The following is a 57,671-nucleotide window of genomic DNA, read 5'->3' on the forward strand; positions in this document are numbered from 1 at the left end:
TATCTGTTTATACGCACCAAACGGTAGCAAGAGAGGAACAAGACCAATATGGTACACGTCCGAATAATATTTTAATGAATAACGATTGGAATAATGTTTACTTAGGTTTAACAGACATTGAAACACTTATATCACAATCTGAAGCTGAAGGTGCTACAGTGTATTTAGGTATAGGCCAGTTAATAAAAGCTTATTTCTTGACTACAGCTGTAGATATGTGGGGTGATGTTCCTTACCTTGAAGCTACTCAGTTAAAGGAAGGTGTTGTAAGTCCTGTTTTTGATGATGGAGAATCTATATATCAAGCAGCACTAGATCTTATAGATGCTGCTAAATCTAACCTTAGTAACCCGGCAGGAACAGCACCTTCTGGTGATGATTTCTACTATGGCGGTTCGACTAGCAAATGGATTAAATTTGCGAATACGTTTAAATTAAAACTTTACAATCAAATAAGATTATCTTCTTTATTTAATCAATCTGATTTAGATGCTTTAGTTAGTGAAAATAATTTTTTCACTTCAAGTGCAGACGATTTCCAATTTACACATACGGCAACTGTATCACCTCAAGATGAGCGTAATCAGTTATTTCAAGGCGCATATGGTGGAGCTCAAGTTAGCTATTATATTAGCCCTTGGTTTTATGAAATTTTGCAAGGTATGAACCCTAATATCCATAATGGGAACCAAGATCCAAGAATACCTTATTATTGGGCTAACCAATTAATGGACAATCAATTTCCAAGAGATCAAACAGATGATGAAATAGATCCTCGTGCAGATTATTGGGATTCGTCAACAGGATTTTTTACTATTCGTTTTGGTAGTATTGGACCAGATAGAGATGGTGCAGTACAAAATGATGCTACATTCCCTGGTATATTTCCTTGTGGTGGACGTTACGATGATAATGCTGGATTTGCTAGAACAGTAGCTAGTGGAACAGGAGTAGTTCCTAGAAGGATGTTAACTTATGATGAATTCTTATACACTCAAGCCGAATTAATGAATGTTGGTTTAATTTCTGGCGATGCTGGAGCAAAATTAACGGAAGCCATGACGGCCAGTTTTGCTAAAGTAGATGAAGTTGTCGCAGGCTCTGGTACTACGCAAACAGTTCCTGTATTAGCTGGAACTACAGCAGTTACAGATTTTATATCTAATGTAGATGCAGAATTTGCAGCGGCAAGTACTGAAAAACAATTAGAAATTATTATGACTCAGAAGTGGGTTGCAACTTATGGAGATCCTATGGATCAATATAACGACTATAGAAGAACTGGATATCCAGTTTTAGCAGATCCAAATGGTTCTAACGAATATCAATTAGATAATGGTGATGACTTCCCTCTACTTGATAGTGATACGGTTTTAAATAACCCATTCCAAGTTACTTTTTTCTGGCCAGAAAATGAGCTTAACTTGAATGTAAATGCTCCTGCACAAAAAGATCCAGCGACCTTTAAAGTGTTCTGGGATAATTAAAATTTGTTTTAGAAGTATGAAATCATTAACTTTAAAAAAAAAAACATGAAAAATTTAAAATTATTATTTTTATCACTTGCCGTTGCAATATTTGCAGTGTCTTGTGAAAACGACGGTGGAGATTCCGCTCTTAATTTGGATGCGGGTATTGTTCCAGATATGGTAAAAGTTGCTACTAGTGAAGCATTTTTTGACTTAGTAAGGATAGCCAACGGGGAAAATGTATCTGTTACTTTTAGCGCAGATGTAGCACAAGGTAGTCCGGCTTCAACAGATATTATAGCTGTCTATAAAACTGCAGCTGGACCAGTTTATTTTGCTACATTATTTGCAGGGGTTTCTTTACCTCAAGAATTTACAATTGCTGCAAGTGATATTGTTGCTGCATTTCCACATCTTAATAGTCTTTCAGATATATTGTTAGCTGATGTTATTGATATATCTACAAGCTTTACAACGCAAAATGGTACTGTTTTAACTTTACTTAATGAAGATGGATCGACTAATTATGGAACGAATATTGCTAATTCTGTATTATACACTACTAAAATAAGCTATCCTATTTCTTGTCCTTCAGATATTGGAGGTGAATACGTTGCTGTTTCTAATGGAGATAATACTGACGGTCAACCACCTGCTGTAGATTTTACTCAAGACGTAACCCTTACCGATTTAGGTGGAGGTGCTTATGAAATGTCTGATTTCTCTGGTGGAGTTTATTTTTACTGGTACGGTATTTACGGGGTAGGACCTTTTAATCCAGGTACTTTTACTGATGTTTGTGGTACTATTACTGGAACTTTTTCTGATCCTTGGAGTAATCAATTAGTAATTGAAGATGGTAGTGTTAATCCTGATGGAACTATATCTGTAAGTTGGGTTAACGTTTGGGGAGACTTCCTTACAACTGTACTTACACCTAAATAATAAATTATAGATTTATTTTACGTAAATCAAAATGTTAAAAACCACCAAAGTTTACTCTTTGGTGGTTTTTTTGTTATCCATAAAAATTAACATCCATAATTAACTAAAAAGAGATTATGTATATTTACTGCCATGCAAGATCAAACACAAATATTCGGTATCCGTGCCATTATAGAAGCTATTAATGCGAAAAAAACAATAGATAAGGTTTTTTTACAAAAAGGGCTCAAAGGAGAACTATTTGGTGAATTGGAGTTAATTTTAAGAAAAAATTCTATTAACTTATCTTATGTTCCTGTAGAGAAATTAAATAGACTTACTAATAAAAACCATCAAGGTGCTGTAGCACAAATATCACCTATTGCCTTCCATAATATGGAAGAACTTGTTTTAAGTGTTATTGAATCTGGTAAAATTCCTCTTTTCCTTTTATTGGATCAATTAAGTGATGTACGTAATTTTGGTGCTATTATTAGAACAGCAGAATGTACAGGGGTTGACGCTATTATTATTCAAAAAAAAGGTGGAGCACCTGTAAATGGCGATGCTATTAAAACAAGTGCTGGGGCTGTGTTTAAAGTCCCAATTTGCAAAGTAGATCATATTAAAGATGCGGTTTTCTTTATGCAAGCTTCTGGAGTAAAAGTGATTGCAGCTACCGAAAAAACCAAGGACACTTTATACGATGTCTCTTTTACTGAGCCTTGTGCCATTATTATGGGATCCGAAGGTCGTGGAATTAATCCGTCTACGCTAAAAGTGGTTGATGCTAAAGCAAAACTCCCATTGCTAGGTGAGATAGAATCTTTAAACGTCTCTGTAGCCTGTGGCGCTTTTTTATATGAAGTAGTTAGACAAAGAAGCTAATCTTTACTTTTTTTGAAGGTGTAATTTATAATTGACGCTTCTACTTCCTCTTCTGTATTTTCAATAAAGTTACCCTCTTCATCAAAATGCTTTAGAAAAGGATCATTATCTTCATTATAATGGTCCTCTTCCCAATTATATTTTTTTGGTTTAGCAATTTCCTTTCGCATGATTAATGCAAATAACAGCCCCGTTATAAGACCTGCCAAGTGACCTTCCCATGAGATGCCTTCTTCAATAGGTAATGTATACCAAACCATACTTCCATAAAGAAAAACAACCAATAAAGACAGGGCTATTAACCTATAATGCTTCGCAAAAACACCTTTAAAAAAGGTAAAACTTACCAAAACATATATTAAACCACTAGCACCAATATGATACGATGGTCTTCCAATGCACCATGTTAAAAAACCTGATAAGAGTACTCCAAAAACAATAACTTTCCATGCAATAGGTCGGTAGAAATAAAATAACGCCATAGACAATACAAATAGCGGAATTGTATTATGATATATATGCTGAATATCGCCATGAATAAAAGGACTTAACAAAACACCTCTTAGCCCCCTGAAAGTTTGCGGATACACCCCATATTTACTAAAATTGAAACCAAAACGCACCTCAAACCAAAAAATCAACCATATGGCTAATACAAAAAATATTGGGTATGCTACAACTCCAGTTGTAAATTTAAAATGTTCCGTACTTTTCATTATTTTAAAGATAGCAAATAGTTAACCAACTTATGTATGGATGCTAAATTGTCAGTCAGCAATGAATCTTACCACTCTCAAATTCTTTTATCGAGCTATGTTAAAGCAAAAAATTAAAGTATTTTTACGTAATGAATGTCAATGAACCTTTAGCGGAGCGTTTAAGACCAAAAAGCCTTGAAGATTATGTGAGTCAGTCACATTTAGTTGGAAAAAATGGTGTTTTAACTCGACATATTGAACAAAGTTTAATTCCTTCTATGATTTTATGGGGCCCTCCAGGGACCGGAAAAACAACTCTGGCAAACATAATTGCAACAGCATCTGGTCGACCATTTTACACCTTAAGTGCTATTAATTCGGGTGTAAAAGATATCCGTGATGTTATTGAAAAAGCGAAACAAAGTGGTGGATTATTTACAACTAAAAACCCAATTTTATTTATTGACGAAATACATAGGTTTAGTAAATCGCAACAAGATTCTTTATTACAAGCAGTTGAAAAAGGCTGGATAACACTTATTGGTGCCACGACAGAAAACCCGAGTTTTGAAGTTATTTCTGCCCTTTTATCTCGCTGTCAAGTTTATATTTTAAATGCATTTGATAAGAAAGACTTAGAAACCCTTTTAGAACGAGCTATTAAAAAAGATGAATTCATCTCTAAAAAGAAAATAAAACTAAAGGAAACGAATGCTTTACTAAGGCTTTCAGGTGGTGATGCAAGAAAATTATTGAATGTTTTTGAGCTTATAATAAACTCATTCGATTCTGGTACTATCGAAATAACTGATGATACTGTTTTACAAAAAGTTCAAAATAATACGGTGCATTATGACAAAACAGGAGAACAGCACTATGATATTATTTCGGCATTTATAAAATCTATTCGAGGAAGCGACCCCAACGCAGCGGTATATTGGCTCGCTCGAATGGTTGAAGGAGGTGAAGATGTTAAATTTATAGCTAGACGACTACTAATTTTAGCTAGTGAAGATATTGGTAATGCCAATCCAACGGCTTTGGTGATTGCTAACAATACATTTCAAGCCGTTTCTGCAATTGGGCATCCCGAATCTCGAATTATTTTGAGTCAATGTGCAACATACTTGGCTTGCTCACCAAAAAGTAATGCTGCCTATAAAGCAATAGGTAATGCACAGCAATTAGTTAAGCAAACTGGGGATTTGTCTGTTCCTTTAGAAATAAGAAATGCACCAACAAAACTAATGAAAGAACTTGGTTATGGTGACAACTACAAATACGCTCATAATTATGATTTAAACTTTGCCAACCAAGAATTTATGCCAGAAGAAATAAAAAATTCAACATTATATGAACCTGGAAACAACTCTAGAGAAAATGCGCAACGAGAATTCTTAAAAAAACGCTGGAATAATAAATACGGATATTAGTTGTTATTTGAAAAAATTAAAACTTAATATTTAGCTTTTCCTTTTTTAATATATTACTCACATAATACTCTAAAACCCAAGTATCTCCTTTTTTGTATATAATAGCATTTTTACCTTCAACAAAAAAGACGTTATGTAAACTCGAACTCTTTATTTTATATACAACTTTAGGAGAACTGTCTACTAATTGAAAACCATTGTCTGTTTCTTGAGCATATAAAACATTTGATACTAATTGTTTAACTGAAGCTTCTGAAGTTTTTAATTTGGTTACTACCTCTTCAATACGCTCCTCAAAATTAGGTAGCGGTTCAGATATTTTTGGTTCTAGCTTGACAACTTTTTTAGCTTTTTCTTTTTTAAGATTTTGAATTTCTTGTTTTAATTGTTGAATTTCTTCCGCTACTTCATTTTTTGCAGATATATCTTGACTTGTTGCTAATGACGTTATACGTTCGTTTGGTTCATATTTATAATTACGTGTTTCTAAAGATTTAAAGGCACCTCTTAAAGCTAAATTATAAGCTACTTTAAATTCTTTTTCGCGGCTTTCACCAACTTTGGAAGTATAGACCACATTATCATTACAATCTGCTAATTCAACAAAAAGTTTTGTCTTAAAAACGCCTGAATCTTTAATAACGTTTGATTTCAAAGCTAAACATCTATTTCTTATTAAATCTTCAGGGTATTCTGTTCCCTCCATTACGGCTAGAAAACCATGTTTATTAAATAAAAATTTTGCTAAAGAATTTAACTGATACTGATCTTTTTCATTTAAAAAATCAAATTTATTTGGCACTATAATATATTTATAACTGTTTAAGTTTACTTGAGAAAACATTGATAATGAAATAAAACATACTATAAGGATTGAAAATATTTTAGTCTTCATTTCTATTAAATATTATTGTTACATTCTAATTGTAAAGATACTCTTTTACTATATTATTCTTAAACCATTAAGGCTATAGAAACTTTTTTAATTGAATTAAATTATCAACGCACTTTATATTTTCTTCTAACTTTACCCCATGCAAATCAAAAAAAACCACATCCATACCAATATTTTTAGCTCCAAGAATATCTGCTTCGTAGCTATCCCCAATCATAATACTTTTACTAACATGTGTATCAGCTTTATCAATAGCAAAGTTGAAAATTTTAGGGTTAGGCTTTTTTACCCCAACCATTTCTGAATTAGTTACGGTTTTAAAATAATCGTTTATTCCAGATTTTTCCATTTTTTTCTGTTGCACTTCATCAAATCCATTGGTAATAATATGTAAATCATAACTAATATTTAAATAATCTAATATCTCTAGCGTATTATCAAACAAATGATTAAATGTAGTAAGATAAGTAATATAGTCATCAGACAATTTATAAATTACTGATTCTTCAACTTTTAGTCCAACAGCCAAAAAGGCTTCATTTAATCTTACAAAGCGTAATGCTTCCTTTTCAATCTTCTCCTCACGATAAAGTTTCCAATACTTAAGATTTATAGGAACATAGTGATGTAAAAAATCAGCCGTGTTAACGCTTATGTTATTTATTTCAAAGATTTTTTTAAATGTTAATGCTGAATTTTTATCAAAATCCCATAGGGTATGATCTAAATCAAAAAAAACATCGGATATTCCATTAACTCTCATTTTGTCGAATCTAGTATAATATTAAACAAATCTTTAAACCCTTTCCAACGTAACGAATTACTGAAGGTATAATTATGGAATACCGGAACAAATTCTCCGTTAACTGCCTTTATTTCGGAAACTACTTCATTTAAAACTTTCTTCTTATCTAACAAGGATTTATTTTTTAATAATGTATAATCCATAATGTGATATGAATTTATTTTTAATGGAGTCTGTGTTTCGTAGTCTAAATCATAGAACAAAAATGGTGTGCATGATCCAGCTCTAAAACCAACATAATTAGTATAACCCATAGTATAATCTTCTTTTATCTCAAGTTCAATTAAATTTCTGTAAGACTCTGGAAAATTTAACTTAGAATAGGACTGACGAGATGCCTGTAATGATGAGTTAATAATGGACTCCATTTGTTTCTTTTCTTTTTTTAAAAGGGAGGTGTCTTCTAGTGCGAAATATGATATTTTCAATCCTACGAGGCAATAATCTCCAACGTGTTTTATTAAAGATTTAAACTTCTTTTTGTTAACATTAATACCTTTATCGTAAGTAGAAAACGCACCTATTAGAAAGAAAAATTGAAACTTGTTTTTAGCTTGTTTCTGCTTGTTAATTATATACTTGTATGTATCGTAAGGGTCATGTTTAAAAGACAATAGAACTGCATAACGATTATATAACCTTTTAAGTTTTAATTGGAAAACATCTTTCATCGTCCCCCCAAAAGTTCGCATAATTCCTTTAAGTCGAAATTTATAAGCGGAAGGCACGTCGATAACAGGTTTAATAGCATAAGACCTTTCTGGAAAAGTAAAATCTGGATATAATTTTTCAAGTATCGATTTAAATTTATAAGCCCATATATCTACCACTGGTTGATGCAAAAAATCGTATTTGTACGCAATACTTTCTGTAGCAAGAAAACGTCCATATTCATCCTTTACTTGAGGTAAATATTCTTCATACCTTGCTAACAAATAGAACGATGCTGCAAAAATATCGAAAGGCATGGTGCTCTTATCACCATTATAAAAAAAACATTTTGTGTTTTCCCAATCGTGCACATTAATTTCAATATCTGACAAGCCTTGTTCGAATAAAATATCATGACTTTTAACAAAAAATTCATTACCCAATTGTTGTCTTGTATACGACATTTTCAAACTGTCGTGTGCAATAAAATCTTCTATTTTAGTTGTGAACTCTACCTTTATTCCAAGAATTCTAGTACAGATATGCTTAAAAGCATATTTTAATCTTGGTGATATTTTATGTGTATATACTAATAACATTTAAAGCAAGGTTTCATCTGCAAAACTAAAGTATGCTTTTTCTGTTATTATTAGATGGTCTAACACTTTTATATCCAAACTTTCAGCAGCATTTTTAAGTTTGGTCGTTATCTGCTTATCAGCAACGCTAGGTTTTAAGGTTCCAGATGGATGATTATGAGCCAATATTAAACCCGTAGCTCCAACTTCAAGAGCATTTTTTAGTACCAATCGAACATCTACCAAAGTCCCAGTTATACCGCCTTTACTTAATTGATTTTTTTGAAGGACTTTATTAGAATTATTTAAATAGATAATCCAAAATTCTTCATGCTGAAGCTCACCAATTACAGGTTGCATTAATTCAAAAACCGATAGACTAGATGTTATTTTCTTTTTTTTCAATGCGGCTTCTTCCCTTCTCCTTCTACCTAATTCTAAAGCAGCAGCAATGGTAATTGCTTTAGCTTCTCCAATACCTTTAAATTCCATTAACTGTTTAAGAGAGAGCTTTCCCAATTCACTCAAGTTATTATCAACACTTGCCAAAATGCGCTTACACAAAGCAACCGCGCTCTCATCTCTACTCCCAGAACCGATTAAGATGGCTACAAGTTCTGCATCGCTTAATGCTGCTTTTCCTTTGTAAAGTAATTTTTCTCTAGGTTGGTCATCTTGAGACCAATTTTTAATTGAAAAAGAAGTTTTGTTTTCAGACATAAAATCAAATAATCTTGAAAAAGAACACAAGAAATTTGTTTAAAATTAATTTTGCTAAAGAGACAAGTTTAAAAAACTAAAATCTCACTTAGTGAGTAAAGATAAATATTGTAAATTTCCGGTGCAATTTAAAAATCGTTTTAGCAATGAAATCCTTATTTAATAACGAAGCTCATCAAGAAATTATTAATCGCTTAGACACTTTAAATGAAGAAACTAAGGCCAATTGGGGTAAAATGACTGTTGGTCAAATGCTTTGCCACTGCCAAAAACCGCTAGAGGTTGCCAACGGTAAAATAAAGTTGAATACCCAAATTGGTTTTTTTAAGAAGCTTTTGTTTAAGTTACTAAAACCTATTGTGTATAATGATAAACCTTATCAAAAAAACTTAGATTCTGTTCGAGAATTTAGAATAAAGGAACCAAAGTATTTTTCAACTGAAAGAACTAAATTAGTAGACGTAATAAATGAATTTACTAATTTAAAAGATAAAACAAACTGGCCGGCGCATCCTTTATTTGGAAACTTTAATGCTGAGCAATGGGGTCAAATGCAATACAAACACTTAGACCACCATTTAAGACAATTTGGAGTTTAATAATTCATGAAATATCCACCACCACACCATCAAGACAGTAACATCGATCACATGATTGAAGTGGTTAAAAACTATCCTTTAGCTACTGTTATCTCCATTAAAAACAACTCCCCTTATCTTACACATTTACCCCTAATTTACAATGAAGCTGGTAAACTTATTGGGCATATAGATAAATTTAATCCACATGCAGATTTATTAAGAGACAGCAACAAGGTTACAATCATTTTTTCTGGACCACAATGTTATATATCGCCAAATGTTTACAGCACCACACAACTACCAACATGGAACTATATTAAAGTACATTTAAAAGGAACCGTAAAAGCTATTGATAGTAAAGAAGCATTAAAAGAATCGTTAATTACCATGACCTCTTTCTTAGAAGCTCCAGAACATAAATATGTTTTAGATCCTGAGAATCCAAGAATGGAAGCTGCATTAAATTACATCAAAATGTTTGAAATTTCTATTGATTCATGGGAAGGGAAATTTAAACTCTCACAAGACAAAAAAACAAAAGATATTGAACTTGCTAAGGCTGAATTAATTCGGGCTAATAAGGAGAGTATTGAGATATTTTTGGGTAAAATATTTTAATTAAGGTAATATTTAATACTAATAATAACAGCATCACATCATTCTATCAACCCTCTAACCTCATCAAAATCCAAACCACCATAATTCCCAGAGCTCATTAAAAGCAATGCTTTATTATTAAAATTCTGAGAAAAAAGAAAGTCTTTAAAATCGTCTGGATTTGTGTAAATAATTAAATCGTCTCGCTGGAAAGCATTGGCTATTTGTTCGTGCGTGATTTCTTCCAGTTTTTTTATTTCAACAGCATGAGGCGAATAAAACACCACCGCAATATCGGCAGCATCTAGCGCGCCTTTATATTCTTTTAAAAATTCTGCATTCAAACTACTGTATGTGTGTAATTCTAAACAGGCTACTAAGGTTCTATCTTTATATTGTTCTTTTACGGCTAGGGTTGTAGCTTCTACTTTACTTGGCGAGTGTGCAAAATCTTTGTAGGCCACACTTGTTTTGCTTTCTGCTATTTTTTCTAAGCGTTTGCTAGCACCTTTAAAAGTGGCAATAGCTTCGTAAAAATCGTCCTCATCAATCCCCATATGCTGGCATATCCATTTTGCTCCAGCCAAATTATTGAGGTTATGCTTTCCAAATACTTCAATGGGTAAATCACCTTCGGGAGTTTCTAATAAGGTCTCACCATTTTCGACTGTGTAATTAGGGGTTCTATAAGGTAATTTACGAATCGTATTTTCACTTGCTTCTACTATGCGCTTTACTTCAGAGTCTTCTTCGTTATAATTTATACTTCCACCATTTACAATGGAATCTACAAATATGCTAAACTGTTCTAAATAATTTTCATAGGTTGGAAACACATTAATATGATCCCAAGCAATGCCACTTAGCAGCGCAATATTAGGCTTATATAAATGAAATTTAGGACGCCTATCTATTGGAGAACTTAAGTACTCATCTCCTTCTAAAACAATAAAATCGTTGTCTTCGGTTAGTTTTACCATTACGTCGAAGCCTTCTAATTGCGCCCCTACCATATAATCAACATCGCGACCATGGTAATGCATAACATGAAGTATCATAGAAGTAATGGTTGTTTTACCATGACTTCCTCCTATAACAACACGTGTTTTATATTTAGACTGCTCGTATAAAAACTCTGGATAGCTGTAAATTTTCAATCCCAATTCTTGAGCTTTCAATAATTCTGGGTTATCTTTTTTAGCATGCATCCCTAAAACAATAGCATCTAAATTTTGGGTGATTTTTTCAGGGTACCAGCCAAAAAATTCAGGCAGCAAACCTTTAACTTCTAATCTGGATTTTGAAGGCTCAAAAATAGTATCGTCACTTCCAGTTACCTTATATCCTTTATTGTGCAATGCCAAGGCTAGATTATGCATAGCAGAACCACCAATAGCTATAAAATGTACATTCATAAAACAAATATCAAGTTCCAAATATCAAATTCCAAATTATTTATCATGAAGTTTTTGCGTTAGCGATTGCAATGAAAATCCTTTTTGTGAGGCACCAACTAAAAGATTGCAATGAAAAGCTCGACCCTCGTGGTAACGCCCAAATATTAGAGATTTAAGATTCTCTCCTTTTGTTCCTTAAAAGGCTTTATTTTAGGAAGTTCAGCAATCGCCAAATCGATATACTTTAAAGCCTCTGTTTTGTTTTTCTGATGCACATGTATTTGCGCCAATCGATAATGCGCCCAGGCTTTAGGAACACCATCTTCTTCTGAATAATTATTTATGTATGTTTGAAGACATTGCTCTCCTTTTTGCAGCTCAACATTATATTCTGCGGACACCTTTCCTATTTGATAATGCAATGCATTTCGCTGATGCTTTTGTTGTGTCTTTTCAATATTCTTAATAGCTTTTTCAGGTTCGTTTTTACTCTCATAAAGATCTGTAAGCTTATTAAAGCAAGTTAAAGACCCTCCTTCTTTAATTGCCATTTTATAATATTTTTCAGCCAACTCTGACTCATTATCATACTCATAAACATAACCTTTTGCGAGATATCCATCAACGGCTGAAAGATTTTCGAGTTCTTCGGCATATTTTAGTGATTTACTTTTGCTACCACCAAAAATGCCTGGTAATTGCATATACAATTCTACTAGTGCCCATCTTGCAGGAATATGATTTAAATCTAATTCTGTCGCTTTTGTAAACGCAGACTTTATGTCTCCAATAAAGCCAATAGCTTTAAACTTGTTCTCCAAAGCTTTCATACCTAATACTCCGCCATACTTATAATGATAATTGGCATTATCATCATCTGCTTCTACCAGTTTTTCATAAACTTCAATGGCATCATTCCATTTTTTTTGATAACCGTAGGCATCTCCTAACAATTCTATGGCTACTAAATTATTTGAATTCGCTTCTAAATACGTTTCAATTATAATTTCTGCTTTTTCATACTTCTTTTGTTGAAATAAGGCCTTAATCGAATCAAGATTAGATTGACCGATAGCCATTATAGGGCATAGAAATAGAAACAGCATTTTCTTCATAGCAAATAATAAGTCGAAAAGCACAAAAATAACCTTTCGTGAGCAAATTTTAATAATAACGCTTAAAAGTTCACTTCTATTTTATAATTAAAAAACCTAACTTCACTCAACCAAATACATAATTCGCACATTAGTTGTTTTTTGGTATAGCTTTTGAAAGTAATTTGGTAATAAATTTAAAGACATGAAATATACACTGTCCCTCTTAATGATTATACTTTTTGCTTCTTTTTCTAATGCCCAATCGAAAAACTATAATGACTCATGGGTGATAGTTGAAAAGCTAGAAACTCATGGATTACCAAAGTCTGCTTTAGATATTGTTGAGCAAATTTCAGAAATGGCAAAAAAAGAAGATAATGCATCTCAGCTCATAAAAACCATGCTCTTTAAAAGCAAGTTTGCATTGGTTTTGGAGGAAGACGCACAACTAAAAATTATTAGTGATCTTAAAGTTGAAATTGATAAAAGCAAATTCCCTACAAAAAATGTTTTAGAAAGTATTCTTGCGAATTTGTATTGGCAATATTTTAATCAACACAGGTGGCAATTTTATAACCGAACCAAAACAGCTGAAAAAGTAGATACCGAAGACTTTAGAACATGGGATTTACAAACACTTTTTAACGAAATCCATAGCCATTTTCAAAACTCATTACAAAATGGTTTAATGCTACAATTAGAGCCTTTAGACGATTATAATGAAATACTTAACCTTCAAAAAGATTCCAAAATTTACAGACCAACTCTATTTGATTTTTTAAGTCATAATGCTCTAGCATTTTATAAAACAAACGAAACACATATTACGAAACCTGCTTATAAGTTTGAGATTGACAATTCCCATTTTTTAGCCAACACTGAAACGTTTTCTAAATTGACCATTAAGTCTAAAGACTCTGCATCTCTGCAGCTTAATGCCTTAAAAATTTATCAAGATTTAATTCATTTCCATTTAAAGGATGAATCACCTTTGGCTTTAGCTGAAGTAAATATTGAACGTTTAAAATTTGTAAATCGGCATGCAACATATAACGACAAAGAAACCATTCTTCTGAATGCCCTTAAAGCTGAAAAAGATAAATTGAAAAATCATGAAGTTTCGACATTATATGACTTTGAAATAGCAGCTATCTATTTTCAACAAAGTAAACAATACAATAACAATTTAGATGATAAAAACCGTTGGATAGCAAAAGATGCCATTACTATTTGTAATGCCGTTCTTAAGAATTTCTCTGAAAGCAAAGGGGCTGAAAAATGTGCTATTTTAAAGCAACAAATTGAACAACCAACACTTCAAATAACGGCAGAAGCTTATTTACCTATTCAAAAGCATTCGCGTTTATTAGTTAGTTATAAAAATTTAAATTCAATTCAATTTAATATCTATAAACTAAATAAAAATCAACTTGAAAAATTTAAAAACACTTACAGAAAAGACGAACAATTAGTCTTTATAAACAATCTGAATTCATACAAAACATGGAATAGTAGACTTCGAAACGAAAATGATTACCAAACACACACCACTGAAATACTTGTACCTAAACTCAATAATGGCTTGTATCTAATTGTTGTAAAACCATCTGATAGTTCAGAAAGTTTTGCATTTGCTAATATACAGGTTACAAATATGGCATTAGCAGAAACTGAAACATCTCAATACAAAATATTTCAAGTTATAGATAGGAATAATGGTGCTCCTATTAGTAATACCAATGCCGAATTATCTTATAAATCAAGAAATAATAGAAACTTAATTTCTAAAAATTATACTACTAATAATTTAGGGCAAATTAAAATTAAGAAAGACAATAGTTGGTTAAGAAATGTAGAAGTAAAAGTAAAAGGCAATAATGATTTAGCCTATTTTGGTGATTATTTTATAAGCCAAAACTATAAGCAACAAAAAGAAAGAGCGCATTATAAATCCTTCTTGTTTACCGATCGAAGTATTTACAGACCTAGTCAAACCGTATATTTTAAATCAATAATAGTTAAGAAGAATAATGGGAAGTCTGAACCTCTTACTAATGAAACAATTTTTGCGACTTTACATAATACTAATGGAGAGAAACTATCTGAATTAGATTTAGAGACCAATGATTTTGGCTCGATTTCTGGCGAATTTATTTTACCAAATAATGGTCTAAATGGACAATATTACATTGAAATATATTCAACGATTGGTGCCATAAGAGAAAACCATTATTTCTCTGTTGAAGAATATAAGCGACCTAAGTTTGAAACTAAATTCAAACCTGTTACAGAAACCTTTAAAATTAATGATTCTGTAAGGGTAAAAGGTAATGCTCTAGCTTATGCAGGTAGTAATATTACCGATGCGAAAGTGGTATATAGAGTGCATAGAAAAGTGGAATATCCGGGATGGTATTTCTGGTATCGTCCTTGGTTTAAAAGTGAACCACAAGAAATTGCTCATGGAGAAAGTATTACTAACGATAAAGGTGAATTTGACATTACTTTTAATGCACAGCCAGACCAAAGTGTAGATAAAAGTAGTTTACCCATTTTTAATTATGAAATCACCGCAGATGTCACCGATATAAATGGTGAAACTCGAAGTGCGACAACTATTGTAAAAGTTGGTTATCATGCATTAACTGCTAACATGATTATTCACGAAACTTTAGATAAAACTAAAAAAGATCACAAAATTTCTATTGACACCAAAAACCTAAATGGCGAATTTGTTACAGCAAAAGGAATCATTAAAATCTATAAGTTAAAAGAACCAAATAGTGTTTTAAGAAAACGGCCATGGGCAGCTCCAGATTACCAAAGTCTTTCAGAAGAAACGTTTAAAAATCACTTCCCATATGATGCGTATAAAGATGAGGACAACCCTAATAATTGGCAAAAAGGAGCTTTAGTTTTTGAAGAACCATTTAACACTAAAGATTCTAAAGAACTGAAACTTGGCAAAATAAAAAATTGGGAATCAGGACAATACATAATCACATTAAGTAGTAAAGATAAGTTTAGCCAATTAGTAAAAGACCAGACTAGAATTGACCTATTTAGTAGTCAAGATAAAACCCTATCAGACAATCAATTATTTAATATCTCAACAGACAAACTAAGTTACGAATCTGGAGATTTGGCGGAAATAACAATAGCTTCGGCTGCTCAAAATGTAGCCGTAACTGTATCAATTGAAAAAGATAAAAAAATAATTAGCACCGAAATTATACAACTGAGTAATAATAAAAAAACCATCTCCATTCCTGTGACAAAAGAAGATATAGGTGGTTTTATTGTGCATTATAGTTTTGCTGCGTTTAATGGTTTTAAATCGGGAACACAGGCTATTTCTGTGCCTTATCCAAAAACGAATTTAGAGATTGAAACCACGACATTTAGAGACAAATTACAACCAGGAACCGATGAAACATGGAGTTTTAAAATTAAAGGTCCAAAAGGAGAGCAGGTAAGCGCCGAATTATTAGCAAGTATGTACGATGCCTCTTTAGATCAATTTAAATCCCATACTTGGACATTCAACCCAATTAACAAGCCAATATATTATTCTAACAGCCGCAGTAATGCTAACCAAAGTTTTGGAACACGAAATTTTAGAGTATATCAAGATAGATTTCGGGCTAATTATTCACAACAAGCCTATGACCAATTGAATTGGTTTGGGTTTAGTTTTGGATACAACCGGTCAATAAGAATTAGAGGTAATGCGAGTGTTTCTAAGGCACTTAGTGGTCGTGTCGCAGGTGTTCAAATCGTTTCAAATGAAATGGAAGTTGAAGAATCTGTGTTAATGATGGAAAGTGATGATAACTTGGATGAAGTTGTAGTTGTTGGTTACGGTGAAAAGTCGAAAAAACATTCAGTAGAACAACTAAATGAAGGGGAAGGTTTATATGATAGTGTTTCGGAAAATGAACAAGAAAAATCAAACTTCGACAACATTAAAATTCGTAAAAATCTGCAAGAAACAGCTTTTTTCTTTCCGCAGTTAAAAACAGATGAAGCAGGAAACGTAAGTTTCAGTTTCACTACTCCTGAAGCTTTAACCCAATGGAAATTACAATTGTTAGCGCATACTAAAACTTTAGAAAGTGCAACACAATCTTTAACAGCCGTAACCCAAAAGGAGCTTATGGTAATTCCAAACACACCTCGATTTTTACGTGAAGGTGATCACATTACCATAAGTTCAAAAATTGCTAATCTTACAGAAAACCAACTTTCAGGGCAAGCTGTTTTAATTTTAACTGATGCTGTTTCTGGAAACAATATATCTCAAAAGCTTATTCTTAATTCCGATAATTCTCTCCCTTCGGGAGAGATAGCAAAGCCAGAGAGGGATTTTATTGTAGATGTTAAAGGCAACACACAAGTATCTTGGGATTTGTCAATACCAGACGACGTTCAAGCAGTTCAATATAAAGTAATTGCTAAATCGGAAGCTTTTAGCGATGGCGAACAAAATGCACTTCCTGTTTTATCTAACCGCATGTTAGTAACAGAGACACTGCCTATGTGGATTCGAAGCAATCAAACTAAAACGTTCACTTTAGATAAGTTGAAAACCAATACCTCTACAACTCTTAAAAATCATAAGCTTACCTTAGAAATGACTTCCAATCCTGCATGGTATGCAGTGCAAGCACTACCCTATTTAATGGAATATCCTTATGAATGTAACGAACAAACATTCTCAAAGTATTATGCAAATGCTCTAGCGAGTCATATTGCAAATTCAAATCCTAGAATTCAAGAGGTTTTTAATCAATGGCGAAATACTGATGCTGTACTTTCTAACTTAGAAAAAAATCAAGAACTCAAATCTATTTTAATTCAAGAAACACCTTGGTTACGTGATGCACAAAGCGAAACCGAACAGAAAAAACGAATTGCGCTTTTATTCGATTTAAATAAAATGAATAACGAATCGCAATCGGCTATTAGGAAACTAAAAAACAATCAAATGCCTACTGGTGGGTGGTCTTGGTTTAATGGCGGATATGAAAACCGATACATTACACAGCACATTATAACTGGTTTTGGACATTTGAAAAAGTTGAATGTCACCCTGAGCGCAGTCGAAGGGTCTCAGATGATTCAAAAGGCCATCAACTATTTAGATGCTCAATTTGTAAAAGAATATAAAGACATACGAAAGTATAATGCTAAAGTGGATTTGAATAAAGACCATTTAAGCTATACACAACTGCACTATTTATATATGCGAAGCTTTTATCCAGGAATTAAAAAATCAGACGAAGTTATCGAGATTAGCAAGTTTTATCAAACACAAATTCAACAATATTGGTTAAGTCGTTCATTATACTCAAAAGGATTAATGGCATTGGTTTCTCATAGAATGAACGATTCAAAAACGACAAGTAAAATTCTGAAATCATTAAAAGAAACAAGTATTACTTCGGATGAATTAGGTATGTATTGGAAATCCAACACCAATTCATGGTATTGGTATCAGGCACCAATTGAAACACAAGCTTTATTAATTGAAGTTTTTTCTGAAACTGGATCTGTCATTCAGAGCGAAGCGAAGAATCTTGAAACAATTGATAATCTAAAAATATGGTTGCTTAAAAACAAGCAAACAAACCGTTGGAAAACAACCAAAGCAACCACCGATGCTGTTTATGCTTTATTACTTCAGGGTAGTGATTGGTTATCGGTTACCGATATGGTGGAAATTATAATTGGCGGACAACAAATTAACCCTTCTAAATTAGAAGATGTAAATGTTGAAGCAGGAACAGGTTATTACAAAACGGCTTGGAGTACTTCTGAAATTAAACCAGAAATGGGGGAAGTGAAAATCACCAAAAAAGGCAAAGGCATTGCTTGGGGAAGTTTATACTGGCAATATTTTGAGGATTTAGATAAAATAACTTCAGCAGAAACACCGCTTAAACTAGAGAAAAAGCTATTCCTTAAAACCAATACAGATACTGGTGAAGAAATTTCAGAAATCAATACTGAAACGAATTTAAAGGTTGGTGATTTAGTTAGAGTTCGCATAGAATTAAGAAGTGACCGAAACATGGAATTTATACATATGAAAGATTTGCGTGCTTCTGGTTTAGAACCTATAAATGTTCTAAGCCAATATAAGTGGCAAGATGGTTTAGGCTATTATGAGAGTATAAAAGATGCTTCAACAAATTTCTTTTTTGACTATTTACCAAAAGGCATTTATGTTTTTGAATACGATTTAAGAGTGAATAATGCTGGTAATATGAGTAATGGTATTACTACTATACAAAGTATGTATGCTCCAGAATTCAGCAGCAACAGTGAAGGGCTTAGGATTACTATAAAATAATTGATCTTTCATTGAAAACCTAAAAGACAACTACTAATTCTTTCTTTGAATTTAAAGGTATTTGTTATCTCGTCGAATTTATTACGACTAAACTCCGAGGTGAGATATGTTTTTAATTTACTATCTTTCAATTCACTAACTAATAAACACATTATTATGAATTCAAAAGTTTTTATGGTCATAAGAATACTTCTTGGACTTTTTGTTTTATTTTTTGGACTTAATAAGTTCTTTCATTTTATGGATATGGGAGAAATGCCTGAAGCTGCAGGTGCTTATTTCGGAGCCTTATCTTCAGCAAAAGTAATAACCCTAGTTGCCATTGTTGAAATTGTCGCAGGATTAGCATTAATTTTTAACAAATACGGTGCTTTATTAACATTAATATTAATGAGTGTTTCTTTAAATGCGGTGTTATTTCATGCAACATTAGCTCCTGAAGGTATCGCAGGTGCTTTAGCTCTAATTGTTCTAAACGTATTAACTCTTTATGGCTATAAAGACAAGTATAAAGATTTACTAGCTGGGTAAAATAAAAAAAGAGGCTTTTATAAAAGCCTCTTTTTTTTGTCATATTATTTTGGTGGATATTTTGCCAAAACTTTTTCTACAATTGCAGATAATCTTGCTTCTCTTTTTTCGGGTAAAGCATTAGGATTAAAGCTTGATTCGCTCACTGCTTGCCAAAATAAACCTATACCGCCTTCATCAACAAAATCGAATATAATCTGTCGATTAACATTTGCTTGTCCTATAGGTAAACCAATTGAAATTCCACCACCAACATTTCTTCCGCCTCCACCGACTCCTACTCCAACAGTATTTCTTTGCGCTGCTTGAAACTCGCTACTTTTTATATCTATATAAAAATCAGGTTTATCCGAGAGTGCAAATCCTTTTACTTGCATCTTTAAATCTAGCGCATCAAATAAACGTTTTGTATCAAAATCACTTAACCCTGTTTGTGTGTCGCCAAAATAGTTGTAGGTTGTATATTTTGAAAAGTCTGTGTTTTTTTCAAAATCATAATTCACATAAATGGGTGCACAGGAAACAAAAGGTAGGGATAGAATAAATATTCTGTAAAACTTCATAACTTTATTTTTAAGATAAAGTTACACAAAAATTATTCCGCGATTTATTCTATTTTAATCAGTCTCTTTTAGTTCTCTTCTAATTAAAGTATTTTTACCAGGTAAAATTAAACCAATGCCTTTTTTTTCAGTAGTTATTCCGTTATACAATAAAGAAGATTACATAGAAGACACATTAAAAAGTGTTTTTAATCAATCTTTTACAGACTATGAAGTTATTTTAGTTGATGATGGAAGTACTGACAGCAGCTTAAAAGTAGTTGAGCTTTTCGATGATGGAAGATTGAAAGTTTACAAACAAAAAAATCAAGGTGCTTCAGTAGCAAGAAACTTTGGAATTGAAAAAGCACACTCTAATTACATCGCCCTTCTTGACGCAGATGATTTATGGTATGAAAATCATCTCCAGGAGTTAAAAAAACTTATTGAAGCTTTTCCAGAAGCCGGGTTATATTGCAATAATTATGAGATTAATTATAATGGGAGCTTTGTGAAGCCGGCTACTTTTAATTTTAATTACAATAATGAATGTTTGATTGTCAAAGACTTTTTTAAAGCCAATATTATTAACTTTATTCCTTCGTCTTCTTCAGTTACTTTTTTAAAAAAATCTTTTAAAGATATCGGAGGTTATAACTCGAATTTTGAAATAGCTGAGGACATTGACTTATGGATTCGCTTTGCATTGAAATACAAAGTGTGCTTCAACCCAAAAACCACTATGACATATCAAGTATTTATAGACAATAGTCTTTCAAAACAGGAAACGAATGAGGTTAGATATAAATTTATTAATAGTTACGGTGCAGAAGAAAAATCAAATCAACAATTAAAATTGTATTTAGATATTAATAGATATGCACTTGCAATAAGGTGTAAAATCCATAGTCAATTTAACTTATACCATAAATTGAAAAAGGAAATTGATTTAAAGAATTTGAACCTAAAGCAAAAATTGCTTTTAAATTCTCCTGCGAGTATGTTACAAATTGCCAAAACAGTTCAGCGCTGGTTATTAATGACCAATTTATATTTGACGGCTTACAAATAGCTGTTAATTAGTTAGTTTCTAATTTTAAATATTTATTTCTGGCCTTTAAACACATTGAGAATATAAGATGAATTTCAGAAATGCGTATCTCTCTCTTAAGTAATAAATGAAATATCAATTTCATAACTTTAAAATAAAACATATTTGGGTATACCAAATGATACTGAATTGCATAATTTGGAATAATCTGCATCGGGTTAATTTTTGTTCCCGTACTTATGGCGCTATGGCGCAAAATTAATTTATCCTCATAATATATTTTAGTTTGTTTTAGGATATCATTCAAAAACACATACTCTTCTCCCGACAGAAAAGGACTGTTCAAGCCCATTAATACATTAAATTTGATATTAGAATTCTGAATAGATTTTCTACGAAAAGAAATATCCACAGAAGTCACACTAAAACATTCCTTAATTCTCGTTATTCTTTTCGATTGCAAAAGATATTTAGGATTTCTTGAATGCCCATTTATTTCAGAATTAAATATTATAGCACCTGCATCATTATGAAGCACATATGCATTAGCAATTATTTTTTCAAAACCTTTAAAGTATTCTACATCGTCATCTGCGATTAAACAAATATCCCCTGTGGCATTTTTAATCGCCAAATTTCTACTTTTTGAAAGGCCATATTCAAAACTATTAATAATGCGAATATTATTTAAATCAGAATTAAGAATACTATCAGGAGTGGTTTGATTTATAATTAGAATTTGAAAATCATCCATATTATTATTTACAAACATCTTATCAAGAAAAGAAAGATCTTTTCTATTCATAGTACTGATAAGAATCTCTAAAATCATAATATTGAATTATATTTGTTTTACTAAAATAACATTTTAAATGGCCAAGTAATCTAGCTGATTTATTTTAACTAACAAAGTTTTAATATCTAGTTTTTGTCTTAGCTTAAAACCTTATTAACATGGTTATATTGTCAATAGCACTGATAACTTATAATAGTGAAGATTATATTGAAGATACTTTACTTTCCATAATAAAACAAAAATGCTCTTTTAATTTTGAAATAGTTGTTGGTGATGATTGCTCAACTGATAAAACATTTCAAATAGTAAAATCATTCAAAAAAAAACATCCTAAACTTTTTAATATAAGTACAAATGCCAATCAATTAGGAATTCTAAAAAACTTTAAAAGCACATTAGACAGGTGCACAGGTAAATACGTGTTTAATTTTGATGGTGACGATATAATAAAAAGTGAATTAGCATTTGAAAAGTTAGTCAATACTTTTAAAAAGAAACCTAATTTAGGTTTTGTCGACTCCGGTTATGACAAGTATTTTGAGACTAAAAAGACTACAAACCATTATGTAAATAAGCATACTATTAGAGCCTCAAAGAATCAATATAAAGATTCAATTTTCCTAGGTAGAATAATCCCCATTGGGACATGTTTCAATAGAGAATTTATAATAAAGTATGTGGATTTCGCTACTTATATTGATAAAAATATTACAATAGAAGATTACCCTATTCTAGTTGATATGGCCGCTAATTGTGACTTTGATAGGATTGATGAATCCTTATTTATTTATAGAATACATGATAGATCTTATTCGTATAATAATGGTTTTGATAGGTATATTTTTCAAAGGGAGCAAATGCTAAATTTATTTAATCATTTTAAATCCAAATATCATTTTAGTAAATCTCTTAGTAATGATTACGAGCAAAAACATTATAAAACCATCCTTCATTTGGCTGGGTCTTTTCATAAAAAAGAATTAGGAAAAGAATTGTTTCCGAAAATAAAATCGAAAAATATTTACGATTATATTCATTACTTTGCAAGTCAATATAAATTTGTTAGGAATATTGCTCGAATACGAAAAGCGAAGAACTTAATAATTCAAAAAACGCGATTAAGCTTGAAAGATTCTTGAAATTAATTGCCTAAAAAAGTTTCGAAATCTCTTATATAATCTTCTTCATTATGAACGTCGGAGGCTAAAACTAAACATACCGACCCGTTTGAAAATTTATTAAGCTCATGCCAAACCATATTTGGTATTAAAAGCCCTTTATTTGGACTATCCAGTTTAATAACTTCTTGGTTTTTATTAACGTCAATTAAAGTAACATTAAAGCTACCATTAAGAGCAACCAAAAATGTATAATGCTCAATGTGAGCATGCCTCCCTCTAAATTCATCTGCGGGCACATCATAGAGAAAAAATACTCTTTTTATATCAAAAGGTAGAACGCCCTTTTCAATAAATGACAACCCCCCTCTAAAATCCCTGAATTCTGGAATGCTAATTATTTCAACTTCCTTTATACTCAAACTGAAAAGATTTTAAATCACTATTTTTTTAACTTTCTAATTAATAAATTTATTAAACTAAAATGGTTGTTCAACCTGTAAATTGCAAAAGACAAAGAAAACAAAATAAGTAACACCAGTGAAGTATTCTTAATAATTTCATCTTCTATATAAAACAGACCAGTTATAATTATAAATTGCAAAGTACAGATATAAAAAAGTTTATTGAAGTTTGAATTAAAATGAAAATTATATTTCTTAGAAACAATAATCTTAATAAATAAAAAATCAATTATATGATAAACTAAGTATCCCACACCAAGACCTGTTAATCCATAAATATTATATCCAATAATTATTGAAATGAGTAACAAAAAATTAGAAATCACTTCTGTAATTAAATATAATCTTGAATCACCTTTCGCAATTAAAATAAAACCCATTGACCACGAAATAGATTTAAATGCTGTGGCTAAAATCCCATAGGTAATCATTCCTAGAATAGGTAAAAAATCTTTAGAATAGAGTAGTGTTACTATGAATGGTTTTATAACTAAAAATATAATCACAATTGGTGTCATTAATAACAGTAACATATAGGCCTGTTCGTTCACGATTTTATTAACCATTGTACGATTCTTAGACACTTCTGAAAGCCTTGGAAAAAAATCTTTACTTAAAGCACTAAAAAATACCGCTACATAAGAATGTATTATGGCAAATCCAGCATTATATAATCCTACTTCTTCAATACTTCCATAATTAGTAATAAATATCTGAACAATATAGGCAATTGCCAATGCTATTATACTCGCCAAACTTAGATGTATTCCTGGTTTTAAAACATCTGCACTACTCTCGACAAATTGTTTAAAGGGAATTCTAGTAGTCTTTAAATTTAATTTATTCACAAAAAATTTAGCAGTTATAAAACTTATTACAGCTGTAGAAACAATAACCCATGGAATGCCATTTTCTCCAAAAAAATAATAAATACTTATGGTTGGCAACAAACTAATTAAGCTTGAAAAAGCAATAACTTTTGCTAGTTTTTTTATAGACTTCAAACCTTGTAATATTGCCATATCACATATCGCCAATTGATTAAATAACACTGCAATAGAAATGGTAATAAAAAATAGAGTATACGTTTTGTTACTAAAAGCTAATTGACTCAACCAAGAAGATGACATCAAAATAACTATGGCTCCAGCAACTCCTGTAATTAGAGCTAATTGTTTTATAACACTAATTAATTTCGGTTTTTCATCTTTACTTGAAGAAGCAATTTCCTTAACTGCTGTTAAATCCAAACCGCATCTAGTTAACGCTTGGACAAAATTTAATGTTGACATGAGAATGCCAAATATTCCAACTCCTGAAACCCCAATAAGTAAGGCCGCTACTTTCGTTTTTATAATAGAGACTAGTATGCTAACAACCTGCACCCCTCCAAATAAAGAAGTAGCTTTTAAGATTTGTTTATATGAGTTGTTTTCAGCCTGCAAAAACTATTTATGTCGTGGAGATTGGTTAAAATTTGATAATAGATATATAATTCTTTCAATTTCAATTTCTTCTAAATTTTGGTGCATTGGTATGCTTAATATTTCACCGTGTAGCTTGCTTGTTATTGGCAAATTTAATTCGCCAAATTCCTTATACGCATTTTGTTTGTGAATCGCTTTTGGATAATGAATCATTGTTTCTACCTCATTCTCAAAAAGATATTTTCTAAGTCCATCTCTATAGGCACTTTTTATAACAAACAAATGAAAGACATGTTCATCTATAACATCATATTTAGGCACGGTAATAAACTCACTATCAATTTTATTTATATATTTTTGCGCTATTAACCTTCGTTTATTATTATCCGCATCTAAATACTTTAATTTTACTCTTAAAAAAGCAGCTTGTAATTCATCTAATCTGCAATTAAATCCTTTTATTGCATTTAACGAAGATGAAACTCTTCCGTAATTTCTAAGTTTCAATATAACTTCTGCTAATTTAGAGTTATTTGTTGTAATAGCACCAGCATCTCCCAAGGCCCCCAAATTTTTTGTTGGATAAAAGCTAAAAGCAGCAACATCTGAAACATTTCCAGCTTTTCTCCCATCATTTGAGATAGCACCATGAGCCTGAGCAGCATCTTCAATCAAAATTAAATCATAAGTCTTACATAATCTTTCTAAAGCATTAACATTGTATAATTGTCCATATAGATGAACTCCTAATATAGCCTTAGTTCTAGTGGTAATTTTGGCTTCAATTTTGGCAGGATCAATATTAAAACTATGGATATCGGGTTCAACTAAAACAGGTTTCAACTTTGCATTGCTAATAGCCAAAACTGTTGCTATATATGTATTTGCTGGCGCAATAACCTCATCCCCATCCTCTAACACACTTAATGCTTTAAAACCCTCAAAAATTAAACGTAGTGAATCTAGACCATTACTGGTGCCTATACAAAACTTTGCTCCGCAGTAAGTTTTAAATTCTGATTCAAACTTTAAAACTTCCTCACCCAAAATATAGCTTCCTGAATTTAAAAAATTCTTAAATACTCCTTCAAATTCATTTTGGAACCGAGCATTACTGTTTTTTAAGTCTAAGAATTTAATCATGTTTAAATTGAAAAAATAAATTAATTTAAATAATTATCACCTTCAACACCAAAAAGAGAACTTTCGAATATAAGCAATAAATTCACTAAAAAGACTAATTTTATGCTCATCACCTAGTTATCAAATGTCATGTTTTTATTCTAAAACCTTATTAAAAACAATCTTTCCTTCTTCATTTATATATTCATAAACGCCAGCCGGAGCACCCTTATTTATTTGAATAAAACTTTTGTTTTCCTGCATATATTTCAAATAACTTTCATCTTCACTCAAATATGAATATAATATCCGAAATAAATTTACAGGCGTTTTTAAATCATTATCAAAATCCGGCGCCTCCTCTGGCCATTTAATTGCTAGCATCGAGCTAAAAATAGACTTAATTAGATTCTCATCTGAAGCTTTTTCAAAACTATCAAGTGTAGTATCGAATCCTACAAAACCACCATGATCAGCTGCTATAATGATTATAGGGTTTTTATCTTTGCTCAAAATAAGATTCACTACCTCTTTTAGCCAAATGTTAGCTTCTTTAATACCTTTTATATACACTTCTCTGTTATCACCTTCTTCAACAAAACCTGGATTATTTATGTGACCTGGTGTTAGTTTTTCAATAAAATAAAAATTATTAGTATGTGAGTTTATATCAATCAATTTATTTAAATCTTCTTTAATATCTCTTTTAATTTTAAATCCATCTCCGAAAAACGAAACTTCATTAAAATCAATATTGCAATAATCATAAAATAGTTTAGGTCTATTTAATAACAAATAAGAGTATTCTAATAACAAAATAGTTTTGTATTGGTTATTTTTTAAAATCTTAATTGCTGGATTATCACCTACTATTGCTTCTCTTGCAGCATATAGCTCTCTATTTGAAAACTGAGTGTTATTATAATAATGATGGCTCATAGCAAACATAGAGCTATTGGAACTTAGCGTAGAGTAATAATTGCTACGAAAATCATCATAAGATTTAAAACCATTATCAGCTAAGAAATTTTGAAACTCACTATTATTAAAACTATAATATCCTTTACTCGATTCAGAAAAATTGACATAACCGTCAGGTTGAATTAAGTAAATATTATGATGTTTCTTAAATTTAACAGACTCAATATTATCTAAAGGTTTCATCCATTCTTTAGAATAAGAAAAATATTTATAAAAGTCTGGTATTAATCTGGTAAAGCCAATCAATGATAATAGAATTTGAAATACAATAATTTTTCGAACATGCTTATACATGAATTTGGTAAAAATCAATGCTAATAATAAAGATAAAAGCAAAAAAGCTTTATGAAAACCATAAGTTATTATAACCAAATAAGCAGCGAAACTGCTATAATTTAAAAGTGGGATTATATATTTTGCATATCTTTTAAAAAATATGATTTTATCAAACATAAAAAATAATAGTTTGAATGAGATTATTGGTATAAGAAGAAAGAACAATAAGAAACCCAGGAATTGACTCCAAGAATTCATTAATGTAAAATTGTAATTGTATAAATGGCATAAAGGGTATAAACCAGCCCCCAATGCAGCTAGATATTGAAATGATTTATCGGAGTTATTGTTACTTGATAAAAATTTTAAAATGGATTTTCTAAAACGATTAAACATTCCTGAGCTTTAGTAAATACATCATTCTTTCAGAACCTTTAATAGGTTCTTTCTCAATTACATCAAAATAGTTACTATAACATTTTTCAAAATTTTCAATATTATAAAAATTAAAATGCTCTTTGAATTCACCTTTTGTATTCAACAACCTTACCACCCATGAATCACCTCTTTTGGGGAATTCTATTATTAAATACTTGGAAAAAGAAGCAAAAAACTTTGCCGACATTTGAAATGGAATATTCCCAGAGAGTGACATATGATGTATAACGGCTAAAACCATGGTGATATCGGGTTTGAATTCTTGAATACGTTGTATAAAAGATTGTCGCTCCTTATTATTAAAACCTATCGCTGGAGTAGGGTTAAAAATATCCAATACAAACGGAGTAATAAAAGAAGAATTTTCTTTTTTAATATTTAAATAATTTATATCAACCGCAATATTATCTATGTCGCATACAAGTGCTTGTTCTAATACATGATTTATTTTTCGAACAAAAGTACCATCATTGCCTCCAACATCTATGAGCGTATTAGCTTTTAAAGACGCAACCCATTTATCAACAAGTTTTGATTTCTGTAAAAAAGAACTATCGGAATAATTTGTATTACTATAATAATCACCCCACTCACTCGTCTCCTTAATCTCAAGCTTCTTTATATAATTGTATAAACTAGTTATAATGTTAATTTGTCCTCTTTTTGACAGTTTAGATACTTTTACACTGCCCTTATAATTATCATTATGTTTATCTTCAAACTTTGCCAATAGGTGTATGTTAGAATACAAAAAAGGATTAAACTTAGTCTTAAATGGCAACATTGAAGACAACATACCTGTAGGAATTCCATCAATAAAATTACTCATTAATTTTAAAGATTGAGCTCCGTGGTAATGAGCTAAAGTTAAAGGTCCCAAAAAGTGAGTTATAAATTGTTTAAATGCCCTCCAAGGTTCATTTTTTGAATAAAAATCAAATGACAATGAATCAATAAAAACAGCTTTTCCTAAGTGAAATGCAACATTAAATGCAGATGCATCCTTAAGAGAAAAATCGTTTTCTAAGCAGAATTTTTGAATCTTAAGTGTTAGCAAAGCTGCCTCTTTATACTGCATGAACGACCATTCATAAGGATAAGTAATAAATGGTATTTGTTCGGGCTGTATTATTATCTCAGCATCACTTTTAGAAAGTTCTTTATGCTTAATTAATAACTCAGCAGAAAATAATTTTTGAAAAATATTTTTCTCTTTTAACGCCGTATATTGTTTAAAATAAATAGGGTTGATACGACGTTTAACTTTGCCATTTTCTAAATAAACATACCCAGAAGGGTCTCTAAATGAAGCTGAATGAATATGTTTATTGGTTGCTATCATTCTTATTTTCTTCATCGATATCGGATATATCTATATCATCAAACATATCTTCCTCTTTTACTAAACCAAAGAATAATTTTAATTTGTACAATACATTTTTTGAAAATAATAATACCCCCGCTACTGCTGCTACTATTGCTTGGATTATCATTGCCCCTAATCCAGGATCGAAATAAAGAAATTGCATGAATCTAATTTTTAAACAAAAATAGGTAAATTATGAGGTCTTTACCTCTTATAATTAACATTAAAAAGAGGTGAACATATCATTATCTAGCTTTCAGTGTTCTTGCTATCCACACCAAAAAGTGAACTTCCGAATATAAGCAATATAACCCCAAAATACATAACATAACTTACCAAATGACCAATTACTGCACCCTCTACTCCGAAGATTTTTATAAAGTAAATACTTGTTACGTAAGTGATAATTACTAAAAATGCTTCAGTCACAATATAATGCCAAAACATCTTTTTTGCTAAAAACTGATAAGCAATAACTACGGATATAACCTTAAAAAAATCACCTAACAGCTGCCATAGAAACAACTCTTCAACTGGCTTAAACTCTTCTGAAAAAACTGCAGTAACTATGAATGATTTCAATAAATATATAACTAACAACCCTATTGCAAAAATTGGTATTATTGTTTTATAAAAACCAAAAACCTCTTTTCTGAATTCTTTTGGATTATCAATTTCTGAGAATCTTGGTAAAATATATAATGCCATTAAGGTATTAACAAGCATTAAATAATACTTCGAAATTCTAGTCATAGCCTCCCAAAATCCCGCGTCTTTATAGCTAACATGCTCAATAATATATGAGCGTATCGCAATAGTTACAACGGGCAATAATATGGCAGAAAACAAGGTCATAGTTGAATATGAACTCAATTTCTTTAAAGTATTAAAATTGACTCTTTTTAATTGAATAAGACCTATTAAACTGCGCCTATGAATTATACCAACGAGCGTTATTAAAAAGATTAACGACTCTGCTATTACGACAGATATTAAAGCACCTTCAATTTTTCTTTGATAAATAAGAAGTAGGGTTATAGACAACCCTAAAATCTGACCAATAATATTTATTACAATTAATATTTTATACTTTGAAAATCCATTCATTATGGAAAATGAAAACATATTCAATGCATAAAAAGGTAATACAATAGCAAAAATCTTTATAACGTACGCATAATTACTATAAAACGGAAAAATGAGATTATTAATTTGCTCTGCATTAAAATAACATAATAGTGAGAATAAAATAGTTGCTATAAAACCGACATAAAAAATTGTAGAAATTGTTCTACTTAGCCTAACGGTATCATCTTTAAAAGTTGCGATATATTTTACAGCACCATTATAAAAACCTAAAATAGATATAGTTTGAACAGCACTAACAAAATTTCGTAAATTCCCAATTAGAGCTAGACCTTCTGCTCCAATAAAAATGGCTATAGCTTTAGAAGTTAAAATGCCAGCTATAATCTTTGTAAAAACGGAAGCTGTTTTTAAAGATGCAATTTTAATTAAAACTTTACTATTTATGTATTCTAATAATTTCTTCAATTAATATAAATTACCTTTTATTAGAGATATATGGTCGTAAAATCAAGTGTAGCGTGCTTATTAATTATTTCTCTTTTAAGAATGAACCAAAGATACAAAATGATTTAGGTTTGTCTGGGTAAATTATACGAATCGGAAGAAATCGATTATAATATGGATTACCTATTTTTTTTTATTAGATAATATCCATTGACAGTAAAAATAGCCGCATTAGCTATAATAATTGGCAATCCAATCCTTAATGTTGGCATTAAAAAACCATATATAACAAACAAAATACACCCTGTCATATTTATTAATCGCAGACCTTTAATGTTTTTCATGGTAAATGAAATTAAAACCATTAAGGAAGCTAAGTAACCAATATATTCTATTCCAGTAATTCCAAATAAATCCATATTTCAATAATAACAAAAAAAAGAGAAACTCTATTCGAATTTCTCTTTAATCTCTGCTATATCAATAATTTTATAATGCTTTATTTCGCTTACGCTCAACTTCAGTTAAAAATACTTTTCTCAAGCGTAGGTGATTTGGAGTTACCTCAACATACTCGTCTTTTTGAATATATTCTAAAGCTTCTTCCAAAGAAAATTTAATAGCAGGAACAATTTTAGCCTTATCGTCCGCTCCTGAAGAACGTACATTACTCAGTTTTTTAGTTTTTGTTACGTTAACAGTCATATCGTCACCCCGTGAATTTTCTCCAATAACCTGACCTTCATAAATATCTTCACCTGGATCCACAAAAAACTTACCTCTATCTTGTAATTTATCAATTGAATAAGGAATGGCTTGTCCTTTTTCCATAGACACTAAACTACCATTTTGCCTCTCTGGTATACCGCCCTTTAATGGTTGGTATTCTTTAAATCGATGCGCCATAATAGCTTCTCCTGCAGTAGCCGTAAGTAACTGATTTCTTAAGCCTATAATACCTCTTGATGGTACCATAAACTGACATACCATACGATCTCCTTTGGCCTCCATACTAAGCATCTCACCTTTACGCAAAGAAACCATTTCTATAGCTTTACCTGAAACCTCCTCTGGTAAATCTATCGTCATTTCTTCAACAGGTTCACATTTTACACCATCAATTTCTTTAATAATAACTTGTGGTTGCCCGATTTGAAGTTCGTAACCTTCACGACGCATTGTTTCTATTAACACTGACAAATGCAATACACCGCGGCCGAATACTATAAACTTGTCGGCACTATCTGTATCTTCAACTCTTAGCGCTAAATTTTTCTCTAATTCTTTACTTAAACGATCTTTTATATGACGAGAAGTTACATACTTACCATCTTTTCCAAAAAATGGAGAATCGTTTATTGTAAATAGCATACTCATTGTTGGCTCGTCAATAGTAATTGTCTTTAAGCCCTCAGGAGCTTCCCAATCGGCAACTGTATCGCCAATTTCAAAACCTTCAAGACCAACAATAGCACAAATATCTCCTGTTTGTACACTTTCAACTTTTAAGCGTCCTAGACCTTCAAATACATGAAGTTCTTTTATTTTAGATTTTACTACAGTTTTATCTCTTTTTACCAAAGAAATATTCTGTCCTACATTTAGTTCCCCTCTTGTTAAACGACCAATAGCTATTCTTCCTGTAAAAGATGAAAAATCTAAAGATGTTATTAACATTTGAGTTGTTCCTTCAGAAATTTTTGGTGACGGAATATGATCGATAACCATATCTAGCAAAGGCTCAATATTTTCAGTTTCATTTTGCCAATCATCACTCATCCAATTGTTTTTAGCTGAGCCATAAACCGTTGGGAAATCTAGTTGCCACTCTTCAGCACCTAATTCAAACATTAAATCAAAAACCTTCTCATGCACCTCATCTGGAGTACAGTTTTCTTTATCAACTTTATTAATTACTACGCATGGCTTCAATCCTAAATCTATTGCTTTTTGTAATACAAAACGAGTTTGTGGCATAGGACCTTCAAAAGCATCTACTAACAATAGTACACCATCTGCCATATTAAGAACACGCTCTACTTCTCCTCCAAAATCGGCGTGACCAGGTGTATCTATAATATTTATTTTTGTGTCTTTATAAATTACAGACACATTTTTAGAAGTAATAGTAATACCTCTTTCTCTTTCTAAGTCATTATTGTCAAGGATTAAATCCCCAGTATTTTCATTCTCACGAAATAACTGACAGTGATACATAATTTTGTCAACCAAAGTTGTCTTACCGTGATCTACGTGTGCAATGATTGCAATGTTTTTAATACTAGCCATAATGCCTCATTTTAAGCGTGCAAATGTACGCTATATTTTAACATTTTAAACATTATATTTTGATATTTAGTTAATTATATGTTATAATTTAAAACTAGAACACTAAGCCATAAATATTACCGTTTTAGAACAAAACATTGCATCATGAAAATCATTAATCATCAGTCAAAATTTTCAAGCACGGCTTACCTTCTATTAGGAATTACAATAACACTATTAATAAATTTTGCAATTATCAAATATTTATCGCGTTCTTCAGATGTAATATTAATTAAAAAATCAACTTTGTTCTTCATATCTGGAATTGGTTTAATTATAATGTTCAATTGTATTTTAACATTATATCTAATTAAATACAGCTTTAAAAAAAGTATTTAAAATGATTATCTTTGCCGCTTAAATTAAAGCGAATGAACCTTGATAATGTTCCTAAGTTAAAACACCTAAATTCTAACAATTTCTTTTTACTATGTGGGCCCTGTGCTATTGAAAGTGAAGACATGGCGCTCCGAATTGCTGAAAAAGTAGTTTCTATTACTCATAAATTGGAAATCCCTTATGTATTTAAAGGAAGTTTTAAGAAAGCTAATAGAAGTAGGATTGATAGTTTTACAGGTATAGGCAATGAAAAGGCTTTAAAAATTCTTAAAAAAATTTCAGAAACATTTGATGTTCCTACGGTTACAGATATTCACGAAGTTTCAGATGCATCCTTAGCTGCTGAATATGTAGATGTTTTACAAATTCCAGCTTTTTTAGTTCGTCAAACCGACTTAGTTGTTGCAGCTGCCCAAACTGGCAAAGTTGTTAACTTGAAAAAAGGGCAATTCATGAGTCCAGAAGCCATGAAACATGCCGTACAAAAAGTGAAAGATGCTGGTAACGATAATGCTTGGATAACCGATAGAGGTACTATGTTTGGTTACCAAGACATGATTGTAGATTTTCGAGGTATCCCCACTATGCGTGAATTTGCTCCAACAGTTTTAGATGTAACCCATTCATTACAACAGCCTAACCAATCTAGTGGTGTTACAGGTGGCCGTCCAGATATGATTGAAACCATTGCGAGAGCTGGCATTGTAAATAATGTAGATGGCTTGTTTATTGAAACGCATTTTAATCCTGCCAATGCTAAAAGTGATGGCGCCAATATGCTACATCTAAATCATTTAGAAAGCCTTTTAACCAACCTTGTTGCCATTAGAAAAACGGTAAACAGCCTCTAACATTTCACTTTATATCTTGCACATGATATTAAAACCAGTAACTGGTATAGCAATTTTATTGTTTTCAATTAAACTAATTGCTCAGGATTCCATTCCAAAAAGATACACTTCCTCAAATAAGGGAAAGTTCTTTATAAGCTGGGGTGGTAACAGGGAATCATTCTCTAGATCTGATATTCATTTTAAAGGTGAAGATTACAATTTTACGATTAAAGATGTGACCGCATACGATAAACCAAAAGGTTGGCATATTGATTATATTAATCCTACTAGGGTTACAATTCCTCAAACTAACACAAAAGTGGGATATTTTATTTCTGACAACTACTTAATTTCAATTGGTGTTGACCACATGAAATATGTGATGAACGAAAATAGAAATAAAATTATTGATGGCTCTATTAATTTACCAAGCGACGAGTTAGGGAGTCAATATAATGGAACATATAATAATGAAGAATTTCTTGTTTCGGAAGAGTTTCTTTTGTTTGAGCATACGAATGGCTTAAATTACATATATGCTGAAATAGCTCGTTATGATGACATTTCTTCAATATTTAACTTACAGAACACAGATAAATTTCAATTGAATATTACCGAAGGTTTTGGTGCTGGTATCCTATACCCCCAAACAAACACTACACTACTTCAAAAAGAAAGATATGATGAATTTCATTTGGCGGGTTATGGTGTTTCGCTTAATGCGGGCTTAAACTTTACTTTTTTTAAACACTTTTTTATGCAGCTAGATTTAAAAGGAGGTTATATTAATATGCCAGATATTAGAACTACCAGTAATACTGCAGAAAGTGCATCGCAACATTTCTTTTATTTACAGCGTGTTATTTCGTTTGGTGGTATATTTAGAATTTAAACAAACCAAGCTTTCTTACTCTTCTTTAGTAATTCTGAAGCAGCATGTAATAACTCGATAAAATTGTCATGATCTAAATCTTCAATAGACTTTAACTGGATAGAACGTACCTGTTTTCTTTTATTATCATTTTTTAAAATTGGGAAATCGTTCTCAAGTAAAATACCTTGCACAAAAGCGACATCCACATAATCTTTCCCCTTTAAAATATTCAAATAAACCATCGGTTTCTTTCCAATATTATAAAACGGAATTTCATAACTGAATCGTTCTTCTGCCTCTGTAAGTGTATTTAAAATCACACTACGCACATATAACATAATGGATTGATTAGGCTCTTTTTGGTTTATGAAATATTCGTCTACTGGTTTCACTCAAACTATTTAATTTCAAACTTAACAAAAATCTATGATGGGTTCTTTTTTGTAAATTTAAAAAATAGATTATTTACTAATTTTTATTTTTGGGTAATACCTCTTCTGGAAACGGAAATAAAATCGTTGAGTTCTTTTCTGCAGCAATATTAGATAGAGTTTGATACAACCTTAATTTTATTGCTGATGGAGATTGATCTATTAATTTACCTGCCTCTAATAATTTACCTGCTGCTTGCTCTTCCGCCAAAGCCAAAATAATACGTGCTCGTCTAGAGCGTTCTGCCTCAGCTTGATTGGCCATCATACGTTTCATATTTTCAGGTAATTGAATGTCTTTTATTTTAACATCAATAATATTAACGCCCCATTCCACGGTTTCAATTTCAACAATATTTTTAATGTTTTTACCCATTTCTTCACGTTTAGACAAAATAGTATCTAACTCTACTTTACCACAAACATCGCGCAGTGCGGCTTGAGCTAATTGCGTTATTGCAAAAGTATATTCCTCTACTTCCAGAACTGCCTTTTCTGGATTTTCAATCTTAAAAAACACGACACCGTCAATGCTACAAGGTACATTGTCTTCAGTCATAACCTCTTGAGAGACGACGTTAATAGTAATGACACGAATATCAACAACCTGAATGGTCTCTATAACAGGAATAATCCATCTAAATCCAGGCTGTAATGTTTTAATATATTTACCAAACCTAAACTTTAAAGCACGTTTATACTCATAAACTACTCGTATTCCAGAAAGCAAGAATACGATAACAAAAACCGTAAATAATAACATAGGATTCATCATTCATTCTTTTAAATTAATACTATATAGATAACTCTATAAGATAGCGAATTTTAATGTAAAATGAAAATACTTTAAGTATAATTTTAAGTCTTGAAAACTGGATATTCAGACAAATTTATTATCTTCGGTTAACTAAGGAATAAAACTAAAAAACCACCTTAAATATTTAAGGTGGTTTTTATAAATTTATTTTTGGGTTAAGAATTATTCATTTAAATAATTCATTAAACCTGAATAATCGCCATATCCTTGAGAATATACAATTTTTCCATTCTCGTCAAAATCTAAAGAATTATACGTTTTAATTTTTCCGGATTTAGCCTCGGTAGAATCGGTGGCAGGTAATGTGACTTCCCAAACACCATAATAACGTACCGAACCATCTGGTAATTTTGTGTCTGGATTAACCCCTGGTAAAAGTTGCACTGGAGTAGATAAAAATTTAAAATCATATCTAGCTAAAAACTGCTTATCCATTGCTTTTGACTCTTCACTCTGAACCATTACAGTATCTACTTCTGCTCCAAAAAACGTATTTAAACCAACTGCATTTTCAGCAAAAATAGAATAATCGAGTGTTTCATTTTCCCAATCTGAAATTGATTTTAAAGCTGTTTCAGAATTTTTCTTGAATAATTCGTTAGCCGAATTATCTTCTTTTGGTGCTTCCTTGCAGCCAACAACTAATAAAGCTAAGCAAATAACAGAATACATAATTTTCATAATACTAGTGATTTTTTTAGTTAATCGACGAAAGATAATATATTTATTCGACATTCAAACATTTATAATTTGCTCTACTCTTTCTCATCAACATAATCTTGTAAATAAGAAAAGTGTTCTGTTAACTTTCCGTTTTTAGTAATTTGTGCACGATTGAGAACACCATCTTTATCCTTATTAAAAAAAGCTGGAATAACATGCTGTAAAAACATGTCGCCAAAACCTTCACTGGCATCTTGCGGGAGTTCGCAGGGCAAATTATCTACAGCCATTACCACAATGGCCTTGTCATCGTTGTAATCTATTTCAGTTCCGGTTTGTGGGTCGTATCCATAAATTGGGTCTGCTATTGTTGAGGCTCGCAATGTAGTTGCCACAGGCCCATCGACATCGCAACTAATATCAGCCACTAATTTAATATTAAATTCTGCCGATTTTACATCCTCACGTGTATATAAATAAGGAGCTCCATCGCCATAAAAATGACCTGCAATATAATAATCGGTTACTTTGGCGAAACGCATAAAATCGGACTCATAATCTTGTGGGTTATTGAAAAAATCTAAATTATTGATAGTCCTTCCATCCTTACGCTTGTTGTAATCTAGTACATCTATTTTGCAATATACGGGTTCATTAAAAGTATTATTTAAATAATCTTGAACTGAAACACTTTTAATTGCCATAGCATCTAACATTTCTTGTGAGCCTTTTGATACTTTACCACTACCTGTTAAAAGTATTTTAATATTTGGTAATATTATTTTTTGAAGTTCATTAATTAAAGCAGCTTGATTTGGCAATGGACCTGCTTTTGGTAAATCCCAAGCATTATATTTTAATCCCCATGCTCTAAATCCGTTGTAAGCACCTACGATACCTGCATATCTTCCGAAACCTATTAATCGGAACCCTTTTTGGTTTACGATGGTTTCATGGTCGTAAAGTTCTATGTTTTTTTCTAAAATAGCTTTTAATAATTTCCGATTATAAGGTTGCTTTTTGATGGTATGTGAAAAGAAAAAGTATTTTTTATTGGGAATTAAAGCATCGATTGGGACTTCTTTTACCCCAATCATAACATCGCAATCACTCACATCGGTAGTAACTTCGAATCCTTCTTTTTTATATTCATTGTCTGGAAAAACGCGAATATCTGATGATTCTACTTTAAAAACACCTTCAGGAAATTGTTTTTTAGCTTCGGCTAATTTAGTTGGTGAGAATACAACGCGTCTATCTGGTGGATTTTTGCGTTCTTTTATGATGGCAAATTTGATATTCATTCGTTAAGATGTTGATTTGTTTATTTATAATTAAACATTGGTATAAATTTTGAACTAAATGTACTAGATTTGAAGTGGTAAACAAAGTTTTTTGATAACTTTGCTGTCCGCGTTAGGGATGGAGGCATTGTTGAAGCTCTCCCGATTTTTTCATCGGGAAGCGACTGCCGAGAGCCCGACCTTTTTTCAGGTAACGCCCACTTCTCGATACGATTTTTAAATAAAAATCACTCGAAGTGACAAAAATTACTATTTTATTATAAAAGGGGTCGACTGGTTTTGACAGCGAGATTAATTGAACGGTAAGCACGTCGTGTAATGGCATTGAAACACGTAAAAGGCTAGACCAAATTTTAAACGGCGAGAATAACTACGCTTTAGCTGCATAATCCGAATTATAGTAGGATTGGCCTAGGTACACAAGGTGTACAAGCTTTATGTCTCTGGAAAGCCTTGATTGACGGCGTTCCATTTTGAGGCATCGTAAATGTCAATATAGATTGGGCAGTGCTTTGTTGCCCTTTTGAAACTAAAGAAGATAAGTTATAAGTGGGTTGTCTTTAACTAGCTTATAATCGAAAACTCAAGAAAAGAATAAACGTGTAGAAAGCTCTTTGATTGCTTGTTTGGACGAGAGTTCGATTCTCTCCGACTCCACTTATTGAGTATCAAAACTCACCAAAAACCCTGTAATCGTATGATTTACAGGGTTTTTAATTTTATATGATATCATATAATTGCACACTAAACCATCTAAAAAGTGCGCAATTCGGCGACCTTAGGTCTCTCTTAAAAATTGCACACCAATTGAATATAATTAACTGTATTTCAGACATTTGATGTCTTTCATGATTTGTTTATTATTACTTATTTGTGTACATTTAGTGTGCAATTTAATAGTAGCCTTATGGAAGATCGTTTTAGCAGTACTTTTTTCATCCGAAAAAGTAGAAGTAAAAAGAGTAATAAATGTGATATATATTTAAGAATCACAGCCAATGGCAAGCGTTCTGACATGAGTATCAATAGAAAGATTGATGAAGATAAATGGAACAAACGTTCCTCACGAGTTATGGGAAGAAATTCAGATGCGGATATGCTGAATACCTATATGGATATGATTACCTCTAAACTCAATAAGATACATCAAAGACTCAAAGACGATGAAGAATACATAACTTCTTCGAGAATCATGCAAGAGTTTAATTCCGGTGGAAAACCAAAAAAATTAGTCTTAAAAGAGTTTAAAAAACATAATGAAGAAGTTGACTTACTAATTGATAAAGATATATCCAAAAGCACAGCTAAAAGATACTGGACGTGTTATAGCCATGTCAAACAATTTATAAATGAAGTATTCAAGGAAGAGGATTTTAGGTTTCAAGATATAGACTATGATTTTATCAAGAAGTTTGAATTATTCTTAAAAACAGTTAGGAATTGCAATCATAATTCAGCACTAAAATATATTAATAATTTTAAAAAGATAATTCGCATTGCTTTAGCAAATCAATGGATGGATCGAGATCCTTTTTATAATTACAAAGTACAATTTGAAGCCGTTGAGCGTGAATATTTAACTGCTGAAGAAATAGATACACTCTACTCGAAAGAATTACATTTCGATAGGTTGAAAGTGGTAAGGGATATGTTTGTGTTTTCATGCTATACAGGTCTCGCCTATTCTGATGTTGAGAAACTATCCAAATCTGATATCACTATTGGCATTGATGGCAAACAGTGGATAAATATTAAGCGTACCAAAACGAATACTCGAAGTAGTATCCCTTTGTTACCCATACCGAAGGAGGTTTTAAATCGTTATGCCTACGATCCAAAAGTCATAAAAAGTGAGCGTTTAATACCTGTGTTTAGTAATCAGAAATCTAATGCCTATTTAAAAGAGATAGCAATGCTCTGTGGTATAACCAAACCGTTAACCACACACTTGGCGCGTCATACTTTTGCAACTACTGTTACTTTAACTAATGGTGTACCAATTGAAACCGTTAGTAAAATGCTTGGTCATAAATCGTTGAGAACCACTCAGCATTATGCAAAAATAGTCGATCGTAAAGTTAGTGATGATATGAATCTACTTGAAGAGAAATTAGAAAAACAAAACAGAAGCAAAGAAACAAATTCTAAAGATTCATAAATTTTAATTCATTTTATAAGTAGGTGTACCAAATTTTGGACAACCTCTGGACAAGTAGTGGACAAGCTTTGGACAAGTGGTGGTCCCTTTTTTAAAACAACTTTAAACAAAATAAAAGGTTAACAAACTTAACGTTTTAAATTTTTTTTTATTGTTCTCTTTTTTTGTTTTTGTCAACATTAATACCTTTTTGTAACCCCATGATTTCATTTTCAATATTCCAGTTTTTTTCATTTTTTTTTACTAAAAAAGGCTAATAATTAGCAGTATATTAGAGTAGTTTAAGGGTTCCTCAAATGATTTTCCTTCTCCAAATAGTCCACAAAGTCAGAAACACTTTGGGTAAAGTGTCAGCCTAATGATTGTGCTGAAATACTGATATACATAGATTTGATCCTTTATTATTTTTTAAGAAGTGATGGCTTCTTTTTTTTGGCTTCTTTTTCTAAAAGCAAGGGTTTCTTTTTAGGCTCGGCTTCTTGAAATAAAGATTGCATCATGGCTACAGTAGGTTTGGTTTGATTCTTTTCAATGTCTTTCATGATGGCAATCACCCCATTGATTCTTTTTTTTATGAGGCTCTCCAGTGTTTGCATTTGTGGGCCGATGGATTCTTTTGGGGAAATGCCATTGTGTTCAAAAAATTCAATCATCAGCAATAAGGTCATGGATTGAGATCCAGACATGGCTCTGCAAAAACGTCTAAATTTTTTAGCCACGGGAGCCTTAATTTTTAAGGTCTCAAACGGTTGTTTTTCATATCCTTTATCCATTTTTTAGTAAAAAATTTATTGATTTTAAAGGGCTGGCGTCGTTTTTTAGTAAAAAACCAAGTCCTTTTGTTTATTTTTAGTTATTGCTTTGTTCTTAACAAACTGATTATCAATTATTTGTGAAAATAAAAATATTCGTAACCTCGCGGAGCGGGTTACCCTCTTGCTATACGATTCCTTCATTTCATTTTCAGGATCTTAATACTTTTCAATCATTATTGAAAAGCTATTTGAGGTACTTTGAACACCATTATTTTTTTAGTAATAAAGTGAAGTTAATTATTTACAAACAACTGACAATCATTTAAATAAACTAATTTTCATATTCATTTTAGATGGTTCTATTTGATGTAGTTTGATATACTTTTCCTTTTAAAATCACATACTTATTATATCTTGAGCGTTTTCCTTTTCTTTTGATATTGAATTCTATGCGCCTTAATAATTACCAAGTTTATTTGTAGTAAAATGATACAGATTAGCATACATTTCAATTTCATTCACTTACTTCCCATAGTGCTATCGCCGTTACCTTTTCGGTAACCGATACTAAAATTGTGAACGAGTAAGAACTTATAAAAGTGAGTGAGCGAACGGTTATGCAGTTTGTCTCGGGCAGAATTTTAAACTTTGTGTAAAAAAGGTTGGGGGTGATCTTTTTACTAGGCGAACTCTGTCGCTTTTTCTGCGATTGGACTTGCAATAAAAAAATGAACTATTAGTTAAGAGATTAAACTGCTAAATAATTCTTATACATTTCTAATTCAAATTGAGTAATATTTCAATTGAGTAAAAACATGAATACGCATTAGAAAAATATTTATAAGTACATCAACTATATTTAAATTTTGAATGCAATTGCATTCATTTTAAGTCCATTTAAATTTTAAAATACAAAAAGGTGCGTTAATTGGTGACTATATTTGTTAAGCACACATTAACTTTTTGAATATCAGTCATTTAAAAAACAGGTTCGAACCCTGCCCACATTATGTTAAAAATGCTTAAGTTTATACAAAAAGGTAAATTAGGGGTTACTTCACCATGAATCACAATTGCCTCAAAGGTTTGAAACTTATTGATTTTACTTGCAGTTCTAAAATAGAATATCGCTTTCTTGGCAACTCATCAAAACATAAATATTAAAACTTCTTTTTACAATACGTTATCCATAATATCCTGAACAACTTCTGGATTCAACAATGTACTTGTATCTCCCAAATTACTGGTGTCCTTATGAGCTATTTTACGTAAAATACGTCTCATAATTTTTCCAGATCGTGTTTTAGGTAAACCTTCAGTAAACTGAATTTTATCCAATTTGGCGATAGGGCCAATATGCTCCGTTATAATTTGATTAATCTCTTTTCTAAGATTAGTATGGTCTCTGCTTTCCCCTGTATCTTTTAAAATAACATAACCATAAAGTGCGTTTCCTTTTACGTCATGCGGGAAACCAACAATAGCGGATTCTGCCACTGCTGGATGCTCATTGACAGCATCTTCTATAGGTGCGGTTCCCAAGTTATGCCCGGAAACGATGATAACATCATCCACCCTACCCGTGATTCTGTAGTAGCCAACTTCATCTCTTAATGCTCCATCGCCTGTAAAATATTTATTTTCAAAAGCTGAGAAATAAGTGTCCTTATAACGCTGGTGATTTCCCCAAATGGTTCTAGCCATACTAGGCCATGGGAATTTTATACATAATCGTCCATCTACTTGATTGCCTTTTATTTCTTCTCCTTGTTCATCTATTAATGCTGGTTGAATACCAATAAAAGGAAGGGTTGCATAGGTTGGCTTTGTGGTTCTGTCGCATTAATTCCTTCTTTTCAATTATACTTATTTTTGAAATAAAAAAACCTACTCAATGTACAAACACCATCGCTACCCTCCTATTATAATCAAACAAGCTGTCTATTTCAAACTAAGATTCACTCTGAGCTATCGTGATGTTGAAGAGCTTTTAGCCATTAGAGGTATTAAAGTTGATCATTCTACCATAGAACGATGGGTCTTTAAGTTCTCTAAAGAGATTGAGTACAATATGAATCAGCGTAAAAAGCAAGTAACTAATAGTTGGAGGTTAGATGAAACTTATGTTAAAGTCTCTGGTAAAGACAGGTTCTTATATAGAGCTGTTGACAAACAAGGAAATACTATAGACTTCCTACTAACTAAAAGAAGAATGAAAGGTTCTGCTCAGAAATTCTTGAATAAAGCTATTAGAAACAATGGTAAACCTAGAATCATAAACATAGATAAAAGCGGTGCTAATACAGCTGGAATAAAGACTTGGAATAAAAGAAGCTTCACTAGAAAAAAGATAAAGATTAGACGAGTCAAATACTTGAACAATATTATAGAGCAAGACCATCGGAGCATTAAAAGAAGAATAGCAATTTCAACTGGGTTTAAAGAATTTGAATCAGCACAAAGAACACTAGCAGGAATAGAAATAATAAATATGATTAGAAAGGATCAAATCTTGAAACCCAAATCTTCAACGTTTAAAACTTTTTGCGCTCTAGCTTCTTGAAACCCGATTCTCTTTTAAAAATACACCTCTATATAATTAATGCGACAGAACCAATTAATGCGACAGAACCCTAAAAACCACAATAAATAGTTGTTCAATATTCTTCATTTTATATAATACAAAATAAATTTAATTCAAAAATTCATAATTGATGTTATTATAGTATAGTTAGTATTTGTCTTTTTTTTGAATTAATTTAAGAAATTGATTTTTTCAGTTTCTGAGTTACTATTTCAGCCGTAATATCTCTTTGGGGAGATCCAAACATTTCGTAGCCTACCATAAATTTTTTAACGGTTGCACTACGCAATAATGGTGGATAAAAGCTCATGTGCCAATGCCAGTGGTTATTATCACCTCCATCGGTTGGTGCTTGATGAATTCCACTTGAATATGGGAAGGAAGTATGAAATAATTTATCGTAAGCTTTAGTAATAACTGCTATAGCTTCGGCATACTGCAAAACTTCCTGTTCGGATAAATCTAAAATACTTGACTGCTGTCTTTTAGGAACTATCATTGCTTCAAATGGCCATACAGCCCAAAAAGGCACTAAAACCACAAAGCCATCATTTTCGAAAATGACACGTTCTTGCTTTTCTAATTCTTGTGCTAAATAATCTCCTAATAAGCTGCTACCGTTATTATTGTAATAATTTAATTGCTGTGTGTTCTTTTTATCTACTTCATTAGGCAATGTAGACTGGCTCCAAATTTGACCATGTGGGTGCGGATTACTACAACCCATAACGGCTCCTTTGTTTTCAAATATTTGAACATAATTAATGGCATCATTGCTTCTCAATTCTTTGTATTCTCTTTGCCATGCAAAAACCACTTTCTGAATTTCAGATGGGCTCATATCTGCCAAACTTTTAGAATGATCTGGACTAAAGCATATTACTTTACAAATACCCGTTTCACTTTGTGCATTTAGCAAACCATCATTTACAGTGAAGTTTGGAGAATCGTTTTGAAGTGCAGCAAAATCGTTAGTAAACACAAAAACATCCTCATACTTAGGGTTTATTTCCCCATTTATTCTTGTGTTTCCTGCACATAAGTAACATGTTTCATCGTAAGTTGGTCTTACTTCATTTGAAACATCCTCGTTCTGTCCTTGCCATGGTCTTTTTGCACGGTGTGGTGATACTAAAACCCATTCACCTGTAAGTATATTTAAGCGTTTATGTGAGTAATCTTGTAAATTGGTATTCATTTTTAAATTCTCTTATTGCTAATTATTTTATTAAGTGTGTCCCTTCAGAAAGTTCTATAAAGTAAATAGAACATGCTTTATTAAATATGTTTTTGTAAGCATCCGACGCAAATTCAGCAAATGCTTTTGCTTCACTTTTCGAAACTAAATTGATTGTGCAACCACCAAAACCGCCACCCATCATTCTTGCTCCTAGCACATTGTCATTAGATTTGGCTAGACCTACTAAAAAATCTAATTCATCGCAGCTTACTTTATATTGATGTTGTAATCCGTTATGCGATTGAAATAGTAAGGCTCCTAGTGTTTTTAAATCGTTGTCTTCAATAGCCTTTGAAGCCATAATAACCCTGTTGTTTTCTTGAATAATGTACAGTGCTTTTTGATAATTTTCGGGCGTAACTTCATTTTTTATAGTTTCTAAATCTATTATAGTAGCGTCTCTTAGCGCTTTTATACCTAATAATTCTGAAATACTTTCACAGGCTGAACGTCTATCATTATAGGCGCTATCAGATAAGCTATGTTTAACATTGGTGTTAATGAGCATTAATTGATGATCTTTAAAATCTATTTCATAAGGTTTAGATTCTATGGTTCTGCAATCTAAGAATAGTGCATTATTTTTTATACCAAACATGCTGGCATACTGATCCATAATGCCACATTTAACGCCTACATAATTGTGTTCGGCTTTTTGCGAAATTAATATCATTTCGTGTTTTGTAAGTCCTAATTTGAAAAGCTCATTTAAACCAAAAACTACGCTGTTTTCTAAAGCAGCTGATGATGACATACCTGCGCCCCCAGGGATATTTCCTTTAAAAACTATATTGAAGTTTCCAATCACTTTATTTCGATTTTGAATTTCAGCGATAACTCCAAACACATAGTTTTCCCAGCTTCCTTCAACCGAAGGTTTTAACTTATCTAAAGTAAATTCAATTTTACTATCCATATCTAAAGCATATGCAGTGGAGACACTTGTGTCTGCTTTTTGAATAGCAGCTACTATACCTTTATCTACTGCTGCTGGAAATACAAACCCATCATTATAATCAGTATGTTCGCCAATAATGTTAATTCTTCCTGGTGAGAAAATTACAAGCGGTTCTGTTTTAAATGTTTTTATAAATGTTTCTGCTACATCATTAATTAATTGAGCACTCATTTTAGTTCGTGTTTAGCTATTATGTTATTTTTAAATTCCAAGAAATAGTGAAAGTGTCTTGTGCATCTAAAGTTTGTAACCCTATGTTGTTGTTAAAACTATCTGATACCCCTGTAGTAGGTTCAATAGCTATGGTATTAGATTTAGGAGGTGTATAGAGTTGTAAGAAGTTGTTTTCTGATGAAGATGACATCAATAATTTGTATTTTGGTGTATAAAATTCAACATTTTTTGAGTCTAATATCCAACAATCATCTAATTGTTTATCCTTAATTTCGAATGTACTTGTTGGTTCTATAGTTACAATTCCGGTTGTAATATTTCTGTCTCCAATAATTAGTTTTTGTGAGCTAATAAAACCTAGGAAACTGTTATATAAATCATCACTTAAAAAATAAGGATGCCATCCAATTGTAAAAGGAAATACTTTTGAGTCTGTATTTTTTACTGAAACATTCAGACTAAAATCTGTATCTAAAAAGACATATTCTAATTGAATTTTATACGTGTAAGGAAAGCCAATTGATTTATTGGTTTCATTGTATTCTAACTTAATCGAAGCAAAATCTCTATAAATTACTTTTTTTATTACTTGGAACGTTTTATTGTAAACTAAGCCATGTAAAGCATTGTTTTCATCTTTCTGATTTTTTTCAAATTGATAAGCTACATTTTCAAATGTATAGGTTCCATCTTTTATTCTGTTTGCAAAAGGAAATAGAATAGAAGAAGCATATGAGGTGCTGTACTTTAAAGGGGTTAAATCTTCAATTATAGTATGTCCGTTTAACCTTAACTCTTGCAAACTCGCCCCATCATTTAAAAAAATTTTAGCATACAGTTTTTTTTTAATATTTTCTATTTCTAAAAAATTTAAATCTTTGTTTTGATTAATCTTAAACATTCAGGTAAATTATAAAGAGTTTCTAATTATTAAATTATTCGGGTTTTCAATTTGAAGTGTTTCTTTATTCAAAATCATTTCAGCTAAGCGCTTACCCATGCTGTTAAAATCTGTTGAAATAGTAGTAATACCTCCTTCTACTATTTCTTTAAGTAAGGTGTCATTATATGATATGACTCCAATATCTTTTGACAGGGCTAAGTTGTCTTGTTTCATTTTTTTAATAACTCTTAACAAGATTTTATCATCTGGCATAATATATAATTCGCCTTTTTCTAAATCCTTATTTTGAAAAGCGTTTATAACTTCAAATTGGAGCTTATGTTCTTCACAAAATAAAGTAAACCCTTTAAGGATGCCTTGAGGTTGTTTGTCTTCAGGAAAAATTAAAACTAGTTTTTTGTATTTTCCTATTAAATGAAGTGCTTTGTTGAGATTGTCATACAATGCTTTTTCAAAATTTTGATATACGGCTGGGTATTGAGATAAATCTTTATGAATTTGGTCTAAAATGTAAACTTTGCCACTAGGCAACTTTTGTATGTCTACATTTGTGTTACTCAAATTTGCAGGCATTATTACATAGTAATTATATGCTCCTATATTGTCATGAATTAATTTGCTGAATATGTTTTTATTGAAATGATGAAAATAAATATCAACTTGAACATTATCTCCCATGCTTTCTAAAAAAGAGTTGTATAAATCTTCTTTAAATGAGTTAAGTTCATCAAAAAGCAAAAATACTTTTTGAGTTACATTTACGTTTTCACTTGAAATATAATAGCCTTTACCCACTACAGATTCTATAATACCTCTGTTTTTTAATTCGTTAAAAGCCATTAATACAGTATCTCTGGAAAGCTTGTGATCGTTTTTAATTTTGTTAATTGAGGGGATTTGATCTCCCTTTTTTAAAACACCAGAAATTATTAAATCTTCTATCGATTTAATAATTTGCTTGTATTTAGGTAGCCCTATTTTCTTTTTAATTTTTATCATAATAATTGATTACAAATATATAAAAATTCTTTTAAAAACATACTAGACCCTACTAGTAGTGTTTTTTTGCTCAATAAACACCTTTTTCTAAAATTTAATTTTTATATTTGGCCCTTAAACACAAAGCAAACTAAACTTTTTTTACTATGACTGCAGGATTTGAAATGTGGGACTATATAGTCTTTATTGCTTACGCTATTCTAATTTTAGGCGTAGGACTTTGGGTTTCTCGTGATAAGAAAGGGCATCAAAAAAATGCCGAAGATTATTTTTTGGCAAGTAAATCTTTACCATGGTGGGCTATAGGCACATCTTTAATTGCAGCAAATATATCGGCAGAACAATTTATTGGTATGTCAGGATCTGGTTTTGCTCTAGGTATTGCCATAGCATCTTATGAATGGATGGCAGCTTTAACATTGATAATTGTAGGTAAGTATTTCTTGCCTATTTTTATAGAAAAAGGGCTTTACACTATTCCGGAGTTTGTTGAAAAACGATTTTCTACAAACCTGAAAACAATATTGGCCGTTTTTTGGATCGCCCTTTACATTTTTGTTAATCTGGCCTCGGTATTATATTTAGGAGGGTTAGCCATTGAAACTATTATGGGTATAGATATGATGTATGCTATAATAGGATTGGCTTTATTTGCTGCTGCTTACTCATTGTATGGTGGATTATCGGCAGTAGCCTGGACCGATGTTATACAAGTTATATTTTTAGTGTTCGGTGGTTTAATTACCACATACTTAGCCTTAAACACTGTTTCTGGCGGGGAAGGTGTTCTTGTTGGATTTTCTAAAGTATGGGAAGCTGCACCAGACAAATTCCATATGGTATTAGAAGAATTTAATGGTGATGGGAGCGCAAACAGTAATTATTTAGATTTACCTGGTGTGTGGGTATTAATAGGTGGTTTATGGGTAGCTAATATTTATTATTGGGGCTTTAACCAATACATCATTCAAAGAACTCTAGCGGCTAAATCGTTAAAAGAATCTCAAAAAGGGATTTTATTAGCAGCCTTTTTAAAGTTAGTTATTCCATTAATTGTTGTGGTTCCAGGTATAGCGGCTTATGTTATGGTAAATGATCCTTCAATTATGGCTGGTTTAGGAGAAGCGGGACAATTAAATATACCTTCAACTGATCAAGCAGATAAAGCCTATCCTTGGTTATTACAATTTTTACCTACGGGACTTAAAGGCGTAGCATTTGCGGCTTTAGCTGCTGCTATTGTAAGTTCGTTAGCATCTATGTTAAACTCGACATCTACAATATTCACAATGGATATTTATAAGCAATACATTAATAAAAATGCTGATGATAAAACAACTGTAAATGTTGGTCGTATTTCTGCTGCTGTGGCATTAATTATTGCCGTTATTATGGCTCCTCTTTTAGGAGGTATAGATCAAGCCTTTCAATTTATACAAGAATATACTGGAATTGTAAGTCCTGGTATCTTAGCGGTTTTTATCCTTGGATTATTTTGGAAGAAAACAACCAATAAAGCAGCTATTTGGGGAGCACTATTATCTATTCCTATAGCATTATTATTAAAGTACTTACCAATTCCTGTTTTAGAGCCATGGATGCATCAAATGGGATTAACAGCACTTTTAACAATGGGTGTTATAATTCTTGTGAGTTATTCGCAAAATAAAGGTGCTGATGATGAAAAAGGTATTCCTTTGTCTAAAAAGTTATTTAAAACTACACCACTATTCAATATTGGTTCATTTGCTGTAATGATTATACTTGCCGTATTATATGCTTTATTCTGGTAAATATTTTTCTATAATTTAAAAATAATGAAAAAAAATAAAATAATAGTAACAGGAGGTTGTGGGTACATTGGATCACATACAGTTATAGAATTAATTGAAAATAATTTTGAAGTTATTATTCTAGATGACCTTTCAAATTCAACTGAAAAAACTCTAGAGCGCATAAAAAAAATAACAGGCGTAACTCCAAAGTTTTTAAAGATTGATTTAAAAGATTCAATATTAACAAGCAAGGTCTTTAATGAATATAAAGATGCAAGTGCTGTTATACATTTTGCAGCTCACAAAGCTGTAGGTGAGTCTGTACAACAACCACTTAAATATTATAAAAATAATTTCTATTCGTTATTAAATACTTTAGAATCACAAAGCGATAATGGTATAAACAACTTCATATTTTCTTCTTCTGCAACAGTATATGGAACACCAAATATTTTACCTATTACTGAAAAAAATGAAACCCAGCGCCCTTTTTCACCTTACGGAAACACGAAAAAAGTTGCCGAAGAAATCTTAGATGATTTTACAAAATCTAATAAGGAATTCTCTGCAATTTCATTGAGGTATTTTAACCCTATTGGTGCTCATGAATCAGGAGAAATTGGGGAACTGCCAAACGGTATACCAAACAATTTGATGCCATATATAACTCAAACCGCTGCTGGTATTCGTGAAAAATTAATGGTTTACGGCAATGACTATCCAACTAAAGATGGAACACCAATACGAGATTACATTCATGTCGTAGATTTAGCAAAAGCACATGTTATTGCAGTAAAACGATTGCTTAAAAATGAGCAAGAAACACCTTTGGAGTTTTTCAACCTTGGTACTGGCGATGGGTATTCTGTATTAGACGTTATAAACACTTTTGAATCTGTAACTAATTGTAAACTCAATTTTGAAATTGTAGAAAGAAGAGATGGAGATGTGCCTCAGCTTTATGCTTCTACAAATCTTGCCAAGGAAAAATTAGGTTGGACTGCCGATAAAGAACTCGATGAAATGATAAGTTCATCCTGGACTTGGGAACAAAATCTTAGAAATGAAACTAAATAATTTATTTTGATTCAATGTTGTACTACACTTTTAAAATGGTTCTGTCGCATTAATTCCTTCTTTTCAATTATACTTATTTTTGAAATAAAAAAACCTACTCAATGTACAAACACCATCGCTACCCTCCTATTATAATCAAACAAGCAGTCTATTTCAAACTAAGATTCACTCTGAGCTATCGTGATGTTGAAGAACTTTTAGCCATTAGAGGTATTAAAGTTGATCATTCTACCATTCAAAGATGGGTCTTTAAGTTCTCTAAAGAGATTGAGTACAATATGAATCAGCGTAAAAAACAAGTAACTAATAGTTGGAGGTTAGATGAAACTTATGTTAAAGTCTCTGGTAAAGACAGGTTCTTATATAGAGCTGTTGACAAACAAGGAAATACTATAGACTTCCTACTAACTAAAAGAAGAATGAAAGGTTCTGCTCAGAAATTCTTGAATAAAGCTATTAGAAACAATGGTAAACCTAGAATCATAAACATAGATAAAAGCGGTGCTAATACGGCTGGAATAAAGACTTGGAATAAAAGAAGCTTCACTAGAAAAAAGATAAAGATTAGACGCGTCAAATACTTGAACAATATTATAGAGCAAGACCATCGGAGCATTAAAAGAAGAATAGCAATTTCAACTGGGTTTAAAGAATTTGAATCAGCACAAAGAACACTAGCAGGAATAGAAATAATAAATATGATTAGAAAGGATCAAATCTTGAAACCCAAATCTTCAACGTTCAAAACTTTTTGCTCTCTAGCTTCTTGAAATTACATTCTCTTTTAAAAATACTACCCATAACAATTAATGCGACAGAGCCAAAAAAATTACCATGAAATATTTAGTAAGATCTATCGTACTATTTGGATTAGTATGTCTTCTCATAAGTTGTTCAAACGATAGTAATGATAGTCCTAATCTGCCACAGGAAAGTTTGCAATTTCAAAAATTGACCAATGTTTCTTATGGCTTAGATAGCGATCAAATATATGATATTTATTTACCAGAAAACAGAACCACTAACACCAAAGTAATGATATTAGTACATGGTGGCGGTTGGAGTTCTGGTGACAAAAGTAGTATGAATTATTTAGTAGATTTATATCGAAATGATTTTCCAGATATAGCTTTGGTAAATATCAATTATCGCCTATCAGATGAAAATAATCCACCTTATCCAATGCAAATTGATGATATTACCACAATTATAAATCAATTAAAATCTAAAAAAGAAGATTATGTCATTTCAGAAGAATACGGTTTTTTGGGTACAAGTGCTGGCGCCCACCTCTCTTTACTTTGGAGCTATGCATTCGATACGAGTAATGATGTAAATATGGTTTGTAGTATTGTTGGTCCTACCAACTTCACAGACCCCGTATATTTAAATAATACGAATCTAGGATTGCAATTGTTATTAGATAGTTTTGGCGTTGACCCAACAATAGAGTTTCTGGAAGAGGTTAGCCCCTTACACCAAGCTACAGCTTCTTCTCCACCAACCATTCTTTTTTATGGAGGACAAGACCCTTTAATACCTACTACACAAGGGACTGCACTAAGAGACGAACTAAACTCTCTTAATGTTACAAATGAATTTACACTTTACGCCGAAGCTGGTCATGGTTGGGGCACAAACATTAGTGAAGTCACATTACTATTAGACACTTGGAGTAAAATAAAAACCTTTACCAATACTTATTTATAATAATCAAAATAATTAATGTTGAAAAAAACGTCATTTATAATAGCTTTAGCTATTGCAATTTCGATTCTAAGTTGCAAAAACAAAACAACCACTGCATCTAACGAAGTAGCAATCCAAGAAGAAACATCAAATAAAATTCCTGAAACCCCAGAAGGCATGGTGTGGATACCTGGAGGAATTTTTAATCAAGGGGCTGTTCCTCAAGATAAAATGGCTATGTCTCACGAAAAACCTCAGCACCCAATTTCGGTTGATGGTTTTTTTATGGATATTACAGAAGTTACTAATGCGCAATTCTCAAAATTTGTCAATGAAACAGGGTATATAACTATCGCAGAAAGAGAAATTGACTGGGAAGAAATGAAAAGACAATTACCTCCTGACACACCTAAACCTCATGATACCATCCTGCAACCAGGATCGTTACTATTTAAGAAAACTAAAACTTCTGTCCCGAACTTATATGACTTTTCTCAATGGTGGGATTGGGTAATAGGAGTTAATTGGAGACACCCGAATGGTAAAGACAGTAATATTGAAGGTAAAGACAACTACCCCGTAGTTCATATTTCTAATAAAGATGCTTTGGCTTACTGTGAATGGGCTGGAAGAAGATTACCTACAGAGGCAGAATGGGAATATGCCGCAAGAGCAGGAAAAAATAATACCATCTATTTTTGGGGTGACGACAGATCGAAACTTTCAAAAATGGCAAATAGCTGGGAAGGAGAATTTCCAGTAAGCAATACTTTAGAAGATGGTTTTGAAAGACTAGCTCCGGTTAAATCTTACCCAGCAAACGACTTTGGACTTTACGACATTGCTGGCAATGTTTGGGAATGGACCAACGATTGGTACAACACCAATTATTACAATGAACTTAAATCGCAAAATACAACCATCAATAATCCAGTTGGAGCAAAAACAGCATACAACCCAAACAATCCATATATAAAAGAAAAAGTAATAAAAGGAGGGTCTTTCCTTTGTAGCGATTCTTATTGTGCAAGCTATAGAGTCTCTTCAAGAATGGCCACCGATACCGATTCTGCCCAAGAGCATTTAGGTTTTAGAACAGTTGCCACCCCAGATATGCTTAAATAAAAATCATTGCTTATCCTTTAAATTCTGTTTTTACGTGAGCTCCATCGCAGAATGGTTTGTTATTTGACGCTCCACATCTACAAAAAGCAGTTGTTTTATTTTTAGTTTCAGACGAACCATCTTTATGAGTTACATGCAGCGTTCCATAAACAAGTAATGGGCCATTCTCCAAAATTTCAACTTTGGTCTCTAAAACTTCCGAAGTATTATCTTCTTCATCATTCATATAATAGCTTAATGCTCCAGACGGACATTGTTTAACCTGTTTAACCAATTCATCTGTTGTGGCTGCCTCGATAGTTATCCATGGTTTATCTTTAGGTTTAAAAACCTTTGGAAGTCCCTTTACACATATAGCCGAATGGATACACTTCTTTGACTCCCAAACAATAGTTACGTCTTCATTTGAATACTTTTTTGTTTCTACCATATCAATTAGTTTTTACTAAATATACAAAAAAATAGAAACTAAAAATATCCTCTTTTTTGATATTCGCTACTAACTTTATAATGCTTATTTTTGTTAGAAACAGAAAAATAAACACTTTGTCCGACTTTAAATTAGGTCTTAACTACGCTAAGCAACAAGACCAAAACGACGAATTATCTGCTTACCGAAACCAATTTCATATTCCTAAAGACAAACAAGGAAATAACTTGATTTATATGACTGGTAATTCATTAGGATTGCAGCCAAAATCCACAAAAGCATATATAAACCAAGAACTGGAAGATTGGGCTAATTTAGGAGTAGAGGGCCACACTGAAGCAAAAAATCCATGGCTTCCATATCATGAATTCTTAACTGAAAGCACTGCTAAAGTGGTTGGCGCAAAACCCATTGAAGTAGTTGTAATGAATACGCTTACAACTAACTTACACCTGATGATGGTTTCTTTTTATCAGCCTACAAAAACACGCTTTAAAATACTTATTGAAAGTGATGCATTTCCCTCTGATAAGTATGCTGTAGAATCGCAATTAAGACATCATGGGTTTGATGATAAAGAAGGACTCATTCTATGGGAACCGAGAGAAAATGAAGAGCTTTTAAGATATGAGGACTTAGAGGCCATTCTTAAAAAACAAAGCAATGAGATCGCATTAATAATGATTGGCGGGGTAAATTATTATACGGGACAGTATTTTGATTTAAAACGGATCGTACAACTAGGACATAAATATGATTGTATGGTAGGTTTTGACTGTGCTCATGGTGCAGGAAATGTCGAACTTAATCTGCATGATTCTGGTGCAGACTTTGCGCTCTGGTGTACTTACAAATATTTAAACTCAGGACCAGGTAGTTTAGCAGGCTGCTTTATAAATGAAAAACATGCTCATAACAAAGCGCTTAATCGCTTCACTGGTTGGTGGAGTCATAACAAAACAACACGTTTTAATATGCGCGATGAGTTTGATCAATTGCCTGGAGCGGAAGGATGGCAATTAAGCAACCCTCCTATTTTATCTATGGCAGCCATTAAAGCATCCTTAGATATATTTAATGAAGTTGGGATGGAAAAATTAGTAAAAAAGTCAAGAAAGCTCACGGGTTATTTTGAATTTCTACTAAAACAACTTGGAGAAAATGCAATTAAAATAATTACGCCTTCAAACCCAGAAGAACGTGGATGCCAACTATCTATACAAGTTTTAAATGCTGATAAAAGATTGCATCAGAAACTAACAGAAGCTGGAGTTATTAGCGATTGGAGGGAGCCAGATGTTATTCGTTGTGCTCCTGTGCCATTGTATAATTCGTTTGAAGATGTGTATTTAATGGTTGAAAAACTAAAACTTATTTTAAATGAATAAACAACAAAACATACTAATCATAGGTGCTGGTCTTTGTGGTTCTCTTTTGGCTTTACGTCTAGGCCAAAGAGGTTATAATGTTGTTGTTTACGAAATGCGTCAAGATTTGCGCAAAGTAGACATAAGTGCTGGTCGATCTATAAATTTAGCATTTTCAGATCGAGGCAATAAAGCGATGAAACTCGTAGGACTGGAAGATATAGTAAAAGAGCTTTGCATTCCTATGAATGGTCGCATGATACACGATAAAAAGGGTGATACCCATTTATCAAATTATAGTGGTCGCGACCACGAATACATAAACTCTATTTCACGTGGCGGACTGAATACATTGTTACTAGATGAAGCTGAAAAACATAAAAACGTAACCATTCATTTTAATAAAAAATGTAAATCGGTAAACTTTGAAAAAACCACAGTATTATTTAAAGATTATGAAACCAATACAGAATTTATTGAGGATGCAGATGCGATAATTGCAACGGATGGTGCAGGTTCGGTTATGCGAAAAAGCTATTATTTAGGTAAAAAATTTTTATTCAGTTTTTCACAAGAATATTTAACTCACGGTTATAAAGAATTAAGCATTCTTCCCAAAGAAAATGGTAATTACAAAACCTATAAAAATGCCTTACATATTTGGCCTCGTGGTGATTTTATGCTCATCGCATTACCAAATCTAGATGGTAGTTTCACCGTAACATTATTTTTAAGTTTTTGTGAAGGCGATTATAATTTTAATAACCTCACTACTGAAGAGTCTGTATTGGAGTTTTTCAAAAAAGAATTTCCAGATGCATTGTCGCTGATGCCAAATCTTCTTGAAGACTTTTTCGAAAATCCGACAAGTCCATTGGGTACCGTTAAGTGTGCCCCATGGCATTATAAAGGAAATACATTACTAATGGGTGATGCAGCGCATGCCATTGTTCCGTTTTACGGTCAAGGTATGAATGCTTCATTTGAAGATGTGGTAGAGTTTGATAAAGTCTTAGATAAAAACTTAGAAAACTGGGAAGCAGTTTTCAAGACCTACGAATCCACTCGTAAAAAAGACACAGACGCCATTGCAGATTTAGCGATTGATAATTTCCATGAAATGAAAGATCATGTTGCGAATCCTATATTCCAAGAAAAGCGTAAATTGGAAATGGCATTGGAAAAAAAGTATCCTAGTGTGTATTCGTCAAAATACTCTTTAGTAACCTTTAACGAACACATCAGTTATAGAGAAGCTATGCTAAGAGGCAGAGCGCAGGACAAGGCTATTTTAAATTTACTGTCGGATAGAGAAATAAACTTAAATGATGATTTAAAACAGATCTTAGACAGAGTGCAAAAAGAAACAGAGGCTATTCTAGAATATGATAGAATTGCTGGTTTAAAATAAAAATTATGAGTGAAAAAGTTACACCTAGAGGCGCATACCCTCATACCAAACGAGTTGGCGATTTTATTTTCGTTTCAGGAACCAGTTCCCGACGAGCAGATAACACCATTGCTGGTGTTGATATTATTGACGAAATGGGAACCAAACATCTAAATATTGAAGTTCAAACCCGTGAAGTTTTAAAAAATATAGAAAAGAACCTAGCCAAAGAAGGTGCTAGCTTAAAAAATGTGGTAGATGTCACTTCATTTTTAGTAAACATGAATGATTTCGCAGGCTATAACAAAGCCTATGCTGAGTTTTTTGATGCAGCAACAGGACCTACAAGAACTTCAGTAGCGGTTCATCAATTACCACATCCCGATTTGGTGGTTGAGATTAAAGTTATGGCCTATAAAAACTCTAAATGAACATCCTAAACTACATAAACGGCAACTTTCATAATCCAGTCAGTAACAAATGGATTGACAATTACAATCCAGCAAATGGCAAAGTTTATGGGCAATTACCTAACTCTTCTAAAAATGATATAGAAAAAGCATATCAAAGCGCCAAAGCCGCTTTCAAGCAATGGTCGCAAACCACGTTAGAGGAACGTAGCAGAATCTTAATTAAAATTTCAGAGCTACTAGAGGCTAATTTAGACCGATTTGCAGACGCAGAAAGCAAAGACAATGGCAAACCCATTCGTTTAGCAAAAGCT

The 57,671-nt window shown here is 31.9% G+C and carries 51 protein-coding genes, 1 other RNA gene and 1 pseudogene (2 of these 53 only partly in view); 24 read left to right on the forward strand and 29 right to left on the reverse strand.

Going from position 1 to position 57,671, the window contains the following annotated elements:
• From AC2D6V_RS00860 to rlmB, 3 genes are all read left to right on the forward strand, one after another.
• A protein-coding gene (locus AC2D6V_RS00860) for a SusD/RagB family nutrient-binding outer membrane lipoprotein (RefSeq protein ID WP_484646149.1) crosses the window boundary here: on the forward strand, positions 1 to 1,487 show its 3' portion. It extends 208 nt beyond the left edge of the window; only the last 1,487 of its 1,695 coding nucleotides appear in the window; its start codon lies beyond the left edge, outside the window; the stop codon is at positions 1,485 to 1,487.
• A 45-nt stretch (positions 1,488 to 1,532) separates the two neighbouring features.
• Complete coding sequence (locus tag AC2D6V_RS00865) at positions 1,533 to 2,414, forward strand: hypothetical protein (RefSeq protein WP_484646150.1); 882 nt, start codon at positions 1,533 to 1,535, stop codon at positions 2,412 to 2,414.
• 132 nt (positions 2,415 to 2,546) lie between these two features.
• Positions 2,547 to 3,281, forward strand: coding sequence for a 23S rRNA (guanosine(2251)-2'-O)-methyltransferase RlmB (gene rlmB, locus AC2D6V_RS00870; RefSeq protein ID WP_484646151.1), 735 nt, complete (start codon positions 2,547 to 2,549; stop codon positions 3,279 to 3,281).
• On the opposite strand, the gene AC2D6V_RS00875 is transcribed toward rlmB, so the two are convergent.
• Positions 3,278 to 3,997: a rhomboid family intramembrane serine protease gene (locus AC2D6V_RS00875; protein WP_484646152.1), complete on the reverse strand. Its 720-nt coding sequence runs from the start codon at positions 3,995 to 3,997 to the stop codon at positions 3,278 to 3,280. The genes rlmB and AC2D6V_RS00875 overlap by 4 nt on opposite strands.
• A gap of 131 nt (positions 3,998 to 4,128) precedes the next feature.
• Between AC2D6V_RS00875 and AC2D6V_RS00880 the strand changes: the two genes are divergently transcribed.
• The gene (locus AC2D6V_RS00880) at positions 4,129 to 5,412 is read left to right on the forward strand and encodes a replication-associated recombination protein A (RefSeq protein ID WP_484646153.1); all 1,284 of its coding nucleotides are present in this window, start codon (positions 4,129 to 4,131) and stop codon (positions 5,410 to 5,412) included.
• A 16-nt stretch (positions 5,413 to 5,428) separates the two neighbouring features.
• Here AC2D6V_RS00880 and AC2D6V_RS00885 read toward each other — a convergent pair whose 3' ends face one another.
• The 4 genes from AC2D6V_RS00885 to radC form a co-directional block, all read right to left on the reverse strand.
• Positions 5,429 to 6,307, reverse strand: a complete 879-nt coding sequence (locus tag AC2D6V_RS00885; RefSeq protein WP_484646154.1) for a hypothetical protein — start codon at positions 6,305 to 6,307, stop codon at positions 5,429 to 5,431.
• 73 nt (positions 6,308 to 6,380) lie between these two features.
• On the reverse strand, positions 6,381 to 7,070 hold the full coding sequence (locus tag AC2D6V_RS00890; RefSeq protein WP_484646155.1) for a YjjG family noncanonical pyrimidine nucleotidase: 690 nt from the start codon (positions 7,068 to 7,070) through the stop codon (positions 6,381 to 6,383).
• Positions 7,067 to 8,362 carry a polysaccharide deacetylase family protein gene (locus AC2D6V_RS00895; RefSeq protein WP_484646156.1) on the reverse strand — a complete coding sequence of 432 codons (1,296 nt, stop codon included), beginning with the start codon at positions 8,360 to 8,362 and terminating at the stop codon, positions 7,067 to 7,069. The genes AC2D6V_RS00890 and AC2D6V_RS00895 overlap by 4 nt, the downstream gene beginning before the upstream one ends.
• Positions 8,363 to 9,061: a RadC family protein gene (radC, locus tag AC2D6V_RS00900; protein ID WP_484646157.1), complete on the reverse strand. Its 699-nt coding sequence runs from the start codon at positions 9,059 to 9,061 to the stop codon at positions 8,363 to 8,365.
• A gap of 146 nt (positions 9,062 to 9,207) precedes the next feature.
• Between radC and AC2D6V_RS00905 the strand changes: the two genes are divergently transcribed.
• Both AC2D6V_RS00905 and AC2D6V_RS00910 read left to right on the forward strand, forming a co-directional pair.
• A complete protein-coding gene (locus AC2D6V_RS00905; protein WP_484646158.1) occupies positions 9,208 to 9,660 on the forward strand; it encodes a DUF1569 domain-containing protein in 453 nt (150 codons plus the stop codon).
• A 6-nt stretch (positions 9,661 to 9,666) separates the two neighbouring features.
• Positions 9,667 to 10,260, forward strand: coding sequence for an FMN-binding negative transcriptional regulator (locus tag AC2D6V_RS00910; RefSeq protein WP_484646159.1), 594 nt, complete (start codon positions 9,667 to 9,669; stop codon positions 10,258 to 10,260).
• A gap of 38 nt (positions 10,261 to 10,298) precedes the next feature.
• Here AC2D6V_RS00910 and AC2D6V_RS00915 read toward each other — a convergent pair whose 3' ends face one another.
• Entirely contained in the window at positions 10,299 to 11,654 is a 1,356-nt protein-coding gene (locus AC2D6V_RS00915; protein WP_484646160.1) for a UDP-N-acetylmuramate--L-alanine ligase, read from the reverse strand.
• 146 nt (positions 11,655 to 11,800) lie between these two features.
• Entirely contained in the window at positions 11,801 to 12,751 is a 951-nt protein-coding gene (locus AC2D6V_RS00920; RefSeq protein WP_484646161.1) for a tetratricopeptide repeat protein, read from the reverse strand.
• Between the two features lie 184 nt (positions 12,752 to 12,935).
• Between AC2D6V_RS00920 and AC2D6V_RS00925 the strand changes: the two genes are divergently transcribed.
• Together AC2D6V_RS00925 and AC2D6V_RS00930 are read left to right on the forward strand one after the other, a co-directional pair.
• Positions 12,936 to 19,088 carry an alpha-2-macroglobulin family protein gene (locus AC2D6V_RS00925; RefSeq protein WP_484646162.1) on the forward strand — a complete coding sequence of 2,051 codons (6,153 nt, stop codon included), beginning with the start codon at positions 12,936 to 12,938 and terminating at the stop codon, positions 19,086 to 19,088.
• Between the two features lie 156 nt (positions 19,089 to 19,244).
• On the forward strand, positions 19,245 to 19,619 hold the full coding sequence (locus AC2D6V_RS00930) for a DoxX family membrane protein (RefSeq protein WP_484646163.1): 375 nt from the start codon (positions 19,245 to 19,247) through the stop codon (positions 19,617 to 19,619).
• A 44-nt stretch (positions 19,620 to 19,663) separates the two neighbouring features.
• On the opposite strand, the gene AC2D6V_RS00935 is transcribed toward AC2D6V_RS00930, so the two are convergent.
• Positions 19,664 to 20,182 carry a DUF4136 domain-containing protein gene (locus AC2D6V_RS00935; RefSeq protein ID WP_484646164.1) on the reverse strand — a complete coding sequence of 173 codons (519 nt, stop codon included), beginning with the start codon at positions 20,180 to 20,182 and terminating at the stop codon, positions 19,664 to 19,666.
• Positions 20,183 to 20,297: 115 nt separating this feature from the next.
• Here AC2D6V_RS00935 and AC2D6V_RS00940 point away from each other — a divergent pair, with 115 nt between their 5' ends.
• A complete protein-coding gene (locus AC2D6V_RS00940) occupies positions 20,298 to 21,233 on the forward strand; it encodes a glycosyltransferase family 2 protein (RefSeq protein ID WP_484646165.1) in 936 nt (311 codons plus the stop codon).
• A gap of 7 nt (positions 21,234 to 21,240) precedes the next feature.
• On the opposite strand, the gene AC2D6V_RS00945 is transcribed toward AC2D6V_RS00940, so the two are convergent.
• Entirely contained in the window at positions 21,241 to 22,017 is a 777-nt protein-coding gene (locus AC2D6V_RS00945; protein ID WP_484646166.1) for a glycosyltransferase family A protein, read from the reverse strand.
• Between the two features lie 149 nt (positions 22,018 to 22,166).
• On the opposite strand from AC2D6V_RS00945, the gene AC2D6V_RS00950 reads away from it, so the two are divergent.
• The gene (locus AC2D6V_RS00950) at positions 22,167 to 23,147 is read left to right on the forward strand and encodes a glycosyltransferase family 2 protein (protein ID WP_484646167.1); all 981 of its coding nucleotides are present in this window, start codon (positions 22,167 to 22,169) and stop codon (positions 23,145 to 23,147) included.
• A gap of 2 nt (positions 23,148 to 23,149) precedes the next feature.
• On the opposite strand, the gene AC2D6V_RS00955 is transcribed toward AC2D6V_RS00950, so the two are convergent.
• The 9 genes from AC2D6V_RS00955 to typA form a co-directional block, all read right to left on the reverse strand.
• Positions 23,150 to 23,548, reverse strand: coding sequence for a sugar 3,4-ketoisomerase (locus AC2D6V_RS00955; protein ID WP_484646168.1), 399 nt, complete (start codon positions 23,546 to 23,548; stop codon positions 23,150 to 23,152).
• A 20-nt stretch (positions 23,549 to 23,568) separates the two neighbouring features.
• A complete protein-coding gene (locus AC2D6V_RS00960; RefSeq protein ID WP_484646169.1) occupies positions 23,569 to 25,035 on the reverse strand; it encodes an oligosaccharide flippase family protein in 1,467 nt (488 codons plus the stop codon).
• Positions 25,036 to 25,038: 3 nt separating this feature from the next.
• Complete coding sequence (locus AC2D6V_RS00965; protein WP_484646170.1) at positions 25,039 to 26,160, reverse strand: DegT/DnrJ/EryC1/StrS family aminotransferase; 1,122 nt, start codon at positions 26,158 to 26,160, stop codon at positions 25,039 to 25,041.
• 135 nt (positions 26,161 to 26,295) lie between these two features.
• Positions 26,296 to 27,414 (reverse strand): hypothetical protein, encoded by a 1,119-nt coding sequence (locus AC2D6V_RS00970; RefSeq protein WP_484646171.1) that lies wholly within the window; start codon positions 27,412 to 27,414, stop codon positions 26,296 to 26,298.
• A gap of 370 nt (positions 27,415 to 27,784) precedes the next feature.
• The gene (locus tag AC2D6V_RS00975) at positions 27,785 to 29,191 is read right to left on the reverse strand and encodes a class I SAM-dependent methyltransferase (protein WP_484646172.1); all 1,407 of its coding nucleotides are present in this window, start codon (positions 29,189 to 29,191) and stop codon (positions 27,785 to 27,787) included.
• Complete coding sequence (locus AC2D6V_RS00980; protein WP_484646173.1) at positions 29,160 to 29,363, reverse strand: hypothetical protein; 204 nt, start codon at positions 29,361 to 29,363, stop codon at positions 29,160 to 29,162. Before AC2D6V_RS00980 ends, AC2D6V_RS00975 begins: the two co-directional genes overlap by 32 nt.
• Positions 29,364 to 29,449: 86 nt before the next feature.
• Positions 29,450 to 30,754, reverse strand: a complete 1,305-nt coding sequence (locus AC2D6V_RS00985; RefSeq protein ID WP_484646174.1) for an O-antigen translocase — start codon at positions 30,752 to 30,754, stop codon at positions 29,450 to 29,452.
• A gap of 158 nt (positions 30,755 to 30,912) precedes the next feature.
• Positions 30,913 to 31,152 (reverse strand): uroporphyrinogen decarboxylase, encoded by a 240-nt coding sequence (locus AC2D6V_RS00990; RefSeq protein WP_484646175.1) that lies wholly within the window; start codon positions 31,150 to 31,152, stop codon positions 30,913 to 30,915.
• A gap of 70 nt (positions 31,153 to 31,222) precedes the next feature.
• On the reverse strand, positions 31,223 to 33,022 hold the full coding sequence (gene typA, locus AC2D6V_RS00995) for a translational GTPase TypA (RefSeq protein WP_484646176.1): 1,800 nt from the start codon (positions 33,020 to 33,022) through the stop codon (positions 31,223 to 31,225).
• Between the two features lie 410 nt (positions 33,023 to 33,432).
• On the opposite strand from typA, the gene kdsA reads away from it, so the two are divergent.
• Positions 33,433 to 34,251 carry a 3-deoxy-8-phosphooctulonate synthase gene (gene kdsA / locus AC2D6V_RS01000; protein WP_484646177.1) on the forward strand — a complete coding sequence of 273 codons (819 nt, stop codon included), beginning with the start codon at positions 33,433 to 33,435 and terminating at the stop codon, positions 34,249 to 34,251.
• 22 nt (positions 34,252 to 34,273) lie between these two features.
• On the forward strand, positions 34,274 to 35,125 hold the full coding sequence (locus tag AC2D6V_RS01005) for a hypothetical protein (protein WP_484646178.1): 852 nt from the start codon (positions 34,274 to 34,276) through the stop codon (positions 35,123 to 35,125).
• Here the strand turns inward: AC2D6V_RS01005 and AC2D6V_RS01010 are convergent.
• From AC2D6V_RS01010 to AC2D6V_RS01025, 4 genes are all read right to left on the reverse strand, one after another.
• Positions 35,122 to 35,499, reverse strand: coding sequence for a DUF1801 domain-containing protein (locus AC2D6V_RS01010; RefSeq protein WP_484646179.1), 378 nt, complete (start codon positions 35,497 to 35,499; stop codon positions 35,122 to 35,124). The two genes, AC2D6V_RS01005 and AC2D6V_RS01010, sit on opposite strands and share 4 nt — an antisense overlap.
• 76 nt (positions 35,500 to 35,575) lie before the next feature.
• Entirely contained in the window at positions 35,576 to 36,313 is a 738-nt protein-coding gene (locus tag AC2D6V_RS01015) for a slipin family protein (protein ID WP_484646180.1), read from the reverse strand.
• Positions 36,314 to 36,517: 204 nt separating this feature from the next.
• Complete coding sequence (locus AC2D6V_RS01020) at positions 36,518 to 37,036, reverse strand: hypothetical protein (RefSeq protein ID WP_484646181.1); 519 nt, start codon at positions 37,034 to 37,036, stop codon at positions 36,518 to 36,520.
• A 74-nt stretch (positions 37,037 to 37,110) separates the two neighbouring features.
• Positions 37,111 to 38,316 (reverse strand): NAD(P)-dependent oxidoreductase, encoded by a 1,206-nt coding sequence (locus AC2D6V_RS01025; RefSeq protein ID WP_484647497.1) that lies wholly within the window; start codon positions 38,314 to 38,316, stop codon positions 37,111 to 37,113.
• Between the two features lie 271 nt (positions 38,317 to 38,587).
• Between AC2D6V_RS01025 and ssrA the strand changes: the two genes are divergently transcribed.
• Together ssrA and AC2D6V_RS01035 are read left to right on the forward strand one after the other, a co-directional pair.
• Positions 38,588 to 38,982: a transfer-messenger RNA gene (ssrA, locus tag AC2D6V_RS01030) on the forward strand.
• 247 nt (positions 38,983 to 39,229) lie between these two features.
• Positions 39,230 to 40,480 carry a site-specific integrase gene (locus tag AC2D6V_RS01035; RefSeq protein WP_484646182.1) on the forward strand — a complete coding sequence of 417 codons (1,251 nt, stop codon included), beginning with the start codon at positions 39,230 to 39,232 and terminating at the stop codon, positions 40,478 to 40,480.
• 401 nt (positions 40,481 to 40,881) lie between these two features.
• Here AC2D6V_RS01035 and AC2D6V_RS01040 read toward each other — a convergent pair whose 3' ends face one another.
• Entirely contained in the window at positions 40,882 to 41,253 is a 372-nt protein-coding gene (locus AC2D6V_RS01040; RefSeq protein ID WP_484646183.1) for a BfmA/BtgA family mobilization protein, read from the reverse strand.
• A 1,155-nt stretch (positions 41,254 to 42,408) separates the two neighbouring features.
• A pseudogene (locus AC2D6V_RS01045) lies at positions 42,409 to 43,065 on the reverse strand (AMP-binding enzyme); the annotation flags it as partial.
• A 64-nt stretch (positions 43,066 to 43,129) separates the two neighbouring features.
• Here AC2D6V_RS01045 and AC2D6V_RS01050 point away from each other — a divergent pair.
• Positions 43,130 to 43,798 (forward strand): IS6 family transposase, encoded by a 669-nt coding sequence (locus AC2D6V_RS01050; RefSeq protein WP_484646184.1) that lies wholly within the window; start codon positions 43,130 to 43,132, stop codon positions 43,796 to 43,798.
• A gap of 196 nt (positions 43,799 to 43,994) precedes the next feature.
• On the opposite strand, the gene AC2D6V_RS01055 is transcribed toward AC2D6V_RS01050, so the two are convergent.
• The 4 genes from AC2D6V_RS01055 to AC2D6V_RS01070 are packed head-to-tail and all read right to left on the reverse strand — an operon-like array spanning position 43,995 to position 48,094.
• A complete protein-coding gene (locus tag AC2D6V_RS01055) occupies positions 43,995 to 45,017 on the reverse strand; it encodes a UDP-glucose--hexose-1-phosphate uridylyltransferase (protein ID WP_484646185.1) in 1,023 nt (340 codons plus the stop codon).
• A gap of 22 nt (positions 45,018 to 45,039) precedes the next feature.
• Positions 45,040 to 46,188: a galactokinase gene (gene galK / locus AC2D6V_RS01060; protein WP_484646186.1), complete on the reverse strand. Its 1,149-nt coding sequence runs from the start codon at positions 46,186 to 46,188 to the stop codon at positions 45,040 to 45,042.
• A 19-nt stretch (positions 46,189 to 46,207) separates the two neighbouring features.
• Positions 46,208 to 47,092 carry an aldose epimerase family protein gene (locus AC2D6V_RS01065; protein ID WP_484646187.1) on the reverse strand — a complete coding sequence of 295 codons (885 nt, stop codon included), beginning with the start codon at positions 47,090 to 47,092 and terminating at the stop codon, positions 46,208 to 46,210.
• A gap of 9 nt (positions 47,093 to 47,101) precedes the next feature.
• On the reverse strand, positions 47,102 to 48,094 hold the full coding sequence (locus tag AC2D6V_RS01070; RefSeq protein WP_484646188.1) for a GntR family transcriptional regulator: 993 nt from the start codon (positions 48,092 to 48,094) through the stop codon (positions 47,102 to 47,104).
• A 146-nt stretch (positions 48,095 to 48,240) separates the two neighbouring features.
• On the opposite strand from AC2D6V_RS01070, the gene AC2D6V_RS01075 reads away from it, so the two are divergent.
• From AC2D6V_RS01075 to AC2D6V_RS01095, 5 genes are all read left to right on the forward strand, one after another.
• Positions 48,241 to 49,887 (forward strand): sodium/sugar symporter, encoded by a 1,647-nt coding sequence (locus tag AC2D6V_RS01075; protein ID WP_484646189.1) that lies wholly within the window; start codon positions 48,241 to 48,243, stop codon positions 49,885 to 49,887.
• 24 nt (positions 49,888 to 49,911) lie between these two features.
• Entirely contained in the window at positions 49,912 to 50,946 is a 1,035-nt protein-coding gene (gene galE, locus AC2D6V_RS01080; RefSeq protein WP_484646190.1) for a UDP-glucose 4-epimerase GalE, read from the forward strand.
• Positions 50,947 to 51,047: 101 nt separating this feature from the next.
• Entirely contained in the window at positions 51,048 to 51,716 is a 669-nt protein-coding gene (locus tag AC2D6V_RS01085; RefSeq protein WP_484646191.1) for an IS6 family transposase, read from the forward strand.
• Between the two features lie 64 nt (positions 51,717 to 51,780).
• Complete coding sequence (locus AC2D6V_RS01090) at positions 51,781 to 52,656, forward strand: alpha/beta hydrolase fold domain-containing protein (RefSeq protein WP_484646192.1); 876 nt, start codon at positions 51,781 to 51,783, stop codon at positions 52,654 to 52,656.
• A 15-nt stretch (positions 52,657 to 52,671) separates the two neighbouring features.
• The gene (locus tag AC2D6V_RS01095; protein WP_484646193.1) at positions 52,672 to 53,760 is read left to right on the forward strand and encodes a formylglycine-generating enzyme family protein; all 1,089 of its coding nucleotides are present in this window, start codon (positions 52,672 to 52,674) and stop codon (positions 53,758 to 53,760) included.
• 10 nt (positions 53,761 to 53,770) lie between these two features.
• On the opposite strand, the gene AC2D6V_RS01100 is transcribed toward AC2D6V_RS01095, so the two are convergent.
• Positions 53,771 to 54,190, reverse strand: a complete 420-nt coding sequence (locus AC2D6V_RS01100) for a (4Fe-4S)-binding protein (protein WP_484646194.1) — start codon at positions 54,188 to 54,190, stop codon at positions 53,771 to 53,773.
• A 116-nt stretch (positions 54,191 to 54,306) separates the two neighbouring features.
• Here AC2D6V_RS01100 and kynU point away from each other — a divergent pair, with 116 nt between their 5' ends.
• The 4 genes in view from kynU to AC2D6V_RS01120 are tightly spaced (at most 5 nt apart) and all read left to right on the forward strand, a layout consistent with a single transcriptional unit that may run on beyond the window.
• Positions 54,307 to 55,578 carry a kynureninase gene (gene kynU, locus AC2D6V_RS01105; RefSeq protein ID WP_484646195.1) on the forward strand — a complete coding sequence of 424 codons (1,272 nt, stop codon included), beginning with the start codon at positions 54,307 to 54,309 and terminating at the stop codon, positions 55,576 to 55,578.
• On the forward strand, positions 55,571 to 56,968 hold the full coding sequence (locus AC2D6V_RS01110) for an FAD-dependent oxidoreductase (protein ID WP_484646196.1): 1,398 nt from the start codon (positions 55,571 to 55,573) through the stop codon (positions 56,966 to 56,968). The genes kynU and AC2D6V_RS01110 overlap by 8 nt, the downstream gene beginning before the upstream one ends.
• 5 nt (positions 56,969 to 56,973) lie before the next feature.
• Complete coding sequence (locus tag AC2D6V_RS01115) at positions 56,974 to 57,378, forward strand: RidA family protein (RefSeq protein ID WP_484646197.1); 405 nt, start codon at positions 56,974 to 56,976, stop codon at positions 57,376 to 57,378.
• Positions 57,375 to 57,671 carry the 5' portion of an aldehyde dehydrogenase gene (locus AC2D6V_RS01120; RefSeq protein WP_484646198.1) on the forward strand. The gene runs 1,143 nt beyond the window's last position, so only the first 297 of its 1,440 coding nucleotides appear in the window; it begins with the start codon at positions 57,375 to 57,377; the stop codon falls past the right edge of the window. Before AC2D6V_RS01115 ends, AC2D6V_RS01120 begins: the two co-directional genes overlap by 4 nt.

This window comes from Algibacter sp. YIN40 (genome assembly GCF_057219435.1).

Bases quoted from the DNA above. Each gene is read 5' to 3' on its own strand.
- AC2D6V_RS00865 (WP_484646150.1), top strand. From the start codon at position 1,533: ATGAAAAATTTAAAATTATTATTTTTATCACTTGCCGTTGCAATATTT.
- rlmB (WP_484646151.1), top strand. From the start codon at position 2,547: ATGCAAGATCAAACACAAATATTCGGTATCCGTGCCATTATAGAAGCT.
- AC2D6V_RS00875 (WP_484646152.1), bottom strand. From the start codon at position 3,997: ATGAAAAGTACGGAACATTTTAAATTTACAACTGGAGTTGTAGCATAC.
- AC2D6V_RS00880 (WP_484646153.1), top strand. From the start codon at position 4,129: ATGAATGTCAATGAACCTTTAGCGGAGCGTTTAAGACCAAAAAGCCTT.
- AC2D6V_RS00885 (WP_484646154.1), bottom strand. From the start codon at position 6,307: ATGAAGACTAAAATATTTTCAATCCTTATAGTATGTTTTATTTCATTA.
- AC2D6V_RS00890 (WP_484646155.1), bottom strand. From the start codon at position 7,070: ATGAGAGTTAATGGAATATCCGATGTTTTTTTTGATTTAGATCATACC.
- AC2D6V_RS00895 (WP_484646156.1), bottom strand. From the start codon at position 8,362: ATGTTATTAGTATATACACATAAAATATCACCAAGATTAAAATATGCT.
- radC (WP_484646157.1), bottom strand. From the start codon at position 9,061: ATGTCTGAAAACAAAACTTCTTTTTCAATTAAAAATTGGTCTCAAGAT.
- AC2D6V_RS00905 (WP_484646158.1), top strand. From the start codon at position 9,208: ATGAAATCCTTATTTAATAACGAAGCTCATCAAGAAATTATTAATCGC.
- AC2D6V_RS00910 (WP_484646159.1), top strand. From the start codon at position 9,667: ATGAAATATCCACCACCACACCATCAAGACAGTAACATCGATCACATG.
- AC2D6V_RS00915 (WP_484646160.1), bottom strand. From the start codon at position 11,654: ATGAATGTACATTTTATAGCTATTGGTGGTTCTGCTATGCATAATCTA.
- AC2D6V_RS00920 (WP_484646161.1), bottom strand. From the start codon at position 12,751: ATGAAGAAAATGCTGTTTCTATTTCTATGCCCTATAATGGCTATCGGT.
- AC2D6V_RS00925 (WP_484646162.1), top strand. From the start codon at position 12,936: ATGAAATATACACTGTCCCTCTTAATGATTATACTTTTTGCTTCTTTT.
- AC2D6V_RS00930 (WP_484646163.1), top strand. From the start codon at position 19,245: ATGAATTCAAAAGTTTTTATGGTCATAAGAATACTTCTTGGACTTTTT.
- AC2D6V_RS00935 (WP_484646164.1), bottom strand. From the start codon at position 20,182: ATGAAGTTTTACAGAATATTTATTCTATCCCTACCTTTTGTTTCCTGT.
- AC2D6V_RS00940 (WP_484646165.1), top strand. From the start codon at position 20,298: ATGCCTTTTTTTTCAGTAGTTATTCCGTTATACAATAAAGAAGATTAC.
- AC2D6V_RS00945 (WP_484646166.1), bottom strand. From the start codon at position 22,017: ATGAATAGAAAAGATCTTTCTTTTCTTGATAAGATGTTTGTAAATAAT.
- AC2D6V_RS00950 (WP_484646167.1), top strand. From the start codon at position 22,167: ATGGTTATATTGTCAATAGCACTGATAACTTATAATAGTGAAGATTAT.
- AC2D6V_RS00965 (WP_484646170.1), bottom strand. From the start codon at position 26,160: ATGATTAAATTCTTAGACTTAAAAAACAGTAATGCTCGGTTCCAAAAT.
- AC2D6V_RS00970 (WP_484646171.1), bottom strand. From the start codon at position 27,414: ATGTATAAGCATGTTCGAAAAATTATTGTATTTCAAATTCTATTATCA.
- AC2D6V_RS00975 (WP_484646172.1), bottom strand. From the start codon at position 29,191: ATGAAGAAAATAAGAATGATAGCAACCAATAAACATATTCATTCAGCT.
- AC2D6V_RS00980 (WP_484646173.1), bottom strand. From the start codon at position 29,363: ATGCAATTTCTTTATTTCGATCCTGGATTAGGGGCAATGATAATCCAA.
- AC2D6V_RS00990 (WP_484646175.1), bottom strand. From the start codon at position 31,152: ATGGATTTATTTGGAATTACTGGAATAGAATATATTGGTTACTTAGCT.
- typA (WP_484646176.1), bottom strand. From the start codon at position 33,022: ATGGCTAGTATTAAAAACATTGCAATCATTGCACACGTAGATCACGGT.
- kdsA (WP_484646177.1), top strand. From the start codon at position 33,433: ATGAACCTTGATAATGTTCCTAAGTTAAAACACCTAAATTCTAACAAT.
- AC2D6V_RS01005 (WP_484646178.1), top strand. From the start codon at position 34,274: ATGATATTAAAACCAGTAACTGGTATAGCAATTTTATTGTTTTCAATT.
- AC2D6V_RS01015 (WP_484646180.1), bottom strand. From the start codon at position 36,313: ATGATGAATCCTATGTTATTATTTACGGTTTTTGTTATCGTATTCTTG.
- AC2D6V_RS01020 (WP_484646181.1), bottom strand. From the start codon at position 37,036: ATGAAAATTATGTATTCTGTTATTTGCTTAGCTTTATTAGTTGTTGGC.
- AC2D6V_RS01035 (WP_484646182.1), top strand. From the start codon at position 39,230: ATGGAAGATCGTTTTAGCAGTACTTTTTTCATCCGAAAAAGTAGAAGT.
- AC2D6V_RS01040 (WP_484646183.1), bottom strand. From the start codon at position 41,253: ATGGATAAAGGATATGAAAAACAACCGTTTGAGACCTTAAAAATTAAG.
- AC2D6V_RS01050 (WP_484646184.1), top strand. From the start codon at position 43,130: ATGTACAAACACCATCGCTACCCTCCTATTATAATCAAACAAGCTGTC.
- AC2D6V_RS01055 (WP_484646185.1), bottom strand. From the start codon at position 45,017: ATGAATACCAATTTACAAGATTACTCACATAAACGCTTAAATATACTT.
- galK (WP_484646186.1), bottom strand. From the start codon at position 46,188: ATGAGTGCTCAATTAATTAATGATGTAGCAGAAACATTTATAAAAACA.
- AC2D6V_RS01065 (WP_484646187.1), bottom strand. From the start codon at position 47,092: ATGTTTAAGATTAATCAAAACAAAGATTTAAATTTTTTAGAAATAGAA.
- AC2D6V_RS01070 (WP_484646188.1), bottom strand. From the start codon at position 48,094: ATGATAAAAATTAAAAAGAAAATAGGGCTACCTAAATACAAGCAAATT.
- AC2D6V_RS01075 (WP_484646189.1), top strand. From the start codon at position 48,241: ATGACTGCAGGATTTGAAATGTGGGACTATATAGTCTTTATTGCTTAC.
- galE (WP_484646190.1), top strand. From the start codon at position 49,912: ATGAAAAAAAATAAAATAATAGTAACAGGAGGTTGTGGGTACATTGGA.
- AC2D6V_RS01085 (WP_484646191.1), top strand. From the start codon at position 51,048: ATGTACAAACACCATCGCTACCCTCCTATTATAATCAAACAAGCAGTC.
- AC2D6V_RS01090 (WP_484646192.1), top strand. From the start codon at position 51,781: ATGAAATATTTAGTAAGATCTATCGTACTATTTGGATTAGTATGTCTT.
- AC2D6V_RS01095 (WP_484646193.1), top strand. From the start codon at position 52,672: ATGTTGAAAAAAACGTCATTTATAATAGCTTTAGCTATTGCAATTTCG.
- AC2D6V_RS01100 (WP_484646194.1), bottom strand. From the start codon at position 54,190: ATGGTAGAAACAAAAAAGTATTCAAATGAAGACGTAACTATTGTTTGG.
- AC2D6V_RS01110 (WP_484646196.1), top strand. From the start codon at position 55,571: ATGAATAAACAACAAAACATACTAATCATAGGTGCTGGTCTTTGTGGT.
- AC2D6V_RS01115 (WP_484646197.1), top strand. From the start codon at position 56,974: ATGAGTGAAAAAGTTACACCTAGAGGCGCATACCCTCATACCAAACGA.